The 49,835-nt window shown below is 62.0% G+C and carries 50 protein-coding genes and 1 pseudogene; 26 read left to right on the top strand and 25 right to left on the bottom strand.

Going from position 1 to position 49,835, the window contains the following annotated elements:
- Nucleotides 1-323: 323 nt before the first annotated feature.
- Both LJ738_RS19395 and LJ738_RS19390 read left to right on the top strand, forming a co-directional pair.
- The gene (locus LJ738_RS19395) at nucleotides 324-1,187 is read left to right on the top strand and encodes a sigma-70 family RNA polymerase sigma factor (protein ID WP_227788005.1); all 864 of its coding nucleotides are present in this window, start codon (nucleotides 324-326) and stop codon (nucleotides 1,185-1,187) included.
- Between the two features lie 261 nt (nucleotides 1,188-1,448).
- A complete protein-coding gene (locus LJ738_RS19390) occupies nucleotides 1,449-2,408 on the top strand; it encodes a tyrosine-type recombinase/integrase (protein WP_227788004.1) in 960 nt (319 codons plus the stop codon).
- 402 nt (nucleotides 2,409-2,810) lie between these two features.
- Here the strand turns inward: LJ738_RS19390 and LJ738_RS19385 are convergent, their stop codons facing one another.
- The 4 genes from LJ738_RS19385 to LJ738_RS19370 all read right to left on the bottom strand — a co-directional run bounded on the left by LJ738_RS19385 (nucleotide 2,811) and on the right by LJ738_RS19370 (nucleotide 5,339).
- Entirely contained in the window at nucleotides 2,811-3,080 is a 270-nt protein-coding gene (locus LJ738_RS19385) for a KGG domain-containing protein (protein WP_227788003.1), read from the bottom strand.
- Between the two features lie 1,187 nt (nucleotides 3,081-4,267).
- A complete protein-coding gene (locus tag LJ738_RS19380; RefSeq protein WP_227788002.1) occupies nucleotides 4,268-4,615 on the bottom strand; it encodes a helix-turn-helix domain-containing protein in 348 nt (115 codons plus the stop codon).
- Nucleotides 4,616-4,758: 143 nt separating this feature from the next.
- Nucleotides 4,759-5,091: a type II toxin-antitoxin system PemK/MazF family toxin gene (locus tag LJ738_RS19375; RefSeq protein ID WP_227788001.1), complete on the bottom strand. Its 333-nt coding sequence runs from the start codon at nucleotides 5,089-5,091 to the stop codon at nucleotides 4,759-4,761.
- Nucleotides 5,079-5,339: an AbrB/MazE/SpoVT family DNA-binding domain-containing protein gene (locus LJ738_RS19370; protein ID WP_227788000.1), complete on the bottom strand. Its 261-nt coding sequence runs from the start codon at nucleotides 5,337-5,339 to the stop codon at nucleotides 5,079-5,081. Before LJ738_RS19370 ends, LJ738_RS19375 begins: the two co-directional genes overlap by 13 nt.
- Nucleotides 5,340-5,610: 271 nt before the next feature.
- On the opposite strand from LJ738_RS19370, the gene LJ738_RS19365 reads away from it, so the two are divergent.
- Nucleotides 5,611-7,182 (top strand): PAS domain-containing sensor histidine kinase, encoded by a 1,572-nt coding sequence (locus LJ738_RS19365; RefSeq protein ID WP_227787999.1) that lies wholly within the window; start codon nucleotides 5,611-5,613, stop codon nucleotides 7,180-7,182.
- A 1,375-nt stretch (nucleotides 7,183-8,557) separates the two neighbouring features.
- Here the strand turns inward: LJ738_RS19365 and LJ738_RS19360 are convergent.
- The 3 genes from LJ738_RS19360 to LJ738_RS19350 all read right to left on the bottom strand — a co-directional run bounded on the left by LJ738_RS19360 (nucleotide 8,558) and on the right by LJ738_RS19350 (nucleotide 10,511).
- Nucleotides 8,558-9,340, bottom strand: coding sequence for a DUF4386 domain-containing protein (locus LJ738_RS19360; protein ID WP_227787998.1), 783 nt, complete (start codon nucleotides 9,338-9,340; stop codon nucleotides 8,558-8,560).
- Nucleotides 9,341-9,462: 122 nt separating this feature from the next.
- Nucleotides 9,463-9,993, bottom strand: a complete 531-nt coding sequence (locus LJ738_RS19355) for a hypothetical protein (protein ID WP_227787997.1) — start codon at nucleotides 9,991-9,993, stop codon at nucleotides 9,463-9,465.
- Between the two features lie 65 nt (nucleotides 9,994-10,058).
- Nucleotides 10,059-10,511 carry a hypothetical protein gene (locus LJ738_RS19350; protein WP_227787996.1) on the bottom strand — a complete coding sequence of 151 codons (453 nt, stop codon included), beginning with the start codon at nucleotides 10,509-10,511 and terminating at the stop codon, nucleotides 10,059-10,061.
- A 584-nt stretch (nucleotides 10,512-11,095) separates the two neighbouring features.
- Here LJ738_RS19350 and LJ738_RS19345 point away from each other — a divergent pair.
- The 7 genes from LJ738_RS19345 to LJ738_RS19320 all read left to right on the top strand — a co-directional run bounded on the left by LJ738_RS19345 (nucleotide 11,096) and on the right by LJ738_RS19320 (nucleotide 18,206).
- Nucleotides 11,096-12,199, top strand: coding sequence for a sensor histidine kinase (locus tag LJ738_RS19345; protein ID WP_227787995.1), 1,104 nt, complete (start codon nucleotides 11,096-11,098; stop codon nucleotides 12,197-12,199).
- Nucleotides 12,192-12,884, top strand: coding sequence for a LytR/AlgR family response regulator transcription factor (locus LJ738_RS19340; protein ID WP_227787994.1), 693 nt, complete (start codon nucleotides 12,192-12,194; stop codon nucleotides 12,882-12,884). Before LJ738_RS19345 ends, LJ738_RS19340 begins: the two co-directional genes overlap by 8 nt.
- Nucleotides 12,885-13,127: 243 nt before the next feature.
- A complete protein-coding gene (locus tag LJ738_RS21375; RefSeq protein WP_262907755.1) occupies nucleotides 13,128-13,259 on the top strand; it encodes a hypothetical protein in 132 nt (43 codons plus the stop codon).
- Between the two features lie 620 nt (nucleotides 13,260-13,879).
- A complete protein-coding gene (locus LJ738_RS19335) occupies nucleotides 13,880-14,563 on the top strand; it encodes a potassium channel family protein (RefSeq protein WP_227787993.1) in 684 nt (227 codons plus the stop codon).
- Nucleotides 14,564-14,639: 76 nt separating this feature from the next.
- A complete protein-coding gene (locus LJ738_RS19330) occupies nucleotides 14,640-15,383 on the top strand; it encodes an RNA polymerase sigma-70 factor (protein WP_227787992.1) in 744 nt (247 codons plus the stop codon).
- The gene (locus LJ738_RS19325; RefSeq protein WP_227787991.1) at nucleotides 15,380-16,543 is read left to right on the top strand and encodes a FecR family protein; all 1,164 of its coding nucleotides are present in this window, start codon (nucleotides 15,380-15,382) and stop codon (nucleotides 16,541-16,543) included. Before LJ738_RS19330 ends, LJ738_RS19325 begins: the two co-directional genes overlap by 4 nt.
- Before the next feature lie 1,069 nt (nucleotides 16,544-17,612).
- Entirely contained in the window at nucleotides 17,613-18,206 is a 594-nt protein-coding gene (locus LJ738_RS19320; RefSeq protein WP_227787990.1) for a hypothetical protein, read from the top strand.
- Nucleotides 18,207-18,304: 98 nt separating this feature from the next.
- Here the strand turns inward: LJ738_RS19320 and LJ738_RS19315 are convergent, their stop codons facing one another.
- The 4 genes from LJ738_RS19315 to LJ738_RS19300 form a co-directional block, all read right to left on the bottom strand.
- The gene (locus tag LJ738_RS19315; RefSeq protein ID WP_227787989.1) at nucleotides 18,305-18,670 is read right to left on the bottom strand and encodes a hypothetical protein; all 366 of its coding nucleotides are present in this window, start codon (nucleotides 18,668-18,670) and stop codon (nucleotides 18,305-18,307) included.
- Between the two features lie 118 nt (nucleotides 18,671-18,788).
- Complete coding sequence (locus LJ738_RS19310) at nucleotides 18,789-20,705, bottom strand: T9SS type B sorting domain-containing protein (protein ID WP_227787988.1); 1,917 nt, start codon at nucleotides 20,703-20,705, stop codon at nucleotides 18,789-18,791.
- A gap of 23 nt (nucleotides 20,706-20,728) precedes the next feature.
- A complete protein-coding gene (locus LJ738_RS19305; protein ID WP_227787987.1) occupies nucleotides 20,729-20,998 on the bottom strand; it encodes a hypothetical protein in 270 nt (89 codons plus the stop codon).
- A gap of 217 nt (nucleotides 20,999-21,215) precedes the next feature.
- Complete coding sequence (locus tag LJ738_RS19300; protein WP_227787986.1) at nucleotides 21,216-22,388, bottom strand: cytochrome-c peroxidase; 1,173 nt, start codon at nucleotides 22,386-22,388, stop codon at nucleotides 21,216-21,218.
- A 496-nt stretch (nucleotides 22,389-22,884) separates the two neighbouring features.
- Here LJ738_RS19300 and LJ738_RS19295 point away from each other — a divergent pair, with 496 nt between their 5' ends.
- The 8 genes from LJ738_RS19295 to LJ738_RS19265 all read left to right on the top strand — a co-directional run bounded on the left by LJ738_RS19295 (nucleotide 22,885) and on the right by LJ738_RS19265 (nucleotide 29,025).
- Nucleotides 22,885-23,187 (top strand): transposase, encoded by a 303-nt coding sequence (locus LJ738_RS19295; protein ID WP_227787985.1) that lies wholly within the window; start codon nucleotides 22,885-22,887, stop codon nucleotides 23,185-23,187.
- Nucleotides 23,184-24,065 (top strand): IS3 family transposase, encoded by an 882-nt coding sequence (locus tag LJ738_RS19290; RefSeq protein ID WP_227787984.1) that lies wholly within the window; start codon nucleotides 23,184-23,186, stop codon nucleotides 24,063-24,065. The genes LJ738_RS19295 and LJ738_RS19290 overlap by 4 nt, the downstream gene beginning before the upstream one ends.
- A gap of 1,940 nt (nucleotides 24,066-26,005) precedes the next feature.
- Nucleotides 26,006-26,251: a hypothetical protein gene (locus tag LJ738_RS19285; protein ID WP_227787983.1), complete on the top strand. Its 246-nt coding sequence runs from the start codon at nucleotides 26,006-26,008 to the stop codon at nucleotides 26,249-26,251.
- 336 nt (nucleotides 26,252-26,587) lie between these two features.
- Complete coding sequence (locus LJ738_RS19280; protein ID WP_227787982.1) at nucleotides 26,588-26,725, top strand: hypothetical protein; 138 nt, start codon at nucleotides 26,588-26,590, stop codon at nucleotides 26,723-26,725.
- Between the two features lie 59 nt (nucleotides 26,726-26,784).
- Nucleotides 26,785-27,033 (top strand): hypothetical protein, encoded by a 249-nt coding sequence (locus LJ738_RS19275; RefSeq protein ID WP_227787981.1) that lies wholly within the window; start codon nucleotides 26,785-26,787, stop codon nucleotides 27,031-27,033.
- Nucleotides 27,034-27,362: 329 nt separating this feature from the next.
- Entirely contained in the window at nucleotides 27,363-27,497 is a 135-nt protein-coding gene (locus tag LJ738_RS21370) for a hypothetical protein (protein ID WP_262907754.1), read from the top strand.
- Nucleotides 27,498-27,610: 113 nt separating this feature from the next.
- On the top strand, nucleotides 27,611-28,123 hold the full coding sequence (locus LJ738_RS19270) for an IS630 transposase-related protein (RefSeq protein ID WP_227787980.1): 513 nt from the start codon (nucleotides 27,611-27,613) through the stop codon (nucleotides 28,121-28,123).
- The gene (locus LJ738_RS19265) at nucleotides 28,123-29,025 is read left to right on the top strand and encodes an IS3 family transposase (protein ID WP_227787979.1); all 903 of its coding nucleotides are present in this window, start codon (nucleotides 28,123-28,125) and stop codon (nucleotides 29,023-29,025) included. The genes LJ738_RS19270 and LJ738_RS19265 overlap by 1 nt, the downstream gene beginning before the upstream one ends.
- A 168-nt stretch (nucleotides 29,026-29,193) precedes the next feature.
- Here the strand turns inward: LJ738_RS19265 and LJ738_RS21650 are convergent.
- Together LJ738_RS21650 and LJ738_RS19255 are read right to left on the bottom strand one after the other, a co-directional pair.
- A pseudogene (locus LJ738_RS21650) lies at nucleotides 29,194-29,301 on the bottom strand (IS3 family transposase); the annotation flags it as partial.
- A 62-nt stretch (nucleotides 29,302-29,363) separates the two neighbouring features.
- Nucleotides 29,364-29,591: a ParA family protein gene (locus LJ738_RS19255; protein WP_227787978.1), complete on the bottom strand. Its 228-nt coding sequence runs from the start codon at nucleotides 29,589-29,591 to the stop codon at nucleotides 29,364-29,366.
- 162 nt (nucleotides 29,592-29,753) lie between these two features.
- Between LJ738_RS19255 and LJ738_RS19250 the strand changes: the two genes are divergently transcribed.
- Nucleotides 29,754-30,497, top strand: coding sequence for a ParA family protein (locus LJ738_RS19250; RefSeq protein ID WP_227787977.1), 744 nt, complete (start codon nucleotides 29,754-29,756; stop codon nucleotides 30,495-30,497).
- Nucleotides 30,498-30,511: 14 nt separating this feature from the next.
- Nucleotides 30,512-31,015 carry a hypothetical protein gene (locus LJ738_RS19245; protein ID WP_227787976.1) on the top strand — a complete coding sequence of 168 codons (504 nt, stop codon included), beginning with the start codon at nucleotides 30,512-30,514 and terminating at the stop codon, nucleotides 31,013-31,015.
- Nucleotides 31,016-31,464: 449 nt separating this feature from the next.
- On the opposite strand, the gene LJ738_RS19240 is transcribed toward LJ738_RS19245, so the two are convergent.
- Nucleotides 31,465-32,400 carry a replication initiation protein gene (locus LJ738_RS19240; RefSeq protein ID WP_227787975.1) on the bottom strand — a complete coding sequence of 312 codons (936 nt, stop codon included), beginning with the start codon at nucleotides 32,398-32,400 and terminating at the stop codon, nucleotides 31,465-31,467.
- A gap of 919 nt (nucleotides 32,401-33,319) precedes the next feature.
- Here LJ738_RS19240 and LJ738_RS19235 point away from each other — a divergent pair.
- The 3 genes from LJ738_RS19235 (at nucleotide 33,320) to LJ738_RS19225 (ending at nucleotide 35,589) form a co-directional block, all read left to right on the top strand.
- On the top strand, nucleotides 33,320-33,697 hold the full coding sequence (locus tag LJ738_RS19235; protein ID WP_227787974.1) for a hypothetical protein: 378 nt from the start codon (nucleotides 33,320-33,322) through the stop codon (nucleotides 33,695-33,697).
- 423 nt (nucleotides 33,698-34,120) lie between these two features.
- Nucleotides 34,121-34,693: a BfmA/BtgA family mobilization protein gene (locus tag LJ738_RS19230; RefSeq protein ID WP_227787973.1), complete on the top strand. Its 573-nt coding sequence runs from the start codon at nucleotides 34,121-34,123 to the stop codon at nucleotides 34,691-34,693.
- Nucleotides 34,690-35,589, top strand: a complete 900-nt coding sequence (locus LJ738_RS19225; protein WP_227787972.1) for a DUF5712 family protein — start codon at nucleotides 34,690-34,692, stop codon at nucleotides 35,587-35,589. The genes LJ738_RS19230 and LJ738_RS19225 overlap by 4 nt, the downstream gene beginning before the upstream one ends.
- Nucleotides 35,590-35,687: 98 nt before the next feature.
- Here LJ738_RS19225 and LJ738_RS19220 read toward each other — a convergent pair whose 3' ends face one another.
- From LJ738_RS19220 to LJ738_RS19195, 6 genes are all read right to left on the bottom strand, one after another.
- Nucleotides 35,688-35,921 (bottom strand): GDCCVxC domain-containing (seleno)protein, encoded by a 234-nt coding sequence (locus LJ738_RS19220; protein ID WP_227787971.1) that lies wholly within the window; start codon nucleotides 35,919-35,921, stop codon nucleotides 35,688-35,690.
- 7 nt (nucleotides 35,922-35,928) lie between these two features.
- Nucleotides 35,929-36,594 (bottom strand): mercuric transport protein MerTP, encoded by a 666-nt coding sequence (gene merTP, locus LJ738_RS19215; protein ID WP_227787970.1) that lies wholly within the window; start codon nucleotides 36,592-36,594, stop codon nucleotides 35,929-35,931.
- Between the two features lie 117 nt (nucleotides 36,595-36,711).
- Nucleotides 36,712-37,131, bottom strand: a complete 420-nt coding sequence (locus tag LJ738_RS19210) for a hypothetical protein (RefSeq protein ID WP_227787969.1) — start codon at nucleotides 37,129-37,131, stop codon at nucleotides 36,712-36,714.
- Nucleotides 37,132-37,742: 611 nt separating this feature from the next.
- Entirely contained in the window at nucleotides 37,743-38,198 is a 456-nt protein-coding gene (locus LJ738_RS19205; RefSeq protein WP_227787968.1) for a FimB/Mfa2 family fimbrial subunit, read from the bottom strand.
- Nucleotides 38,199-38,751: 553 nt separating this feature from the next.
- Complete coding sequence (locus LJ738_RS19200) at nucleotides 38,752-39,279, bottom strand: RNA polymerase sigma factor (protein ID WP_227787967.1); 528 nt, start codon at nucleotides 39,277-39,279, stop codon at nucleotides 38,752-38,754.
- A 302-nt stretch (nucleotides 39,280-39,581) separates the two neighbouring features.
- A complete protein-coding gene (locus LJ738_RS19195; protein WP_227787966.1) occupies nucleotides 39,582-39,953 on the bottom strand; it encodes a hypothetical protein in 372 nt (123 codons plus the stop codon).
- A gap of 210 nt (nucleotides 39,954-40,163) precedes the next feature.
- Between LJ738_RS19195 and LJ738_RS19190 the strand changes: the two genes are divergently transcribed.
- Nucleotides 40,164-42,515 (top strand): tetratricopeptide repeat-containing sensor histidine kinase, encoded by a 2,352-nt coding sequence (locus LJ738_RS19190; protein WP_227787965.1) that lies wholly within the window; start codon nucleotides 40,164-40,166, stop codon nucleotides 42,513-42,515.
- A gap of 36 nt (nucleotides 42,516-42,551) precedes the next feature.
- Here LJ738_RS19190 and LJ738_RS19185 read toward each other — a convergent pair whose 3' ends face one another.
- The 4 genes from LJ738_RS19185 to LJ738_RS19170 all read right to left on the bottom strand — a co-directional run bounded on the left by LJ738_RS19185 (nucleotide 42,552) and on the right by LJ738_RS19170 (nucleotide 46,246).
- On the bottom strand, nucleotides 42,552-44,090 hold the full coding sequence (locus tag LJ738_RS19185; protein WP_227787964.1) for a Fic family protein: 1,539 nt from the start codon (nucleotides 44,088-44,090) through the stop codon (nucleotides 42,552-42,554).
- Between the two features lie 99 nt (nucleotides 44,091-44,189).
- Nucleotides 44,190-44,366: a hypothetical protein gene (locus LJ738_RS19180; RefSeq protein WP_227787963.1), complete on the bottom strand. Its 177-nt coding sequence runs from the start codon at nucleotides 44,364-44,366 to the stop codon at nucleotides 44,190-44,192.
- A 123-nt stretch (nucleotides 44,367-44,489) separates the two neighbouring features.
- Nucleotides 44,490-45,104: a recombinase family protein gene (locus LJ738_RS19175; RefSeq protein WP_227787962.1), complete on the bottom strand. Its 615-nt coding sequence runs from the start codon at nucleotides 45,102-45,104 to the stop codon at nucleotides 44,490-44,492.
- 233 nt (nucleotides 45,105-45,337) lie between these two features.
- Nucleotides 45,338-46,246 carry an alpha/beta fold hydrolase gene (locus LJ738_RS19170; protein ID WP_227787961.1) on the bottom strand — a complete coding sequence of 303 codons (909 nt, stop codon included), beginning with the start codon at nucleotides 46,244-46,246 and terminating at the stop codon, nucleotides 45,338-45,340.
- A 376-nt stretch (nucleotides 46,247-46,622) separates the two neighbouring features.
- Between LJ738_RS19170 and LJ738_RS19165 the strand changes: the two genes are divergently transcribed.
- Both LJ738_RS19165 and LJ738_RS19160 read left to right on the top strand, forming a co-directional pair.
- A complete protein-coding gene (locus tag LJ738_RS19165) occupies nucleotides 46,623-46,865 on the top strand; it encodes a hypothetical protein (RefSeq protein ID WP_227787960.1) in 243 nt (80 codons plus the stop codon).
- A gap of 183 nt (nucleotides 46,866-47,048) precedes the next feature.
- Nucleotides 47,049-49,133 carry a M13 family metallopeptidase gene (locus tag LJ738_RS19160; protein WP_227787959.1) on the top strand — a complete coding sequence of 695 codons (2,085 nt, stop codon included), beginning with the start codon at nucleotides 47,049-47,051 and terminating at the stop codon, nucleotides 49,131-49,133.
- Nucleotides 49,134-49,408: 275 nt separating this feature from the next.
- Here the strand turns inward: LJ738_RS19160 and LJ738_RS19155 are convergent, their stop codons facing one another.
- Nucleotides 49,409-49,714 (bottom strand): DUF1294 domain-containing protein, encoded by a 306-nt coding sequence (locus LJ738_RS19155; RefSeq protein ID WP_227787958.1) that lies wholly within the window; start codon nucleotides 49,712-49,714, stop codon nucleotides 49,409-49,411.
- Nucleotides 49,715-49,835 lie beyond the last annotated feature (121 nt).

Genomic DNA, 49,835 nt, shown 5'->3' with positions numbered 1-49,835 from the left:
GGCGTCGCTCCGTTCCGTCAAGGGGGCGTTTCCCCTTCCGTGGTCCGTCGGAAGCCGGGGCCTTTCGACCCAGCGCCACCGCAGGAACCCGAACGGCAGGGCATATAACGTTTATTAAACGTGGCTCCGCTAATGTTACGTGGGTAGCCCTAAATAGCATCCCGTCTTCGCGCCGTTCATTCCTCCTGCACGACCTCAGGCGGTCAGGCTTTTACCCCAAACGGACTCCCGCCCGCGGCGCATCGCCGCCCGGGCCGTCGAACCAAGCCGCCGCACCGGGAGTTACAGGGGGCTCTTCCCCTTCGAAGCAGCGCCGTTCCCGCATGAGACAGCTCAAAATCAGCAAGCAGATTACCAACCGCGAAAGCCAGTCGTTGGACAAGTACCTCCAGGAAATTGGCAAAGTGAGCCTGGTGTCGATCGACGAGGAAGTAGAGCTGGCCCAGCGCATTCGCGAAGGGGACCAGATGGCCCTCGAAAAGCTGACCAAAGCCAACCTGCGCTTCGTGGTCTCGGTGTCCAAGCAGTACCAGAACCAGGGCCTGACCTTGGGCGACCTCATCAACGAAGGCAACCTGGGGTTGATTAAGGCGGCCAAGCGCTTTGATGAAACGAAGGGCTTCAAGTTCATTTCGTACGCCGTGTGGTGGATTCGCCAGAGCATCCTGCAAGCCCTGGCCGAGCAGAGCCGCATCGTGCGCCTGCCCCTGAACCGGGTGGGCTCGCTCAACAAAATCAGCCGCTCGTTTGCCGAGCTGGAGCAAAAGTTCGAGCGCGAGCCCTCGCCCGACGAGATTGCGGAGTTGCTGGAGCTGAGCACCTCCGAAGTAGTGGACACGTTGAAAATCTCCGGCCGCCACGTCTCGATGGATGCGCCCTTCGTGCAGGGCGAGGAAAACGGCTTGCTCGACGTGCTGGGGGACGAGGGAGCGGACACGCCGGATGCCGGCTTGCTGCGGGACTCGCTGCGCCGGGAGGTGCAGCGCGCCCTCTCGACCCTGACGCGGCGGGAGGCCGACGTCATCACGCTCCATTTCGGGCTCAACGGCCAGGCCGCGCAAACGCTGGAGGAAATCGGCGAGCAATTTGGCTTGACCCGCGAGCGGGTCCGGCAGATCAAGGAGAAGGCCATTCGGCGCCTGCAGCACACGTCGCGTTCGCGGGCGCTGCAATCGTACCTGGGCTAGCCCCTTTGGCAGCGTTCCTTTCCAGGAGCCCCGTCTAAGCCAGCGCCTCACCACTCAGGCAAGGGGCCAGAAGGCCCCTCTTGCCGAAGCAGGGCGTAAAGAATTACAGCAACCGGGCTTTAGACCGGGAGCGCTAAGTAAAGTGGGTCGCTACTTCGGCTGGTCTGATAGGGACTGATAACCTTCTCTTATCGTTCCTTATCTTGCCAAGGAAAAGCTCGTCACTTTTCGGTCGTTTTACTCCTATATTATATAGCTACCGTGAGCGCTCATCTCGTCGTCCCCGAATTACCCGCTGCCCAGGTGCCGGCCCACTTGGTCGCATCCGCCAGCCGCTACGTCGAGTCGGGCCTGCGCGGGGCAGCCAACACCATCCGGGCGTATGCCGGCGACTGGAAACGGTTCACCGCCTGGTGCGAGTTACACTCGATGGAGTCGCTGCCCGCGCCGGTCGAGGCGCTTGCCGGCTTTCTGACCGAGCTAGCCGACGCCGGCAAGAAGGTGGCCACCATCCAGCGCCACGCCGCGGCCATCGCCAAGGCCCACGAGCTGGCCGGGCTGGACTCGCCCACGGCCGACAAAAAGGTCAAGGTCTTGCTCAAGGGCATCGCCCGGGAAAAGAAAACGCGCATCAAGCAGGCGGCGGCTTTTTCGCTGGCGTCGTTCAAGCGGACCATCCGCGCCATCGATGCGACGACGCCCACCGGGCTGCGCAACCGGGCGCTGCTCTTGCTCGGCTTCACGGGGGCCTTTCGCCGCTCCGAGCTCGAAGCGCTCAACATCGAGGACCTGGCGTTTGACGAGGAAGGCCTCGTCGTCTCGCTCGACAAAAGCAAAACCAACCAGCTGGGCCAGGCCGAAGAGAAAGCCATCTTCTACTCGCCCGACCCGGCCCTGTGCCCGATTCGTTCACTCCAGGCCTGGCTGCGGGTGCTCGACCGGGAGACGGGATGCGTCTTCGTCTCCTTACGCAAGAACCACAAGTTGACTTCCCGCCGGATGACCACGAAGTACATCAACCTGATTGCCCAGCAGTACCTGGGCCCCGGCTACACGGCCCACTCGCTACGGGCCTCGTTTGTGACCGTCTCCAAGCTCAACGGCGCCGACGACTCCAAGGTCATGAACCAGACCAAGCACAAAACGAGTGCGATGATCCGCCGCTACACCCGACTGGATAACGTGCGCCAGCACAACTCGGCCAAGGAGCTGGGCTTGTAACGTTCGATTCGGTTAGGTAACCTCATTCCTTCCCCACCGCCGCTTGCCGGTCGGTCACGGCGGGGCACGACCCGCCCGCGGGACAGGTCGAGGGCCGTGGTTTCGAGGGCAAATACGCGTGAGGGAAAGCCCGGACCGGCGAATGCCGGAGCATCGGCCGCCGAAAAAGGGGCCCATACTCCGGCATTGAACCGCTCGCCTCGCGGGGCGATGGCGACAGAAAATGTGGGGGCGTCGTCAAGGCGCAGGCCGGCCAGGTGCCGGTACCAAGCCCGGTGTTCGGCCAGGGGCCCACGGGACGTGCCGGCGGGGAAGTTGCCGCGCGGCGCGCGCTGCGAAAACCAGAGACGTCGCACGCCGCAACGAAGCCTGGCGTGGGTCGGTCAGGTCCCGGGGTTCGCCTTACTTGGCAGCGGGGACGGTGGTCTTGCCGCGGCGGCTGACCAAGCCGCCTTTGCGGCCGGCGTCACGGGCCTCTTCGGCCGAGAAGCGGTGGCCGCGGCCACTGGCGTGCGAGGCTTTGCCACCCTCGCTGGCGATGCGGCGCTGGGTTTCGGGACTCATGGCGGCGAAGCCACGGCGGCTCTTGGTGCCGACCCGGGTAGCCGGGCGGGTGGAGGATTTGGCGGCCGCGGCGGCCGAATTTGCGAGTTCTGAAGCGGAAGTAGTCATAAGAATATTAAAAGCTGGTTTAGTGCTATACAAGTTTAAGCATTGTCGGCGAGAATGGTGCTGATACAGGCCTCATTTATTGTGATTTAGGCCGAAATTGAGACGAAATACCACTTTCTACGGAAGAGCTTCTCCGTACTTACTGAGGGGCTCTGCGTGTTTGTTTGCAAACCCTTCCGTAGTCCGTATTTTTTCGCCGTCGCCGTCGCCGTCGCCGCTCGGTCGCCCCCCGGAGCGGCTAAGGCAGTTAGGAGTGAGGCCCCACTTTTATCGCTGGCCACGCGTCAACTTTGTCCTCCTCCACCGGCCAACCACGTGGCGCTATCCTGGCTGACACGCTACCAGGCCAGCGCCACCAAACAGGCCCAGCGCGGGGCTGCAAGGCGCATCCAGGGACGACGAAATAGAAAGCCTGCCTCCGAAAGGAGGCAGGCTTTCTATACATCCGAAGTGGTCTGCATGCGCCCGTGCCCGGCAGAACAAAGCTTCAACGAACGTGGCTGTTGCAGAACCCGGCGAGTAACGCAAAAACGGTCTCAGCCTGCCCTTCCACGCATGTTACAGGTCCGTTTATCCGCCTTTCTCGCTGGGTTCGGCTCCTAAAAACCTCGTTTACACGGGGCGTGTTGAGTTCTGCAACAGCCACGAACGTTTACAACATGTAAAACAGAGTACCCTAAAAGAATCCATTAAGCCGTCGTAAGTTGAGCAGGCCTGGTAAGGATGTCCCGTATTGGGCTTGCCAGACTAAGTCCCCTGCCCTCCCGGTCTGCCTCATCTAGGCGAATGAATGATTTACTGGGTGCGTTCCGCCCTTGGTGCTGCCTGATTTGCGGGTACTCGTCCGTCATGCAGGATTTCGTATTAAGCACCGTCCCCTTTTAAGACCATGGCCATTCCCACGGCCCCAGACCCCGAGCCCCTCCCCCGATGCGGTGCGGGCGGCTGAGTTGCTACTCCCCGGCCGAGATCAAGCGCTGGGGCGTGTAGCACTTCCTGGACACGGTGGCCCCCACCGAGCCGCTGCTCATCCCGAACCTGGGCTTTACTGTTGAGGAGAACGCCCGCATGGACGACTTGCTGCGCGAAGAGCGCGATGCCGCGGCTGGTGGTCCTTGAGTCACCTTCCTGCGGCCACGCAAGCAAAAGGCGGCGTGGGTTGTTTTAGGAAAAGTGCCGTTTGAGCTTTAGGAGGTTAACTCCAATACCTCTTCGGCCGGAATACCCAGCTTCTGGTACATGCGGCGCAGAAAGTCGCCGTTGGCCGGTCGCCGGCCGCGCAGCACCTGGCTCAGGCGCGACTCGCCCACCTCCAGCAGCTGCGCGAGCTGCTTCTGCTTCAGGCGGCGCCGGAACATCTCCAGTTGCAGCCGGCCGGCCACGGGGGGCAGGGGCCCGGGGTGGTGGCCGTTGGCCGCCGCGAAGGCGTGGAGGGCGTCGCGCTGCAGCAGGCGGGCGTGGTTCGTTCCTTCGCCGGCGACCAGCGTCCGGAATTCCTTCACGGCGGCTTCGTGCTCGGCTTCGGTGAGGGTCATCGCGAGGCTGGGGTCGGGGTCAGGGACAACGGGAAAAGAAGGGACCTTAAAAGCCGGGCAGCTGTTTTTTTGCCATTCACGCTGCCTGGCTTTCGAATCGAAGGTTATGCCCTATTTGTTTAACAACACCCTGGGACGAATTATCAGTAATGAAACAGCTCCTGCAGCCGGTCACAGACTGCTTGCGCCGTGGCTTTGGGCAGCACGCCCAGACGGCGCACCAAGCGGGTTTTGTCGACTGAGCGGATATGGTCGAGCGCCACCTGACCTTCCTTGCCCTGGAAGGTGCAATCCACTCGGGAAGGGTAGTCGCGCCGGGTGCTGGTCAGGGCCGCAATGGTCACCGTGCGCAGGTAGCGGTTCATCTCGTCGGGGGAGAGCACCACGCAGGGGCGGGTCTTGTTGATTTCGCTGCCTTGGGTGGGGTCGAGGTTGATGAGCCACACCTCGAAGCGCTGCACGGCTACCACTGCCATTCCGTTTCCTCAAAGGAATCTTCCGAAAACCCCTCCAGCAACTCGCCCTCCGGGGCCTGGCCCTGGGCAAGGGCCTGCTGGAAGCGCTCGTCCCAGCCCTGGCGGCGGGGCTTCACCACCGGGGTGATGAGCAAGCCCTCGGGCGTGGGCTGCAGGTCGACCTCGCCGGCAAGGTGGTACTGCTGCAGTAACTTCTTGGGCAGCACAATCCCTTGGGAATTGCCCACCCGAATCAGGCGCGTGTTCATAGCAGCAAATGTAGGTACAATGTAAGTACATTTGCTGGACGTGGTTGGTTTCGTTCTTTAGAAGTAGCACCTTTAGAATCGATAGCGAGCCCTTATCAGGCCCTATCTGAAAGACAGTGGCTGTTTAAATCCCCATTTACGTAAACTAATTAAACCTGCGCGCTTTCTGCTCTTGGCTGCCGGACTGGGAGTGGCCCGACTTGCTTCTTCTGCGTACGGTTTAGGATGCGCTTGATCCTTCTCCCGCTACGCCTCCTCTTGTTATGTTGTTATGGCTAAACGTTCCCCCGCCCCCGCTTCACCCGGCCCCCAACCGGAGCAGGTCCACTCCCTGCAACAGCAAAACACCCGCCTGCGCCAGCAACAAGCCGACGACGAGCAGCAGCAGGCCGTAGACCAGCGCTACGCACGCAGCCAGGACCGGTTCCGGACCGTGTTCGAGAACTCGCCGCTGGGCCAGAAAATTATCGGTCCCGATCTGTGCATCCGCCAAGCCAACCAGGCCCTGGCCACCCTGCTGGGCCTGAAAAGCGCGAAGAAGGTCGTCGGCCGCAAAATCATGGAGTTTGCCCACCCCGACTTTGTTCAGGATTGGAAGCACTTGCAACAAGAGCTCTGGGAGCACAAAAAGCCCTGCTTTGTACTGGAAACCTGCCTGGTGCGGGTGGATAAGTCCGTGTTCTGGTGCCGGGTGACCTCGGTGCTGTTTCCGGATGAAGCCGGCGAGCTGGGCTACACGTCCCTGGAAGACATCACCGCGCGCAAGCAGGCCGAAGAAGAGCGCGCCCGCAACCTGAGCCTGTTGGAGCAGGCCGAAGGCATGGCGGACCTGGGCAGTTGGGATTACGACCTGCACGGCCAGGAGTTCCGGTGGTCGGAGGGCCTGTACCGGCTGTTCGGTCTGCCCCCGGGGCAACCGGTTCACCCCGACATCTACCTGCGGTTGGTGGTGGACGAAGACCGCTCCCGGGCCGAGCGGCTGGTGCGCTGCCTGACCGCGGGCAGTACCGGGTTCGAGGAAACCCTGCGCCTGCGCGTGGGCAAGCAGGTGAAGACTGTACGCCTCAAGGCCGTGGTGTTCCATGACGAGGTGGACCACTCCGTACGCGTGTTGGGCGTGGTGCTGGACATCAGCGAGCGGCAGCGCCTCGAAGCCGACAACCTGCGTCTGCGCCTGACCCAGCAGCAGGCCTTGTTCGAAGCGGTGCAGGCCGCCGAGGAAAATGAGCGTCGGCGCATGGCCGAGGCCCTGCACAACGGCATCGGCCAGCTGCTGTTCGCCACCAAGCTGCGCCTCGACCGCCTCCACGCCCCGGTGCTGCACACGGCCCCGGCGCTGGTAAAAGCCCGCACCGAGGCCGACCGACTGCTGAGCGAAGCCATCCGCCAGACCCGGGTGCTCTCGCACGAATTAATCCCCCTGATCCTGGAGGAGTTTGGCCTGGAGGCCGCCCTGAAAGACATTGGGAGGAAGCTGAGCACCCCGCGGCTGCGGTTGCGCAGCCACCTGACGCTCGACGAGGCCGCGGCGCCGCTGCCGCCGACGCTGCAAATGGCCCTCTACCGCATGGGCCAGGAGCTGGCGCTGAACATCGCCCGGCACGCCACCGGGGCCACCGAGGGCAGCCTGGAACTGGAAACCATGCCCGGGTGGGTGCTGCTGCGGGCCGAAGACGACGGCCCAGGCTTTGCCCCGGCCCCGGCCGGCCCTCAGGGCCTGGGCCTGCGCAGCATCCGCGACCGGGTGGCCCTGCTGGGAGGCCAACTGGAAATAGGGGCTGGCTGGGCCGGCGGGGCGTACGTGCGCATCCGCATTCCTTTGCCCGTGCCCGCGGCGCCGTAGAACCTGACTTTCCCTGTTCGATTTATATTCCTTCATTATAGCGTATCGAAGCAGGCTACTTGGTCTCCTTGGTGGTCGTAATTATCGGCTTCGGATACCGTTTCAGTAAGAAGAGATAGCAAATGTGGAAGCCGAAGTACCCAGAGTAACCCAATGAGCGCTTCTGACAGGAAGGCCGTTCACTAAAACAGTCCGGCTCGCGAAAGGAGCGTGAATTTGATACCTTTATCCGAGAGCCCGAAACCGAGCAGGAAGCCCGCGCCCGGCGGCAGTGCCCCGCCGACGGGGGCGTGGCCGTGGCGGGTCTCGGCGGCACCGCCCCCGCGCCGGCCCTACTGGCCGAGCGGCCGCGCTACCTCGACGGGACCCGCACGTTGGACGAATTAGTGCGGGCCGAGTCCCCGGTCCCCGGGTGTCCCAGGCGGTCGCCTACCGCGAGCAGGGCGCCGGGTCACCCCAGCGGGGGCCAGAAGCAGGGAGTCGCCGGGTGCCCGGCCCTTCTCTTCCGTTTGTTTGCTAGCTTGGGCGAAATTTTCCCTAAGAGCCGGTTCATGTCCCACGCCCTGCCACACCTGCTGTACCTGGCCCGCGCTCATACCCGGGCCATGGCCATTATGAACGAGGCGACCAGTGACGTGGGCGTGTGCCACCACGACCGCTTGGTGGCGACCGTGCCCTTTCGTCGGCCGAACTGGCGTGCGTCCAGGGGAACCCCACCGCCGCCCCCGGGCCGCCCGCGCTCTGGCACTTGGTTCAAGCGCTGCGGGTCCAGCCCGGGCACGGCGCCGCCGGGGAAAGCGTGGGGGAACGGAGTGCCCTCCCGGCCCCGACGTAACCGGCTGCGCACCGAGCAGCCGGCTCAACGCCGTCGGAAAGGCCGCCGCGCGGGGGCAGGGGTCCACGCCCTTCGCCAACTTCCACGCCCTTCGCCAACTGCGGTGCGCTTGCCCGCCTGCCGGAGGCCGGGTGAGCGGGGCGTTGCGAGTGGCCATCCTTCCTGTTGGGAACCTTACCCGGGCGGCCAGCCTGCTGGGCCAGCGGCCGCGTTGTATCGCCTGTGAAGTTCAAGAAAACGGTGGTGGCTGTTGCAGAACTCCCTGTTTCGCGTTCAGAACTTATAGAGCGCGTGAGGGAGCGTCCAGAAAGACCGCCCTCATGGCTTTTTAGCACGTTGACTCAGGGTCACCCCACCCTTTCAAGGCTTGACGAGGAGTTCTGCAACAGCCACGGTGGTATTTTTTGTGTACTGAGAGTTCTCGTCACTGCCCATTAAGGTTATGCATTATCCAGTTTGGGCTGTTGGTTTTTCCTTCTTTGCAGTAAGAAAGGGTTATCAAGCCTGCGTCTGAGAAACAAAACACATTTACAAAGATGATTATGTACTCGGTAGCAGGTATTCACTTTTCGATATCAGGGCTGGCCTTGCGGATTCTGGCGTAGGGGATTTATCAGGTACCCCCTTTGCAATTAGCCAGATAGCAACCACGATTTGAATCGGAAGCAACGGCATGGCCATCGGCCCAATGGCGGGATACCCGAGGAACATCATCAAGGTTACTCCCGTGAATTGCAGACTGACGCCGATAACCCCAATTACAGCCAACACCCGCGGCACCAAGTGAAAGCGTAACAGCGAACTATAGAAAATAAACATCCAGGCACTGATGGCCAGCAACTGCGTGGCATGGGCCGAGCGCCGGGCAGAAGCCACCGCCGCCCCCACCACCTGGTAGAGCCCGGAATCGGTGGCACCGGCGGCCACGAACTTGGTGCTGATGGCCAGCATCGACATCACGGTGCCAGCCTGCACCATATCCAAGGCGCAGCTAACCGCACAAATGACCATAAAGATGAGCGCAGCCGATTGACTATAGCGCCGGAACAGGGGAAACGTCGTAACCCCCAGATAGACGGTCAGCGCCGAGCCGACGAACGAGAGCAGCACCGCCCCGCGAATCTTAACCGAATGCGCGGCCACCGCCGTCAGGAAAGCCGGCGTGCCCACCGTTAGCGGCTTCATCAGGATAAAAGGCAGCGTGAGCGCGGCCACTAATTGCAGCAATAACAGGATGCCGATTTTGCGTCCAAGGGCAAAGGCCGAAGGGGTGGAAGAGTGCGCGCGCTGTTCTTCGTGGTCGAGTATGGGAGTGGAGTGCATGGCGATTGGATTTAGCGCGTGTCAAGGAATCGAGTGAGGAAATCGATTTCGGCCGTAAGCAAAGTGGCTCGGTCAGTTGGAGCGGAAAGGGTTGTCCCCCATTGGCCCCCTTATTCAACTGCCTACTGGGACAGGTTCAGGGCACCCCGCTCCGGATGCGAGCGTAAAATGTATTTTTTAAAGACATACCCCCAGGGTATGACGAGCAGGTCTAACACGACCCCTATTAGGTTGGCCTTCGTAAGCCCCTGTGCCTGAGACAGGACCAAATGATTTGCAGCCCATAAAGGATAAGCCACAATAATTAACCAAATCAGCTTGTAACTGAATTGTATCAGCAGCAAGGGAAGCATTTTCAGGGGATGCACCAGCCCTAAAATTGCCAGCGCCGATAACGCCCCCCAAAAACTGAAGGCGACCGCCGGCAACGGCTGCCACGCCACGGGGTGGGTAACTATTTCGGTCCAGACCTGAACGCCCAACAGCAGGACTATCACGGCGTAAAAGAACCGCAAGACACTGATTCGGAAGCGCGAAAGGCCCAGCAGAGGGTCAACCTTAAAAAAGCTCATTCTATTAACTGCCAGCTTGGTGGGCGTTGTGGACCCAGGGCCATTGTCGGGTGTTGCCTGGAGGGGAGTTGCAGTTTCCATGAGGGTGAGTGGATGGCGGTTCGTTACGTATTCGGTTCGGCTGACGTGGCCCGCGCTGCCCGATTCTAGGGCCGGGCGGCCGGTTTACCCCATACATGGGTCCTGAAAAAATACCCCCACGGCATGGCGACGATGGGAAACACCACCCACACAAACACCCGGGTCATGCCTTCGGCCGGCGAGCCGATTAATTCATGCTTCATCCACAACGGATAAGCCACCAAGGCTAGCCAGGCCACCTTGTACACCACCTCAAACAAGACAATGGGCAGCATCTTGAGCGGCCGCAGGATGCCGATAAAGGAGATGACGGAATAGGAGCCCCACATGCACCAGGCGGCAGCATTGGCATTATTCCAGGGGCCCCGATGGGTTAGAATATGTTCCCACGACTCGTAAGTGAGAAAGAAAAACATCAGCGTGAAGAGCAGCCGCAACAGGTAGATGTTAATGCGCGGCACTCCCTCGTACCGTTCATAATCCCGCTGAAACACATTGAATTGAGACGAAACCAGCACGCGCTGGTGGGCTGGCGTGGGTGCAAGGAGGGGCTGCTTGGTCAGTAGGCTTAGGGGTGAATGGTACTAGCTGCGAGCTAAGCTAAGGGCCCGTCCCAGGCAATTCACACGCTCGTCTATGAACGACACGTTAGCGTCAACAGACAACCGAAAACAGCCGGCTTTTTACCGGCTACATCTTGTTTTTCAGACCACTGCGCCGGCTACGTCGGCTTCCCACAATGCCCAAGCACGAGACTCACCTGGCTGAATGCCTCTTTCACGCAACCCGTCAACAAGCTGTTCCGACGAATGAGCGGGCGAGCCCGGCGCCCGGCCGGGCCGAGGTAAAGGAAGCCGCGTACGGGAGGGAAAGCTCACCGCAAACCCACCACGAAGCGCAGCGCCGGCTACCGGCTTTCGCAGCGCCTGAAAATAGGCAAGCTCGGAATACACGTATCCTTGCCCGTGCTTAAATCGATTTAATACCTCTTGGCAACTCAAACCACGCTACACAATTATTTAAGCGCAACAGCCACGCCCTATCTTTTTAGTTTTCACTAATTCCTCTGCCTGGTTTCCAGGCATCCGGTTACCTAGATTTCATGATGAAAAAAGGAGGAGTAGTCGAAAGCCCTTACATCGGCAAAAGGTCAGCCGGGGCAATCGACCGAAACAGGCTTGCCTTTTATGGATGGGTAGGGCTCGGCTATTTATTGCTCTGGCTGATTATCGACTTCTCGCAGTACCCGGCGCCGCTAGTGCCCGTCTTTATCAACAATATCTGGCTGGCCATCTATCTGGTCGTCATCAACTTTCTTTTTTTCGAACGGACCCTGCCGTTTGCCCGCCGGAAAAGGAGAACCGTTCTTATCAATATCTTTCTATTCGCTTTGGCGGCGGTGGGCCAGCTCGCCCTCTATTCGATTGGCTTGTACCTGTGGCGAAACACGGGAATTGCGCTGCACCTGTACACGGCGCTCAAAACGTTTACGACAACGAAACACGCCGTCACCTATATTTTCCCCCACGGGTTGGTTTCCGTACTGGTTTTTGGCCTGGCCAAGCACCAGTACGATTACATCCAGCTCAAGCAATTTGCGCAGCAGCTACGCATTGATAAACAGGAAGCCGAACTGCACTACCTCCGGTTGCAAACGAACCCGCACTTCTTATTCAACACCTTAAATAACATCTATTCCCTGGCCCGCGACAAGAGCGACCTGGCGCCCGAGTCGCTGTTGCGGTTGTCAAAAATATTGCGGTTTATGCTCTATGAAACGAGTGGCGGAGACCTTCCGGTAGAAAACGAACTGAACATCATCGCCGACTACATTGCCCTGGAAAAACTGCGGTACGACGATTCCCTGCAAGTTAATTTCAGCTATCGCTTGCCCGAAATCCCGGAGCGCATCCCGCCGTTATTACTCATTCCCCTGGTAGAAAATGCGTTTAAACACGGCGTGTCCGAAACCCGGAACAACCCCTTCGTCGACATCCATTTGGTCGTGCAGCAGCGGCAGCTCGTGTTTTCGGTAAAAAACTCAGCCGAAGCCTCGACCGAGGACCCGAGCGAAAAAGAAACCATCGGCCTTCCCAACCTGAGGCGGCAACTGGAGCTGCTCTACCAGGAGTATGAGCTCACCATCCAACCCGGACCCGCCACGTTCACCGCCGTTTTAAAAATCAACCTGGCCAGCCATGTCTAAGCTAAAATGCATCATTGTGGAAGATGAGCCCCTGGCCGTAAAGATTTTAGTCGATTACATCGCGCAGGCACCCTTTCTGGAGCTCCAGCAGGCCTTTAAAGATGCGCTTCTGGCCACCGATTACTTACGGGAACACGAAACCGACCTCATTTTTTTAGACATCCACCTGCCTAAACTGAAAGGCATGGCGTTTTTGAAAACGCTCCTGAATCCCCCGGCCGTCATCATCACCACGGCGTATCACCAGTACGCCGTGGAAGGGTTTGATTTGAATGTCACGGACTACCTCCTAAAGCCCTTCGAATTCGAGCGTTTTTTAAGTGCCGTCAACAAGATTAAGCCCCCGCAACCGGAGGCCGATAAACACCGCGAAAAACGACCCGAAAAGGATTGCCTGTTTCTGAACGTTCAGAAAAAGAAAGTTAAGGTCCTGTTTGCCGACATCGTTTACATCGAAAGCCAACGCGAGTACATCAAGCTGGTGACGACCAAAAACGAATACGTCTCGAAAATGAGCACGCATGAAATCGAAAGCCTGCTGCCCGCGCATTCGTTTAAAAGAATTCATCGCTCGTTTATCGTCTCCCTGGGCAAAATCGAATCCTATACTGCCGATACCGTAGAAGCTCAGGGCGTATCCCTACCCATTGGCCGGGGCTACAAAGACACCCTCGAAAACCTATAAAGGGGTATTGAGGCCGCAGCCGGGAGCACGGCGTCGAAGCATGCAGAAACGCCTCGACATGGAGGTGCGACGACCAGTTTATCTTAACGGTCGTGGCTTAAACGCGCGCGGTTCAAAAATAAGAGGTTAAAGTTTTACGGAAAGGAAAAGGGTTAAATAAATCCCAAAGAGCCGTAGGGGTAGCAGGCATCTCGTGCCTCTTAGTATCAGTCGTGTACTGTACCATCAAGCCCTTACCCCACCATGCAACGCTTCGAAGACGATTCCGATGACCTGCTCCGCACGGTATTAAAAGCCAATGAATACGCCCGGGTTCAGGCCAAGCGCATCGCTCGCAAGCGCGTCCGCCTGTCGGGGCGGCGGCCCCTCAATTAATGCTGAGTTTTCGCGGTTTGCCAAATGCGCCGCGTGGCTTTATAAACAAAGGGGGCGCAGGAACACCTTCCGCACCATGGCGGCCCGCAGCCCTGCATATCGGCTGCGGGCCTTCAACCCTTTACCGGAACCTTGGTTTGGCCTGGCTGGTGCACGGAAACCAACAAGCCGAATTCGGGCAGTGCGAACCGCCTTGCCTGGAATAGGCGGGGCTTTTGCCGTGTTTGATTCATTTTTTACCTTTTAATCCGCTTTTATGATGCGCATTTCTCCTATCCTACGACTAGCCAGTGCCGCGTTGCTGCTGTGCTCCATGAGCAGCTTCGGCTGCGAGAAAGAAAACGTGGGCCCCAAAGGGGGCTGCCAGAAGAAAAGCACTACTGCCCCGACTACCACAACCCCGACGCCCCCAACTGGAAACAGCTAATCCCCCGTCACGGCTCCGTGGCCGCCGTACGCCTTGTTACGCCTGGCCCTTTTTCCTCGGAAAGGGGGCCAGGCTCTGCGTCCGGGGCAACTGCGCAGTTTGGCGCCTTTTCTCAACTTGCCCTACTTTCGCCCTTCAGGCACCCGATGCTGCCCGATGCAACCGGTGTGCGCCACCAGCCTTTTCCCGTGCCATGAGTAACCCCACCCAAACGGAGCTTTCTGGCAAGCTGGAGCGCTGGCAGAACCAGGTGCGCGAGCCCGCGCTGAGTGTTTTACTTGTTGGGCAGGTCGTGGTGCTGTTTGTCGCGGGCCCCCTGCTCAGTGCCCACGTGCTCAACTTTGCGGCAATGGATAGCCTGCAGCTGCTGCTGCTGCTCATTTCCTTCTTCGCGCTGCCCTTGCGCAGCCGGGCGCGGGCGCTCATCCTCGTCTGCCTGCTTCCCATCATGTGGATGCTGTACGCGGGTCCGGACCCCCGCCTGGGTATTTTGCTGCACACGGGAGCCACGCTGGGCATCACCGTCGCCGTGGCCCAGGTCGTATTCCGGGCCCGGCGCATCAGTCGCCATCAGTTGCTGGGGGCCGTGGTCGTCTACCTGAACCTGGCCCTGCTGTTCGTGGGGGCCTACGATGCCGTCAACTGGGCCTTCCCCGGTGCCTTCAGCAACGGAACCAAACTACCCTTGCAAAGCGGCGAACTGGTGTATTTTAGCCTCACCACCCTCACCTCCACCGGATACGGCGACATTCTGCCCGTGCATCCGGCGGCCCGCAGCCTGGCCAACCTCGAAGCCGTCATCGGCCAGCTTTTTTTGGCCATTCTGCTCGCCCGGTTGGTCAGCCAGCACAGCGCCAAAGAAAACCATCGACCCTAGTCCTTCACGCCGCGGCTGGTACTTTCAGGTCAACCTAATAGCCCGCCACAGCCGCCCCACTCCGTAAAGCCGTTAAATGGCCGTTTCCGACGATGCTGCGCTGAATGCCCGCCTGACGCAACTGCGCCAGTCCGACCCGGCGGCCTTTATCGAGCAGCTGTTCAAAACCTTTTACGCGCCGCTTGGGGCCGTGGTGTACCGCGTGGTGCCCGACCGGGCCGTTGTCGAGGACATTCTGCAGGACGTCTTCCTCCGCCTGTGGCAGGGCCTCGAAGCCTTGCCGGCCATCGAGTCGTACCGGGCCTATCTCAACCGCATGGCCCTGAACGCCGCCCTGCGCCACCAGCAGCGGGCCCAGCGCCAGGTAGCCTGGGACGATGCCCCGCCCGCCACGGCCCCCGTCGCCCCCGATGCGCTGGCTGGACTGCACGCCGCCGAAGCCGCCGATGCCGTAGCCGCGGCCCTGGCGCAGCTCCCGCCCCAGTGCCGCCTCGTGTTCGAGCTGAGCCGCTACGAGGAAATGAGCTACCAGCAGATTGCCGAAGCGTTGGAGATTTCGCCCAAAACCGTCGAGAATCAGATGGGCAAGGCCTTGCGTATTATGCGCCGCGAGCTGGCCGGGGTGTTAAAGAATCTGTACGGGCTGCTGTTGTACGGCGGCCTGGCGTTGCTGAGCCGAAATGCACCAGCGGCTATGATAACCGCGACACCAAACTGCCCGGCCGCCATCACCCTATTTTTGGAGTCGCGTGGGGGTAATGCCCGGTTCGCGTATCTTCTAGTTGGCCTGGTTATTCGCCCGGACCTGAATCCCTTATGACGCACAAGTACCCCGACCCGGTTGATGCCCCCTGGGCGCTGCTGGCCCGCCACCTGGCTGCCGAAGCCACGGCGAGCGAGCGGGCGGACCTGCGCGCCTGGGTCCAGGCCGACCCCACCCATCTCCAAATTCTAACCACTGTCACTCGTGCCTGGGAGCGGGCCGCCGAGGCCGCGCCCACCCCGGTGCTGTTCTCGCCCGCCGACGTGGAAGCCGCCTGGCAACGCTTCCGCCCCCTGATGACCACGGCCGTGTACCCAACCCCGACCGCTCGGCCGGTGGCAACACCACTCGCTGCCCCGGCCGCACGCCCCATGTGGCCCCTGCAGCGGCGTGCGGCCGCCCGGCGCTGGCAGCTGGTGGCTGGACTGGCCCTGCTACTCGGGGCCGGTTTCGTCCTCGCCAAAACGGGGCTCTTCAAGCCCCGGGAGCACGCACTCACCTACGCCAGTGCCGATGCCCGCCGGATGCTGCGGCTGCCCGATGGCAGCACCGTCTGGCTCAACGCCCATTCGCGGCTGCGCTACGCCGGGGCCGGGCCCGCCCCGGCCCGCGGTCTGCGGGCGGTGCAGCTCACGGGCGAAGCCTATTTTGAAGTCCAGCACCACCCCAGCCGGCCGTTTGTGGTGAGCACCGCCACCGCCCGGGTGCGGGTAACGGGCACCGCGTTCAACGTGCGCGCCTACGCCGCCGAAGACTCCGTAGAAGTCAGTGTGACCCACGGCCGCGTCTGGCTGACGCACGTGTCCGCGGCCGACAGTGTGCAGCTCCCTGCCGGCACCCGCGCGGCCCTGCATGCCGCCGATGCCCCCGGTCGTATTGCCGCCCGCCTGCAAAGCCGTCCAGCTGCCGACCCCAATTTCCGCGCCTGGCAGACCGATACTCTGCATTTCGCCGATGTGCCCGTGTCGCAGGTGGCTCGCACGCTGCGCGCCACGTTTGGCACGGCCGTGCAGCTGAGTTCCCCCGGCCTGGGCCAGTGCCGCTTCACCGGCACGTTTCCCCACCCGCAGCCCGCCCAGGTACTGGCCGTGCTGGCGGCCGCCACGGCCAGCCGTCTGGAGCCGGATGGCCGCGGCGGCTATCAGCTGCAGGGCCCGGGCTGCGGCGCACCCATTGCCGCTCCGGCGCCGGCCACCCCAGCTCCCGGCCGTGAGTAGGCCGCGGGAGTTGACTTCCCTGCCCTGGCCGCTCTGGCTGGTACTCGGGGTGGCGTTGTGGCTGCTGCCCATCGGGCCGGCACAGAGTCAGGCCCCCGACCCGGCCTTGTCGCGCCTGGTGCGGCCCACGCCGGGCACCCACCCACTCGGCGCCGTTCTGGCCGAACTCTCGCGCCAGGGCCGCCTGCCCTTTAGTTACAGCAGTTCCCTGGTGCCCGTGGCGCGCCCATGTCACCTGCCGGCCGGCCCGGCCCGCCCGTTGGGAGCGGTGCTGGAGGACGTGTTAGCCGCCGCGCACTTGTCATTTGGGCTGCTGAATGGTCAGTTGGTGTTGTGGCCCGCCGGCGCGCCCATTCCCGCCGGCGTGGTGGCGGTCAATGGCCAGCCCACGCGGCCCGCTCGTATTCCGGCAACTTCCGCGGCAGCTGCTGGCGCTGCTGTTCCGGCTACAGGCGGGGCCCGAGAAGCGGCCAAAAATGTTACTCCAGGAAGCCGTCCTGTTGGCCGGGCCGCCCCACTGCCGGAATCAGGAAGCAAGTTTTCTCCTGAGCCGGCCAAGCAGAAAAAGGGAACCGTTGCCCCGAATGCATCCGGAATTGCCAGCCGTCGCTACCCCGCAAAGCGCCCCGCTGCTCCCGCAACACAGCCAGAGGCTATCAGTCATTCAGGGCCAGATACCCGGAATCCTACGCAAGTATCCACAACCAATCGAGCATCCACGGCGAAGCGCGTGGTACCGAAGCCACGCCGCGAAACTGCGGCGCTCCTCCCTGGCGCTGCACAAAGCCCGGCACGCGCTTTCGAGCCTCGCCAGGGAGGCCGCGTTGCATCGCTGCCAGCCGCAGCCACGTCAGCCCGAGCAGCCAACCCTACCCGAGTCCCCGCAGCCCGCATGCCTATAGTCAAAGAGCAGCCCATAGGCAACGTAGCGCGCTCCAGTGTCAGGCAACAAGTCATGCGGGCGCGTTCAGGAAAGCAGCAGCAAGGCCCCTATGCCCTTGTGCAAACGCCAGTGGCTTTGCTGGCCCCACTACCCGTTGCGCTCGCTGCGGCTCCAGATTCCGGCACATTGCTGCCAGCAATTCAGGCACCGGCCGGGCCGGCGCCCACCCGCAGCCAGTCAGCCGCTCCCGATAATTCCGCTTCGGCGGTTGCCAAAACACCCGTTGCGCTGGGCCGCCTATGGCCTCCAAGCTACCTGCACGCCGAGGTGTGGGGCAGCGAAACCCTGCCCCTGAACGCAGCGGTGAAGGTGGGCATCCCGCGCCTTTACCTCACGCTGGGCGTGGCCGCTGGCCCGGTTGGCCGCCAGTCTGGCGGGGTGGCCGGAGGAGTGGGCCTCGGCACCGGGTTCCAGCCCTGGGGCCGCTTCACGCCCAGCCTCGACCTGATGCAGTGGTTCCTGTCCGGCGACCGGGAAGCTCCCGGCAGCCGGCTCACCCAGCTGCGGCCCCTGCTCGCCTGGCAGCTCAAGCAGGGCGGGCGCCTGCAGCTACTCGGCGGGCCCACCCTCAACCTGGCCACGGGCCCCCGCCGCGACCCAGGAGGGCGCCCCCGAGGCGAAGGCGAACTAGGCCAGGGCCAATGGCTCTGGCTCAATGCCGGCGACGACCGTTCCTTTCTGCGCCTCTGGCCCGGCGTGCAGCTCGGTCTTCGGTTCTGAGGTAGCTAGCCGGGAACCAACGCCCCCTTTAGTAGCACGCTCATAAAAAAAGCGCATCCGGCAGCTGCCGGATGCGCTTTTTGGCTTTTAGCCGGTGGTTAGTTGGCGCTGGTCGTGGTATCGGCCACGGCGGTGATGCAGCCGATTTCAGCCGTCGGGCTGGTGGTTTTGGCGCTGCCGCAGTCGCCTTTCTTGGTGTAGTAGCCAATGGTCAGCTTCTGGCCGGCGGTGGCGTTGAACGACGTCCAGCTGGTGCCGCTGGGCGTCAGAATGGTGCCATCGGCCAGTTGCAACGTCAGGGCCCCGGCGGCGTTCTTCACCACGGTGGCGGCGGTGTTGCACACGCTGTTATCGGGGGTGGCGCTTTCTTCTTTCTCGAAGCAGCCGGTGAGTAGGGTGCTGCCACTCAGGCTCAGCACGGTGAAGGCAACGAACATCCGTCCGCGAACTGCAAGGTTTTTCATAAAAAAGGGGGTTGATGGGGGTTGAAAAAGTTGGTAAAAGGGGGAGCGGCAAAAAGAAAAGTGGAGCAAGAAGAAAAGTGGAGCGAGATGGCAGCCCCCAGCAGGCACTGGGCCCGCGTCAGGGCCGCACCTCGAGCCAGCCCTTGAAGCGGCGGCCGTCGGTGAAGGTGACGAGGTAGTAGTAGAGGGCGCTGACCCCGGCCCCGGGCCAGTGAAAGCTGCGCGCCGGCGACTGGTACACCTGCTGGCCCCAGCGGGAGAAGATGCTCACCCCCGCAAACTGGCTCTCGCAGAAATTGGGCGGCAGGGCCTGGTCCAGGGCAAAGAATTCGTTGAGGCCGTCGCCGTTGGGCGTGATGATGTTGGGCGGGCGGAAAGCCAGCGAATCAGTGGGCCGGATGACCTCAAAGCGGATGGTGCGGGTGAGCGTGTGCGGCTGGCAAGCGCCGCTCTGAGCAAGGGCAAACTGCACCACCAGGCCCGTGTCGCGGGCCGTGGCCAGCCCGCAGGCCGGCAGCCAGTCGAACGTGGCCGTGGCCCGGCCCGCCCCGTTTTGAGCGCTAAAGCGCATGCCCGCCGCGGCCAGGTCGAAGCCCCGGCCGGTAGCCGACAGGGCCAGCGGGTTGGGCGCCGAATCGGTGCCCAGCAGCGTGGCCGCATAGGGCTGGCCCAGGGACACCCGTACCACGACGGGCGCGGCGTTGGGCCCCGGTTCGGGCGGAAACGAGGTGGTGAGCACCGGCGTGGTCGTGGGCGGCGGGGCGGCCACAAAGGCCACCTGCACGGTGTCGCGCTTGGGCAGCGGGCAGCCGTTGTCGGCCACCAGCACGTTCACCCGGTACACCCGGCCCTGGGTGTCGGCGCATTCCGGAAAGCAGAGCGTGGCCGTAAGCGTGTCGCGGGCGCCGCTCACCGTGCCGCTGGTGCTGGTCGTAAAGCGCGGGGCCGTGGTTGCATCAGTGAAATTGACGGGCTGCGCCGTGAGCGTGAGCGTGGTGCTCGGGTCGGGGTCGGTGTAGCGAATGGTCAGGCAGCGCGAGCCGCCGGGCAGTAGGCGCACGGTGTCGCGCCCCGCTACAAAGCGGCGCCCACCGGCCTGCACCGTCACCGCCGGCGGGTTGTTGGAGGGGCAGTTGAGCACGTAGAGCTGAAAATCCCGGCGCGTTTCGCCGATTTTCACCCCCTTGCGGTACTCCGAGCAGCGCACCCCGAACACGAACAAGCCCAGCCGGTTGGGTCGCACCGTGAGCCGCCCGGTGCGCGCGTTGATGCCCAGGGCCGGCGCACCTGGAATCTGATTGGCGGTGCCCAGCCCGGCCGTCCAGGTCACGGGGGAGTAAGGCGCCGCGGCCGGGGCCGGCGTATTGTTCAGGGCCGTCGAGTGGCCATTGAGCGGCGTCACCATGTCGTAAGCCAGCGAGTCGCCGTCGGGGTCCTGCCCCCCAAAATCATAATAAAACAGGGTATTCAGGCAGGCGTAGTCGCCCAGGGCGGGGAAGATGCGGGGCGTGGAATCAACAAAGGCCGCGCCGTTGCGCACCACCGCCGGAAATTCCAGGTAGAACGTCTGCCCCGCCCCGCCCGGGCTGAGGATGTTGCTGATGGTCAGGTTGCGGCAGCAGCGCTCCACGGCCGCATAGTAGCCGCCGGCGCTGGCGTAGGTGGCCGCGTCGAGGGTGATATTCTTGCTATACAGCAGCTTGCGCGTACTGAGCGAGCCCACGGCGCAGGCCGGGTTGGTGTAGCTCACGAACGTGTTGGTGGTGAGCGGCAACACCACGCTGGTGAGCAGGCGGTTGGTCGATTTCTCAAAAATGCCCGCCGTTAGATTTTGGTCCAGCGCGGCCGGGTCCCCGTTGATGGCGTCAAAATACAGGGTCAGCGTCAGGGTGTAGGTGCTGCCGGTTTGGTGCAGCAGGTCCATTTCCCCGCCCACAAGGTGCGTGGCCCAGGCCGGTCCGGCGAGTAGCAGGAGCAGAAGAGTGGTGAATCCCCACCACATGGTGCGCAGAGGAGACAGGTAAGAGAACTTCATAATGCCAAGCAGCTGGTTGCGCACTAGTTGTGGCGGCTTTTATCCGTAGCCCGTTTCCCGTGCCTCGGGGCGGCGTGCGGCTGAGCCTTGCGCAGCGCACCCGCTTGCGGGGTGGTCCAGCCCGCCAAATCGCGGGTGATGTCCGCCAGGGAAAGCCCCGCCACGCTCAGCGCCGAAGTCTTTCGCTCCTGTACCCGCTTCCGGCCCGCCAGCAGCTTCTTGTAAAGCGTTTGCTGCTGGGCCAGGAGGTAGTCTCGGCTCTGGTCACGGACAGGGAGTAAGCGCGGCAGCATATATCCAGAAGAATGGGCGACGTACATCAGGGCGGACGGGAGCAGGTATCCCAGCTAAGGTGGCTTGCCCCACTCGGGACTTTCCGCCCCTCGGGCGGCTCAGATGGAAGAGGCTTCAGGGCGGGGCTACCCCTACGCGCCGGCAACTTTTATTTTGAAATGCTTCTCGGTTTTATCGAAAAGGCTTGCTTTCCACCAGTAGGCCTGGGTAGCCGCCTCAACGAATGTTGCCGCCCACGGGCAGCCCGCTGGGCACCGCCGCCGGCACGGTGCGGTCGTAGCTCGTGGCCGTGAGCGTGCCCAGAAACGCGATGATGGCCTGCGCGTCGTTCACGCGGTCGGGAAACAGGGGGTCGCGCTGGCTCACCGGCACGTGGGGGTTGGCGGAAGGGGCCCGGCCGCGGCCCGGGTCGTAGAAATTCAGCACGGCCTGCAGAGTGGGCAGCGTGCCGCTGTGCATGTAAGGGGCCGTGAGGGCCACGTTGCGCAGGCTCGGCGTGCGGAAGGCGTAGGTGCCGTTCACGCCCGCGTCGGAAGTGGCGTTTTTGGCATTATCGGCCACGCCGAGCACGTGCACCTGGTAGTCGCTGAGCATCGGGCCGCTGTGGCACTTGGCGCAGCCGCTGGCCACAAAGGCGTTCAGGCCCGCCACTTCCTGCGTGCTCAGGGCCGCCTGGTTGCCGCGCATGTACTCATCGAAGCGCGAATCCGTGGCCACCAGCGTGCGCTCAAAGCAGGCAATGGCCTTGCCGATGTTGGTCGCCGTGACGGGCGTATTTTCTGCAAACGCAGCGCGGAACATTGTGGCATAGGCCGGAATCCGGCGCAGCCGCGCCACCACCGAATCCAGGGCGACGCCCTCGGCGTATCGATGGCCGCGCATTTCTTCCAGCGTCGCCACCGGCAGCAACGACTGGTTTTCGAGCGACTGGGCGCGGCTGTCCCAGAACATCGGCGCCGAGGCGGGATCGGCCGTGGCAGCAGTGGTCAGGCCATTGAACGCCGTGTTGAGCACCGTGGAGGAATTGCGCTTGACAAACGCAATGTCGTTCGGCGCGCGGAAGCGGCGGGCGCTGCCCAGGCCCTGCCCGTTAACGCCGATGCTCAGCTCGATGGCGTCGGCATAGCCAGTAGCCGGGTGGTGGCAGCTGGCGCAGCTCACGTCCTTGCCCCCGGAAAGCACCGGGTCCCAAAACAACGCCCGGCCCAGCGCTATTTTCTCCGGGCTGCTCACGTTGCTGGTTGGTGCCGGCGCCACCAGGGGCAGGGCCGCCAGGTCGTTGGCGGGAACTTCCGCATCCTTCTGGCAGGACACCGCCGCCACTAACAGCGCCGCGGCAGCGAGCACCGAGGCAAGGCGGGCAGTAGTAGAAACACTTACTGGTAGCATCGTAATAGACAGAATACTGGAACTGCGAATAGGGTGTCTCGTGAGATGCCCCGCGTGGTCACTCAGCTGAGGTGGCAAAAGCCGAATAATTGGCCGAGGATATGGTATCCCACCACGCAGCCTCTCTATGACCAGATGCACGGCCCCGCCTTTACCCCCACTCCTTGTCTCATTTTATTTTCTGGAGCCCACCATCCACCACTGGTAGCTGCCCTGATGCATAAACCGAAACGAGCGGACCATCTAGGCCGCTCGTTTCTTTTCCGCCCTCCGCCTCAACATGCGGCCAGCGTCAAGGCCGGCACCCGCCTTCCTTACCGAAGGACTTGCCCGTTCACCCCAGGGGTCTAGACAGCGCAAGGAGAATTAATAGTCGTTTAAATAAACGGTGATTTAAGGAGCCTTTGCCCTCGAGCCAGGACTGACAAGGTTGACTCAATCACTTTGAGGTGGTCTAGAAATGCCGGACAGAAGAAGGACGTATCTTACTTCTGTGATGACAGCCAAAAAGAGCGGGGCGTCGCCCGATAAACGACGCAAATACGATGAGGCATTTAAGGCCGAAGCCCTGCGCCTGGCCTCGGAAAGCCGCAGCACGCAAGCTGCCGCGCAGCAGTTGGGCATCAGCCCCAAACTGCTCTACCGCTGGCAACAAGCGCAGCTCGTAGCCGAAGTGGGCAGCGTGGAAGTGGCCCGTGATCCGGAAGTGCGCGCTCTGCGGGCCCGCCTCAAGCGGGCCGAGCAGGAGCTCGACATTTTAAAAAAAGCCTTGGTCATCTTCGCCCAGCCGACCCCGTGAGTGTCTACCAGCACATCGCCCGGCGGCGCCGGCACGTGCCCGTACGCCAGCTCTGCCAGGTGCTGCGCGTGGCCCCCAGCGCCTACTATGCCTGGCAGCAGCACGCCCAAGTGCCGGCCCTCGAGCCGGCTTGGCAGCTGGCCGTGCGGCAGGCGTTTGCCCGGCATGGGCGGCGCTATGGCACCCGCCGGCTGCGCGTGGAAGTACGCGCCGAAGGCCATGCAGTGGGGCGTGGGCGCATCCGCCGCACACTGGCCGCCCACGGCTTGCGCGCCCAGCAGCCCCGTTCCTTCGTGCCGCGCACCACGGATTCCGACCCGACCCGGTGGGCGGCGCCCAACCGCTTACTCGACCAGCCGGCCCCCACCGCCCCCGACCAGGTGTGGGTGGGCGACATCACCTATTTGCCCCGCCAAGGCGGCGGGTGGCTCTACCTGGCCACGTGGCTCGACCGCTGCTCGCGCAAGGTCGTCGGCTGGGACCTGCGCGAGAGCATGCCCGAAGACCTGGTCAGCGAGGCCCTGCGCCGGGCGCTGGCCGTGCGGCAGCCCCCGGCCGGCCTCGTCGTGCACTCCGATCAAGGCAGCCAGTACACGGCCACCCGCTTCAAAGACCTGCTCACCCGCCACGAAGCCCAACAAAGCATGAGCCGGCGCGGCAACTGCTACGACAACGCCCACGCCGAATCGTTTTGGAGCCGCCTGAAAACCGAACTGCTCGACGGCGGCGTCTTCCCCGGCTTGGCCGAAGCCCGGCTGGAAATCAGCCACTACATCGCTTACTACAACGCCGAGCGACGCCACTCGGCCCTGGGCTATCTAGCCCCCAACCACTTCGAATCCCACCTCCAAACCACGTCCCAATTGTGTCCGGCTTAGCTGGACCACCTCAGTGCGCCCCGCGCTCTTCCAAGGGCCTTGGTGAGGTATTTGAGTCCGTACAATCGGGGGGGTGAGCGGGATGGCAAAGGGCCGCTGCCGGCGTAGGGGCAAGGGTGAACGGGGCGATGCAGCGGGGAAAGGACAGAAGAACGAGGGGCGCTAACGGCCGTGAAAAGGACCATTTGGAGTACTGCGTCAAAGGTGCGCGCCCTCCCTGCACCCGAAAGGCTAGGGCGTGCACGGCGCCGATAAAAGCAGATGTGGGGTTGGCGACTCAGGAAAACCACCCGGTTTTAGGCTCGTCCATGAAGTTACTATCGGCGCAAGGGCGGGTAATGCGTTTTGGGTACTTTGCAGGGGCTACACCGTTCGGGTTCGCATTTTGGAGGGAAAGGGAGGGCCTACGCGAGTCCGTTAAGTGCCAATGAAAGGATTGATTGTGGCGCAGAAAAACACGCTTATTAGGCTCGTCCATGAAGTTACTTGCGTGGCCAGCCGGTTGGTGCGCCTCAACAGGGAAAGTTGTTGCAAGCACCCTCCAGTGCCTTCTGTGGCCCCAGTTACCAAAGCTCCGTTGGGACCGTGGCGGGCCCAAAGCGTTTTCGAAAACTTTAGGGAGACGAGGGGACGGGGTGCGTTCACAGCGTGGCCGTGGGCTTTGTGGGAGAGGCGCGTGTTGGGATTAAGGGAGGGATGGGGGACAAACGGAAACCGCAAAGACCACCGACGGCAGTAGAACCGGTATGGCTATTAAGAGAGGTCCAGGGGCAAGTGTGACATTGCTATATCCCCTAAAAGCAAGAGGTGTCGATTTTTGGCTAGTCCGGCCCCTGTCCAGGAAATAACGAGGCCCGGTTTGTGGCTGGTGTGCGTGTGGAAAAAGGGTAAGCGGGGCCGTTACCCTGCGAAACTCCAGCAGCTAGGGCAGCGGTTAATTCGTACTGTCCCCTCGTCTCCCTTAAAACTGGCCCCTCCCCTCGAAGCCAGACGCGGCCGTGGTGGTATCCGCGCGTTGTGCGTTGGCGCGCCATCAAACGGAGAAAGGCGAGGCGGCGCGCCGATAAAATCAGATGGGCCGGGAGGATAAAAGGGCTCACCGCCGCCTTGCCCGCGCCCCCTGCAGGGAGCCCGGCCGGCGGCGGCCACAACCCTGCGGCGGGCGCCCGGGTATACTCCCCGGAAGACGCTGAAGATGTGGTTTCCCGCCTGGAAGGGCCCGCCCGTTTCGGGCGGGCGCTTTTGCGGAGCCCGAAACGGGCCGGAGCGCCGGGGCCGGCGGCGGGCAACCGCCCGAAAACAGGGTCCGCAACGGGCCGCGAAAATGGCACATTTCCGCGGGGTGTCGGATACCCATTGTTATGGTAAGGGAATTTTCCGCGAACCGGGCACCGCGCCCGAGGCCGAGGACGAGTGGCCCGAACGAGCGGGTGCGACCTATGCAAGCGGCCCATAAACAAAAGTTACCCAGGGTCTGGAGCGGCTGGGTGACGAACGGCAGCAGGCCGGGGGTGAATTGCCCAGGTGGCCACGGCTACCGGTGCCGACATGTACAGCTGGGGTAACCGGTGGGGAGCCAAATTTTCGCCCTTCCCGCTTTATGGTTGTATGCAGCACGTCTTCGACCATCAGCTAAACGGCAGGGAACCGGCTTGCGGCCCGCCGTGGGGGCGCTGAAATATTGACCCGAACCCCGTGAAACGTCACGAAGCCCCCCCAACGAGGCCCGTTTTCGTGTCCTTTTTTCCCGTGAACGGGGTGCCGACCTTTACAGAAGACCCACAATGCAGTGTTTCCGTGCGCTTCTCTGCCCTTTCTAATCAATTCCTCAGCTCGACCTCTACCGCTAACGCCGGAGGGGCTGGGCAGTTAAGCCCAGTGCAGCCTTTCGAGTGCAGGGGGGCGGCGTTGTCTTTTGTCCCGAACCTACCGTTTCCGACATGTTAACTGCTTTTCTTGTGTTTCTGGCTGCTGTTTCGGTGGCCTACATTAAAGCGCGATGGGAGAAGGAAAAGGCCGCTACCGTGGCCGAAATTGAAGGGCGGGCCGCCGTGGCCGTGGCCGAAGCCCAGGGCTGGTACAACATGCAAACGGCGCTGGGGGTCGCGCAGCAACAAGGCGAAGCCCAGAAGGAGGTGGCCCGCATCCAAGCCGGTGCCCAGCAACGAACGAAACGGGAGCCGTGACGGAATCCGGAAACGCCAGGGCCACGGCAGGCCCGGGGCAAAAAGAAAGGAGCCAGCAGCCGCCAACCCCCTTCCCATCCGCGGCAAACAGATGTGGTCCTTCCATTGGCCTTTATCAAATACGGTCAACATTTAAATGCGTTGGGTAATTTTGCATGTCGATTCCGGGCCGCTGTGGGACCGGGTTGGGAGCTGGGGGTGTTGGTGGGGGTACCTTGCACAGATATGATAAACGCTTTGCGCCGTCTTGGGGTCTTTTGGGGTACTGAGTACCAGGGGACGGTGGTCCAAGGGACTGGGTGGTGTGAATTGGCCGTGTTGCGAGATGGGAAAACCGTGGCTTCCATCTCACTCACGCCCACGGAGTGCGCCTACCTCGGCCAAGCCTTCCAGCAGATTGACCACATTCGCCCGTTGATATACTTTCGCTTGGCCTTGGTGGCCGGGGATTTGAGCGGCGAATTGACGGACTAACGAGGCTGACAGGGGACGCCGGAGGGCGGGAGCATACGGGCGACCTACCTTGTGCCACTATGAGCCAAGCGTTACTCTCCCTTGGGGGCTTTTTGGAGAATGAGTGCCAGGGGATGGTGCTTCAGGAGGCAGGCCGGTTGGTACTGGCCGTGCTGGTGGGTGGGAAAACCGTGGCTTCCATTCCGCTCACGCTGGCCGAGTACGAGTGCATAAGCCGGGCCATAAAGGACGCCCACCGCGCGCGCCCGCTGGTCTACTTTCGCTTGGCCTTGGGGGAAGCGAATCTGAGCGGCAAGCTGCGGGGGTAACGGGGCCGACAAGGGCCGCTGGGGCGTGATTTTGTGAAAAGGGTGCCGTGGAGCAGGCCCTTAAATGGGGCTAAATGGATAATTAGGGAACAAGCGCCGCAAGCCAGCGGCGCGCTACCGTGCCAAAGATTCCATTGGCCCACCCCATTTTAACCATGCCCGCCAGCCGCACCCGTTAAAAAGCCACCCAAAAGAAAGCCGCGCAACACCGGCAGCGCGAACAACAGGCCCAGCACTAGGCCTTCAAACGCATTTTCGGAGCGGCCCTCGATGACTTACCCACGTGCACCACGTGCCAAAGCGAACGGGCGGAGGTCACGCCGGAGCAAGTGCCCGCGGCTAGGCAGGAAGAGTTGGCGCTGATGCGCGCCGCCCTGGAAGCGCAGGACAGCAGCGTCCGGCAGGTCGCCTACTGCGCCACCTGCGACCAGTACGCCGTGCTCGGCGGCTGCGAATCCTTTTAGCAGAAGGATTTTGCCAAGTACAGACTATGCAATAAGGAATCTTATCCTATGTTCTATGTTCACCTGCCCGCCGTGTCTCGTCCGGCTACAGCTATACATCACCTAGTTGATGTATGACTACACCCGAGCAGGCTCCACGTAGGAGCAAGAATGCCCATTATGCCATTTCTGTTCGCCAGGAGGCCGTCCGATTGGTCGAGTCGGGCTTGTCGCAACAAGCCGTCCGGCAGCAGTTCGGCGTGGGCCACATGACGCTGCTGGCGTGGCTGGAGCGCTACGGCACCGCCGTATACGCGCAGATGCGCCGCAAACAATTCACCGCCGTCCAGAAGCAGCAAATTGCCCGGGAGTTACTCGACGGGCGCCTGAGCGAAGACGAGGCCCTGCTCAAGTACGAGTTGCGCCTAAAAAAGACCTTGCGCCAGTGGGTGGCCGCCTACCGGGCCAGCGAGGTATTGCTGCTCACGGCTGAGCCGGACCCGCCCGCCGACGCCCGTGCCCCGCTGGCGGCGCAGCTGCGGCAGGCGCAGTGGCAAATCGAAGCCCTGCACACGCTCATCGACCAGGCGGAGGCGACCTATAAGATTGACATCCGAAAAAAGGCTGGTGCCAAGCCGTCGAAATAATGCGCCGGAAGTACCCGCACGTGGGCGTGGGGGTGCTCTGTGGGCTGTTTGGCAAGACCCGAAACGCATTCTACGACCACCAACGCCGGGCCACCGCCCAAGCCCTGCTCGACGGCCTGGTGCTGGCCCTGGTGGCCGACATCCGCGCGGACCTGCCCCGCCTAGGCACGCGCAAGCTCCAGTATTTGCTCGTGCCCCGCCTGGGCGACTACGCGCCCCGCGTGGGCCGGGATTACCTGTTTGCCCTACTGGCCGGCTACGGCCTGCTCATTCGCCGGCGCAAACGGCGGGTGGTGACCACGCACACCTGCCTGCCCTTATTTTGGCGACCGAATCTCATCGAGCACCTGACGGTGAACCGGGCCGAACAAGTCTGGGTCAGCGACATCACCTACGTGCGCCTGCTCAGCGGCTGGAGCTACCTGAGCTTGATTACCGACCTGTATTCCCACAAGATTGTGGGGGCTTGCCTGCACCCGGACCTCTCGGTGCGCGGCACGCTCGCCGCGCTGCAGCAGGCGCTGGCGGCCCGCACCCAGCCGCACCGGCCGCTGATTCACCACTCCGATCGGGGCCTGCAGTACGCGGCCCGCGAGTACGTGGGCATGCTCGAAAGCCACGGCGTGGCCCTGAGCATGACCCAGCACGGCGACCCGTACGAAAACGCCGTGGCCGAGCGGGTGAACGGCATTCTGAAAGACGAATTCGGCCTGGGCGGTACGCTGCCCGGCTTTGCGCAGGCCGATGCGCTGGTGACGCGCGCCGTGCGGATCTATAATGAGCTGCGCCCGCATGGCAGCTGCGACTTCCTGACCCCGGGCCAGGCCCACGAGCAAGAGGGGCCGCTGGTGCGGCGCTGGAAAAACTACTACCAGCCGGTGGCTATTGCTGCTCCTACCTGACACGCCGTCCGAGCGGCGGAATACCATCTGCTGCTTAACTTACCTACTTGTAAAGTCCAATCCGGATTACCAGCTTGGCCTGTAAAGCGCAGGCCGGATTATCTCTCTCACCTGTATAGCTATAGCCGGACGAGACACCGTAATTAGGGTCAACGTGAGGTGGTCTAGTTAAGCCAGACACCATTGGGACGTGGTTTGGATTTGGGATTCGAAGTGGTTGGGCGAGTGGTAGCCGAGGGCGGAGTGGCGCCGTTCGGCATTATAGTAAGCGATGTAATTCGGCCACGCTAAGGCAGGTCAACGGCAGGGCAATAGCCAGGCCTGATCCGTGCACCACGTCATCGGCCCAGGCCTTTGGTCAGATTGGCTTGAGGGTCCAGGTCCGCCGCGCACACCATCCGTTGCCCGGCGCTGTTCGGATACGCTGGCTGGCCTGCCAGGAACACGGCCAGGTTGGGGCGTAATGCCGCCGGAATATCGGAAAAGGCTTGGTCGGTGGAGGCCGCTAGCAGGGACCCTAAGTAGGTGCGCAAGGCGAGATAAGCGGCGTGGTGTTCAAATGGCATGAGGGAAAATCAGTAAGCCACTGCAATTTTCTTGCCCAGAATATAGGAGCGATGTGTCTTATTGATGAGTTAGACGGCTTTTAAGTTGAGTAACACTAGTAACATAGATAATACTGGTCACATTAGTAACACCGGTAACACGCGGTTGCGTATGTTTGCGCCATGAGCAAGATTCTGGCGTTTACCAATCAAAAAGGAGGAGTAGGCAAAACCACGTCCACAGCCAATGTGGGGGCCGGGCTGGCCCGCGCCGGTCAGCGGGTGCTGCTGGTGGACCTGGACCCTCAAGCCAACCTGACCAAAGGCTTGGGTCTGGTCGAGGCCGAGCACAACGTGTACGGCGCCCTGCTGGGCGAGTACCGTCTGAAAGCCTACCCGCTGCACGAGAACCTGGCCCTGGTGGCCGGCTCCCCGGCCCTTTCTGGCTTTGAGAAGGTCAAGGGCGACGAGCTGGACCGCGAGTTTCTGCTCAAGGAGCTGCTGGAACCCGTGCGCGAGCGTTGCGACTACATTCTACTGGACTGCCCGCCGGCCCTGGGTTTGGTGACGCTTAACGCCTACGCCTGTGCCCAGTCCCTGTACATTCCGCTGGAAGCCCAGATGTACGCCGCCGACGGCCTGGAGAAAGTGCTGGAGCTGGTGGGTCGGGTACGGCGGCGGCTAAACCCCGACCTGTCGGTGGGGGGCATCTTCTTTACCCGGCACGACGGCCGCAAAATACTGCGCCGGGAAACCGCCGAGGAACTGCGGGCGCTCTACCCGGGCCTGGTGCTAACCAGCTTCGTCCGCGAGAGCATTGCCTTGGGCGAGGCCCCGCACCTGGGCCAGGACATTTTCACTTACGCCCCGCAGAGCGCCGGGGCTACCGACTACCAGGCGCTGGTCGCCGAAATCCTCACCCGCTAATTCGATTCCCTTCCATGGCCAAGACGTTCAAAAACCTGCCCCGCCCCGGCGATCCCAAGGCCACCAAGCCCACGTCGGAACGTGACTTTTTCGACCTTAGCGACGAGCGCGAGCCGGTAGAAAAGCCAGCTGAGAAACTAGAAAAGACAAGTAACACTGGTAACACTAGTAATGCGCGTAATACGCGTAATACTGGTAACACCGGTAATATTCCTGCGGTATTGGTTGCGGCGGCTGGGGTGGAGTCAGGGCCTGCCAGCCCGGCTGCTCTAGCCGATGGGGTGCGCCAAACGTTCGTGGTAAGCCGGGGGCACTTGGAGCAGCTGCGCGACTATGTTCACGCCCGCCGCACCCAGGGCGAGTACACCTACTCCCAGAAGCAGGCGCTGCAGGAGGCGTTGGATTTGCTCTTCGCCGGCGCCGCACCGGCCCCACCCCGCCCGGCGGAGGCCCGCGAGCAGGAGCAGCAGCGCCGGCAGCGGATTCAGCAGGGCCGGCGTTCCGAGGCCAGCGAGTAGCCGAACCCGTTGGCATTCTTTTGTCAAGATTTTACTCGTTAAGAATGGACACGTTGCCGGACTAAGCGACGCAGGGATAATGCGAAAGGACGAGCTGTAAGCGACGCGGCGCAGCGCAGGGCAGGTCAAGCAGCGGCGTTTTCGTTGGCGTCGCCCAGCGGCCCGTTTAACGCCTGGGGCGAGCGGTCGAGTGGGTCGCTGGTTTCGGACCCAGAGGCAGGGTGCCCGATTGGTGCAGGGCTTGCTATTCCTAAAAACCATCAAAGTCAGCAAGCTTCGGTAATTTCAGTAATCCCCTTAATACTGGTAATACTGGTAATACTGGTAATACTGGTAATACTGGTAATACCGGTAATACTGGTAATACCAGTATTACCGGTATTACCAGTATTACCAGTATTAATTAGGTGACGCAAGTTGCCATCGGCGCTGGACCAGGGAGCCGCGGGTTAACTGATTCTAGCCGTCTTGAGTCCTAGGACGGTCAGCAGCAGCCCGCCGGGGTTTTTATCGGCCCGGATTTTATCGGTCTTCAGCCGGTACATGAACTTGAACAACTCATTGAGCAGGTGCTCGTCGCCCAGGATGCGGCCGACCAGCTGGGCGTCTTTGATGCCCAGATCCTCCAGGTGTCGGCGGGCCATCACGACCCGGGCCTGCTCTGGGGACTCCTCGAAAGGAATCGGCAGCTGCTTGGGCTGCTGCCGGGTGACGTAGAAGCGGACCGCGTGAAAGGAGCGGCCCTGCTTGAGCAGGGTGTAGCCAATCTTGAGTTCCGTGTTCTCGTTGATTTGGCGAACGGCAATGTCGAGCACTTTGGCTTTCAGGTCGCTGATGCGCTGGAACTGCTCGGGCTCCTTGCCCTTGGCGTCCTTGAGCTTGAGCATGAGCTTGAACTCTTCCAGGTCGTAGGTCTTGGTCTCGCCGATGTCCTTCCACTGCGAGGCCAGCTGGTAGATGCGCTTGGCGTACTTACTGGAAATCTTCAGCGCCGAAAAGAGCTGAAACGAGGTGAAGTTGTTCTTGAGCTCGAACAGGTAGGGCCGGATGTCCTCCGAGAGGCGGATGCGCAGGAAGCCCTGGCCCTTGACGTACTCCACCTTCTGGAACATCCAGAGCTGTACGTAAGACTCGTCGTTCTCTACCTCGAACATGCGCGAGCCCATGGACTCGGTGGCTTCCTTGAGTTGCTTGTAGTGCCACTCCCGGCCCGTCATGGCCACGACCTCGTTCATGTGAATCTGGTACTCCTGGTTGGGCGCGTCCTCGCGCCGGAGCTTGGAGAGCAAAAAGAACAGCAGGTCCAACTGGCAGGCCGTGTAGTCGTAGCGGGCGGTGGTAATGGCGTTGTGCTGCCGGACTTGCAGGGCGTCAGTCGATTCCATAGGGTAGAGGTAGGTCACAAATATAGGGGCGCTGGCCTCAAAAACTACCCTTGTTTTTCAAGGACGTTTTTAACTGATAAAAAGTCGTAGTTCAGACGAGGTATGACTGATAAAAAGTCGTTTTTAACTGATAAAAAGTCGTTTTTAACTGATAAAAAGTCGTTTTTAACTGATAAAAAGTCGTTTTAAGTGCTCATAACACGCATTAAATCAATGCGTTCTGAGCCCTGCAAATAGACAAAGTGAAACAAATACACAAGTTGTTGACTCGCGCGAGAGGGAAAAAGCTTTTAGAAAAGGGGGAAAGACCAAAAAAGCAGCAAAAAGGAAGGCGCACAAAAAAGTACAACCGCAGAATGTGATTGCACTTTTTTTATACTTATTTATACTTTATCATTTATTTAATGCTCTGCTTGCTCAAGTCTTGGCTATCATGCCTAGCTGCCGGTATTTGGAGCACCAGCTGTCACAGCCTTCTGCCCGCTGAAACGTGACCTTGGGCTGTGGGGTGCATTCGTCCCCGTCTATCGACGACTTTTTATCAGTCATTCTGGGCTTGCGTGACCTTGCGCGGGTTCTGCTGGTCACCCGTAGCGTCCAAAGGGCGAAGTCGTGGGGCCTTCACTGATAAAAAGTCGTTTTTCACGGCTGGTTAATTCCGCTTCCCGATTGCAGACCCATGCAGGGCGGCCAATAGGGACCACTTAATTTACCAGCCTGACAATTCGGCAGGAAGTGGAGAGGATTCTTTCCGGCCCCAATAACCCGGGTTGGCGCTGCACCGCCACGCCCATGCCCACGACCGGGCAGGGAGCAGGGAAACAATAGGTTCAGCAAGGCAGGTGGACCGGAGTACCGCTCCCGGACGGTGGGCAGCAGCAACCCCAACGAGGGGAATCTGCTGAGGCCGACGACGCGCGTGCGCAACGCCAGCGAGTCGGTGAGCCTCCAGCAGCGCGACCAGCTGGAAGCCCAGGCGGTGAGGCGCTTCGGCGTAGGCGAGTTTGCAGGTCTGGTGGTGGAGAGCAGCCGCCCGGACTGCCGCTCCGAGCCGAGCAAGACCCGGAAAATTGCCCCGTTCCAGATGGCCGGCCCGGACGAGGTACGCCGGAGTTTCGGGGCCATCAAAGCGCAGGTGCGGGCCCTCGTCAGCGGTCCAGCCTGCCCCAGCCAAGAGCCCAAGCAGCCGGTGCTAGCCAGCCCAGCCGAGCAAAGGCCGACGAGCAAGTGGGGCTGCTATTGGGTAGCCATTCGAGAGCATAAAGGCGAGGAAGAAACCGGCCCGGGTAAATGGTAACTATCCATTCAGCCCAGGACTGATAAAACCTCCTACTTAAACTGACAATCCTATCTTTTCGACCGGAAACCAGTTAAAAGTAAACTTCTGCTTACTCCCTAAAAGCTAAGGTCAGGGCAGGCCAGTAGGTAAGGCAGCAGGGAGGCCGTTCCAGGTGAGCAGGTTTCTTCCTTCCCTCTTGTTCTACTAGCTTGGTCAGACGGAATCGGGCAACGGGGACAGTCAAATGGCGCGGGAGTACCCCTAACGTCGTCGTTGTGGAGAGAAGCGAGCAGGAACGCTATTCGCTGCGCTTTATACCGTTCCACTCTATGTTATGTAGTTGAAAATCAAACAAAAAAGCAGATAAAGCGAACTCGAAGCGAGTACATACGTATACAAATTCCTGACTATCAATAATAATTTGAGTTCAGACGCGAGTTCATGGATAAGACGATACGCGCCGACGAAGCAGCTTACGAAGGGTTCCGGCAACTCGCCAAGGAGTGCCAGCTGAGCAACCCCGAGCTGCTGGCTGCGATGGTGCAGTACTTCCGGGTGACCAAGGCCGACCCCCGGCAGCCCACTGGCCTGGACCTGACCAGCAGCCTGGCCAAAATTACGGCCAAGCTCGCGGACCTCGACAAGCGCACCATTGGATTTATCCGCGAGCAGGAGAAGACGTACCTGAAGCCCATTCTGGCCGAGGTGCAGGCCGTGCACAACTGGACCACCGGCCCGAACACCCTCACCGAGCCCCAGTTGCTAGACATGGAACACTGGCTGACGGTGATTATCCGCAAGGGCTTCAAGCCGGAGTACCGGAACCCCGCCGTAGCTAATGACCCGCTCCCATCTCCCAAGGGCTGGCCCGAATTGGAGCCGCTGCGGCAGCTGCTGCGCAAGCTCCTGATTCGGGAGCTGATCCCGGACCAATTCGTGCGGCCGGCCCAGGTGCCCGCGCCCGCTGCTGCTTCCCCATCGCCCCCTGCCACCCCCACGCTGCCCGCCCCATGATTGCCAAAATCCCCAGCTCCGGCGCGGGCCTGTCCCAGCGGTCGGGCAGCTGCGCGGGACTGGTCGCCTACTTGGAAAAGGAGGTACAAGGTGAGTGGTTCAGCCTCGAGAGCGAGGACGTGCCCGCCGCCGAAGTCACGCAGGCGCTTGACCGCAACAAGCGCAACCTGAACCGCGACGCCGACAAGTACTACCAGGTGATCCTCGCCCCGAGCCAAGCCGAACTGCGCCACATTGGCAGCGACCCGGAGAAGCTGCGCGCGTACACGCGGGCGGCGATGGAGCAGTATGCGGCCAACTTTGGGAAGGGGATCGAGGGGAAAGACCTGGTGTACTTCGCTAAGGTGGAGCATGAGCGCACCACCGGCCCGGCCGACCGGGCGGTGCAGGTAGGGGAGGTGAAGCGGGGCCAGGCCAAGGCGGGCGAGCAGACGCACATTCACATCTTGGTCAGCCGGACGGAAAACCTGGCCCGCTACACCGAGCGTAAGCAGGCCGGGGAGCTGGAGCGCAAGAATCCGTACCACCTGAGCCCGCTGACCAACCACAAGGACACGCAGCGCGGCGTCGTCACGGGCGGCTTCGCGCGCAAGCAGTACTCGGAACGGGTCGAGCAGGCCTTTGACCGGGTGTTCGGCTACGACCGGCCCCTGAGCGAAACCTTCCGGTACGCCTACACGATGCAGCATGGCACGACGGAAGAATGCGCGGTCCTACGGACCCAGGCCCTGCGCGAGCAGCACCAACGCCAGGCGGTGCAGGAAGCTGCCCAGCAAAAGCAGCCGCAACGCGGCGTGGCCCCAGCATCCCCAACGCCTGCGCCGGAGAAAGGCGTAACGCCGGCAGTAGAGCGCACCAACCCGAAACCGGAGCGCAGCCGAGGCATAGGAATGTAAACCGGAAAGCGGGGCAGGATAAACGGCCGTGATCAAAGTTTGGTACGGCTGTTACACGACCATTAGGGTAGCTAAAGGTTCGGTATGAGCCCTGACGTTTAACCGCAGCAACTCCCTTTTCCTTGCTCCTGAATGGGTGGGCAGGGCACCGACCCATACGAGCAGTACACGCAACAGTCGCCGGCCAGTGGTTTCAGGACCGTGTGGCAGCTGGTACACTCGTAGAAATATTGGCAAGCATCGGTCGGCATCTGTTCCGCTTGTGCGTGGCCACACGCCGGGCAAGTCAGGACGGAGGTGAGCAGGGGGGCTTTGGGTTCGAGCGTGAGCATAGAGCAGTTACTTTGAGATAAGCACCCGGTAGCCAGTGCCGTTAATGGCTTGCGCAACCTGCGCGGCGGGGCTTTTGGCCGCGTCAAAGCGGACCTGCGCCGTGCCTTGGTCGTAGGAGACGGTCACGGCCTGCACGCCCGGCAACCGCTGCACCGCGTACTCGACGTGTTTGGCGCAGGCCTCGCAGGTCAGGCCCCCGATGCGGTAGTTCGCCGTTTGCCAGACCAGCGCGGCCCCATTCGTGGCCACCGACGTAGGCGCGGCCGGTGTGGGGTAAAACTTAGCTCCGTAGTAGGGAAAGGCCAGCAGCAGCGCCGCCGGCCCCGTAACCCCCGCCAGGAAGCTCTTGGACTGCACAAATGTGGGTTTCGCGTCCACCGCGCAGCCGCAGGCATCAGCGGCCGGTGCGGGTTTGAGCTGCTGATACCAGGCAAAGCCCAGTGCGCCCACGGTCAGCGCCACCGAGTAGGGCCGCAGGGGTTCAAGCCAAGCAAAGGCCGAGGCCACGCCGCCCAGGCCCCCCAAGACCGCCAGCAGCGGCGTGATGCAGCATAGCGACGAGGCTAGCGCCGCCACTAAGCCGGCCCCGAGCAGGTGTTTGTTGGAAGGACCGTGGCTGTTGCAGAACTCCTCGACGAGCACTCCAGCAGTGTCGTTCTCGAAAGGAAACATCCTAAAAGGGGGTTGGAGCATGCTTTCTGTTGGCGGAATCGCACGTGCAATAGGTGCTGAAGGCGAAATCCAGAGTTCTGCAACAGCCACGACCGTTTTCGTGAACTATTAGGCCAATTAAGCAGCGAACTCCGAGAGGCCCGAGCTGAAATGCAACGCGTCCGGCCCGACCTTCCTGAGCTCTTCTTTTAGCGCCTCGGAAACGAACACGCAGTCGTTACCAAAACGATACATGTCCAAGCCTGCGCCCGTGTGGGCGAGGATTGCGTCGGCATCGACGGACCGATGAACGGTGAGTTCGAGGTAGTGGTCCCACACCAGGTGGCGCACGCCATCGGTCACGGTGACTGGGCGAAGGTCGACCTGCCCGGGAAGTTTCCGCAGCACGGTCTCGTACTTCTTATCAAACAAGAAATAATCGGCGTTGGTCAGCACCTCGGCCGGCTCGTCGTATTGCATGACGCGAAAGGCTGCTGGGCCGGTTCGCCACAGCAGCAAGCCGGTGTTGACTTGCGACGTTAAATGCCAAAGGGCCATAGTAAAGGAAGTTGCCTGAGCAAAGTAACTATCCTGAGGACCGTGGCTGTTGCAGAACTCCCTAAACGGGTATTCACCACCTGTTTATTGGGTCATCAATTGCTCGAACAAGCCCCGAATGCCCCGTTCTGTTGCTCGGCGATGCGTGCACTTGGGCAGTTCTGCAACAGCCACGACCGTTTTCTTGAACATTAATACAGCTCATGGTCAGTATCTTCACCCTTTCACCTTTTCCCTGGCTATGAAACCCAACCCCATTTTCCTGCTTGGCATGACGCTATTGGCCCTAGGTGGTCCTGCTTACGCCCAAACAACGCCAACGCCTGTACCTACCCCCCCGGGCAAAGGCGTCCCTCACCCCAAAAGGGCCGCTGCGCCAACGCGCAAGGCGTCGATGTCGGCCGTGAAAATGGACACCGCGGCCTTTCGTCGCTCCGGACGCCCCGCTGACGCCATCCGAACCAGGGTCCGGGAACTCCCCCCGTTTGCTCCATCGAAAAAGAAAAACTAAAGGAGGAGGTCGTTCGAACATCCGCTCCTTTTGCTATACGGACCGTTTCCAGCGCTTGCCAAGCATTGCTGGCACAAACCACGGCTCACCCAGCAAGCTCCTAGTTCACTTTCTGGTACTTGAGTCCCGGGCCATCGCACGCCTGCCACGTGCTCACCAGGGTCTCGTCGGCTTGGAAGGCCAGGGTCTCGGTCAACGCGCTGGCCGTGCACGAGCCGATCAGGGGACTGGCCGCGGCGTAGGTCAGCACGGCGTACCGGCCGTCGGGCAGGTCCTGCACCGAAAACGTTCCGCGGGCCTCGACGCGTTGATCGGCTTGCCGGCGCGATTTCAGGAAAGTGCCATCGGCCCGGAAGACGTACGTTTCCTGCCAGGGCAGGTCCGTCCCGGTCTTGCGGTAGCCCGGGATTTGCCCCGTCAGTTCCACCAGCTGCCACGTTTGGGGGTAGGGCGCCGGGGCCGCCTCGGGGGCCGGGGCCGCCTCGGGGGCCGGGCTGGCGTTGTGGCACGCGACCGCTGCGGCCAGCACCAGCAAGAACAGGAGGGACTTCTTCATCGCAAGCAAGGTACGGGTTCCGAAGGATGACCGGCCACGCAACGGAAAGGTTGCGCGGGCTCCTGGCCACCACACGCACCGTGCTTTGCCTAGCGGTTCAGAAAATGTTCGTTTTGCTTGTCGGACCCTTTGGTTGAACATTCGTATTCATTCCTGGCGGAGGAGGGAAAGACGCCCGTTCAACCGCCATTGCCAGTCGCTATTTCGGTGCGTTTGCCTCTTGGCTGCGGCTTGCCGATGTCTGCGCTCCAGGGCCTCTGGGAAATGGGAGAGGGGACGAATTACCGGCCGCGTGCCGATGGCCTGTACGAGGCAGGCACACTCGGCGGGCGTTTGTTTTACCGAGGCCACCACGGACCCGCCCCGTAGCACCGCCAGGTCGCACGGGTCCTCACGCTGCACGAGGGTCCCGTCGTAGGTACTGCCTTGAAAGGGCGCGAGTGCGTGCAGCTTCTATAGGGCATGAGGAACAAAAGGCCAGTGTAAGGTAAGGTTCAGCTGTTCAACTGCCTAATCGGGATGGCCCGATTTATCGGACGGCGAGTGCCGGGTACTACAGGGGCAAGCGGCCAAGCAACTGCCGTGAGCGGCCCACCCAGGTTTTGACCGTCCCCAAGGGCACGTTCAGGCGCTCGGCGGCCTCTTGCTGGGTGTGGCCTTGCAGGTAAAGCAGGTCCATGACGTGCCGGTATTCGGGGCGCAGGCCGCGCAACAGGTCCGCCACGCCGATGTCTTCGGGCCGAAAGCCGGGGGTGCCCAGAGCCAGGGCCCGGGCGTCGTCCAAACTGTGGGTGCGGGCCGCGAGCCGGTAGCGGGCGGTGCGCACGTGGTCGATGGCCGTGTTGCAGCAAATTTTGGCCGCCCAAGTGAACAGCCGCCCCTGGTTGGGATCATACAAAGCCAGGGCGCGCCAAATCTTGACCATGCTTTCCTGTAGCACATCCTGAGCCGCGTGTGGGTCGCGCACGATGCGCCGCACCGCCGCCGACAAAGCCACGTGGTAGTGCTGATAAAACACACCCAGGGCGCGCTCATCGCCGGCCTGCAGGCGGCGCACCAGTTCTTCTTCAGAGGGGAGCATTTGGGGGGGATAGGGAATAAACCCAACCTACGGCCTTTCGCCCCTGGCACCGGGCAGCCCACGGCCAACGGCGCCTTATGCTGGCCCAATGCCGGCTATGGCCAAGTGAATGCTCCTTTGCCTCAACTACCGTGGCTGTTGCAGAACCCTTGGTGGTGCTAAAATCATGGGAGATGGCGGCATCCGGGAGTAAATAAGCCTCTGAAACGGCCGTTCTTGCGGTGCGTTCGGTGCAATTACGTGGGGCGCTAGCTCGGTCACGGGTTCTGCAACAGCCACTACCGTTTTCCTGAACGGGCGATCTAGGGGGTCGCTTCGGCCGGGGGACACACCCAGTGCGAAAGGCGGTCGCCCCGGCGAACGGTGAGCGCGCGGGCGTGGGCCGGTTTGCGGATCAGGTCGCCGGGGCGAAGGTACTGGTTCAGGTCCTGCTCGTCCGCCGGGGCCGCGGCGGGCGCGGGGACGAAGGCGCGGAAGTCGTAGGAGGGGCGGCGCCGGCCGTCGAGGAAGAACCCGTGCGCGTGCCGGCTCTGCCAGTGCCCGCTGACGCGGCCCGTGACGGCTGTCTCGTAGCCGACGGCGCGGCAGGCGAAGCCGGCCCGGAGCGCGGAGGGCAAGGCCAGGTAGAGCAGCAGGGCCGCGGCCCCGAGCAGCAGGATGCGGGTCGATGACATGGCGGCAAGGTACGGCGTGGTTGGGGGTAGCACTCAGACCCTTTTGCTGAACTATCTCATCAGCCAGTGCTATAAGCTCGGAGTGCTTGGAAGTCAACCGGCTAACCGGTGGCAAGCGGCCAATCGGGTTGTAGCTTGCCTGCCCGTAGCCCGACTTCCACTTTAATTACTTCCACTTCCGCAAAGGGCTGGCGGTGTGGCCCTGTTTCCATGCGCTACCTTCTTTTGCTGGCCTTGCTGTGGCTGGCGGCCGCGCCTGCCGTGCAGGCTCAGACTACGCCCGCCCACCGCTATTGGGAAGCGGACGGCGACTCGCTGCGCCGCGTGCTCGATACCCAACGCGCCGATACTGCCCGCTTGCGCACGCTGCTGCATATGTCCGCCGTGGGGGGCTTCCGGTCAGCAGGCGACTTGGACACCTTGTCTCAGGAACGCATCCGGCTGCTGCGCCGCTTGAAGCGGCCCGAGGCCCGCGCCTTCGAACTATCCTACGCCGACTTACAGCTGTCCAAGACCAAAGCGGACCCCGCCGTTGAACTCACGCGTGCCCGGGCGACTATTGAGGCGTTCGACAGTGTGAGCTGGCCCATACTTGGTTTGCTGTCGCGTGTCGGTCGGCTGTTTTTAGAACTCAATCAGCCAGAGGAGCGGATTGCCTATTTTCAAGCCAAAGTAGCCCGGTACGAGGCCCGCGGGGCGCGGGAGAATCTGGCCACTTCTTACCATCTGCTGGGGGCGCCTTTTGTGCAGCGGGGCGACTACAACCAAGCCATCGGCCATTACCTGCGCTCGGCCGACCTCTACCGCACCTTCCGCCGAACGGCCCAGGTAAACGAGCTGAAAGTAGTCGGGGCGCAGTACGCGGAGTGGGGCAACCCGGCCAAGGCCTTGGTCTACCTGCAGCAGTCGCTGGCCGTGGGCGCGACCCTGCCGGCGCGCACTGGTGCCGATTTTGATGCGTACACCTACCGCAATATGGCCCAGGCTTATCGGCAACTAGGCAATTACCCCGCCGCCCTGCGCCACGCGGACCTGGCCCTGGCGGGCAACCCCGCCGATACCACCCGCCGCTATGCGTTCCAGGTTCCGATTGACCAGGCATACGGGCTCGTGACCAAGAGCGCGGTGCTGCTGGACCTGCGCCGCGCTGCCGACGTCGCCCCCCTGCTGGCGCGGGCCCAGCAATTGGCTGACTCCCTAAAAATCCCCCTTGATACTCCTAACGGCTACTTTGAGTTTGACGCGACCTGGGCCCGCTACTACGCCGCCCAGGACCAGCCCGCTCGCGCGGAACAAGCCTGGCTCACGGCCTACCGCAAGGCCCGCGAGCTGAAGATTGTACCGCTGCGCCTGGCTTACCTACGCGCACTGGCTGATTTCTACGCCCAGCGCGGGCAACCAGAACCCGCGGGCCGTTATGCCCGCCTGGGCCTGAGTCTTGCCGACTCGCTGCGCACCCAGCAGGGCGCCTTCCAGGTAGCCGGCTACGAGGCGGAGCGCGCCGAGCAGGTCCAGCAGCAGCGCATAGCGGCCCTGCGCCTGGCGCAAGTGCAGGACGCGGCCCGCGCCCGGCGCCAGCGCCTGTTGTTCTTCTCCACCTTGGCCGTACTGGCCCTGCTGGCCGGCCTTGGCTTCGTACTCTGGCGCGCCAACCGTCAAAAGCAGCACGCCAACGAGCAGCTTAGCCAGCTCAATGAGGCCATCACGCGCCAGAAGCATGACCTGCAGAGCCAGCGCGACCAGCTCGACATGTCCCTGACCGAGTTGCGCGCCACCCAGGCCCAGCTAATCCAGAAGGAGAAGATGGCCAGCCTGGGGGAGCTGACGGCCGGCATTGCCCACGAGATTCAAAACCCGTTGAACTTCGTCAACAACTTCTCGGAAGTCAGCGCCGAGCTGGTAGCGGAGCTCCAAGCGGCACTGGCCGTCAGTGATACTGCCGAGGCCGCGGAATTGGCGGGCGACGTTGCCCAAAACCTGGGCAAAATCACCGAGCACGGCAAACGGGCGGCGGCCATCGTCAAGGGCATGCTCGAGCACAGCCGCGCCAGCACCGGCGAGCGCGCCCCGACGGACCTCAATGCCCTGGCCGATGAGTACCTGCGCCTGGCCTACCAGGGCCTGCGCGCCAAAGACAAGACATTCAATGCGACGCTGACCACCGATTTTGCGCCGGATTTGCCGCTCGCCGACGTGGTGGGGGCGGACGTGGGGCGGGTGCTGCTCAACCTGTTCAGCAACGCCTTCTACGCCGTACGACAACGCCAGCAGATGGGCGAGTCGGACTACGTGCCGACCGTCCACGTGCTAACCAAGCAGCTGGGTCAGCAGGTTGAAATCCGGGTAAAGGATAACGGTACGGGCATGAGCGAAGCCGTGCAGGGCAAGATATTCCAGCCCTTCTTCACCACCAAACCCACGGGCGAAGGCACGGGCCTGGGTCTCTCGCTCAGCCACGACATTATTGCCCAAGGCCATGGCGGCACGCTGAGCGTTGAGAGCCAGCAAGGAGAGGGGACCACCTTCTCCGTGGCGTTGCCCCTGAACGGCGCAGCCCATTAGCCAGTAACCTGAACGCTCCTTTCTTTGACCGGACGTTTAGTTAAGGAAATGCACGGCGTATTGCTGCTCAATCTGGGCAATTTCTTCCGGCGTCAACAGCGCAAACTCTTTTTCGCGGGCCCGTTTCGAGAGGATGCCCTGGTTCTGCTCCAGAAAACGAATCAAGGTGGCCACCAGCTTGTCGGGCATCTGGAACCGCTCGTCCAGCCACGCTTTTAGCGCATCGTACTGCTGCAGGTAGGCTACCTCCTGGGGAATGGTCTTCTCCAGGGTGTACGCCACGCAGTCAAACAGGAATTCGGCCGGGGCGGTGGCGTCAAAGTAGCGGTAGTAGTCGCTCGTGTCCGCCAGTACCTCCACGTTGTGGTCGGCCGTCTTCCGCCAGGGAATGAACTCGAGCACCGGGTGCGAATAGCTCTCCAGTACCTGCCGGTACGCGGGCAGGTGCTCCAAGATGGCGGCCGAGACCGGAAAGATGATGCCCGGGGGAGTGAACCCGAGCCGGGCCAGCAGGTGGTGGATCAGGTAGCGATGCACCCGCCCGTTGCCGTCGACGAAAGGGTGGACGAAGACAAAACCAAACGCGATGGCGGCGGCGCTGAGCACCGGGGGGAAGCCCGCGGTTTCCAGGTGGTCCGCCGCGTCGAGCAACCCGCTCATCAAGCTCTCCAGGTCCTGCCAGCGGGCCGAGACGTGGTCCGGAATCGGGTCGCCCGTCTGGCGGTCGTGTTCGCCGACAAAGCCGCCCTCGGTGCGGTAGCCCAGGCGGACGAAGCGGCTGTTTTCAATCACCAGCTGCTGCAGGCGCAGCAGTTCCTCCCGGCTCAGCGGGTGCTGCCCGGCCTGGCCAATGGCGCGACCCCAGCGCAGGGCCCGGGTGGGCAGCGGCTGTTCGCCTTCGATGGTGAACGAGGCCTTGGAGTCTTTCAGCAGCAGAAAGGCCGACGTGCGGACCAGCACGTCGGCGTGCAGCCCGCGCAGCACGTGCTGGGCCCGGCCCGCCAGGTCGCGGGCCAGGTACTGCTCCAGCGTCGTGGTTTTGTGCACCAACGGGCAGAAGCCCGCCACGCCCGGCAGGTTGTTGCGTAAGCGTTGCCGGGGCACGGCCGAGGCCGTCGCCGCGGCGTACTGCAGTTGCTCGTTGACCACCGGCACGTAATTGCCCTGCCTCAGGTCGGGCAGGTCCAGGCGCCGGGCCAGCAACCATTCGTAGAGGAACCACACCGTCCGGGCGTAGCGGCTCTGCGGGGCGTGCCGCACCCACTCCTCCAGGGTGGCGGCCGGCAGTTGCGCGAATAGCTTTTTGAAAAAGAGCAGGTCCAGTCCTTCGTATTTAAGAGCAAAAACCAGGTGGGCCCAGAGGGTGTCGGCGGGCTGGTGGCGCGGCGTGAAGACGCGCCACCCGGCCACGCGATACTGCCGGCGCTTGGCGCTGATCAGGGCCAGGTCGCGGGGCAGCGGGACGGCCACCTGCAGGGCCTCGATCAAGGCCCCGTAGCCCACCAGGATACCCGGCTCAGGCGCCGTGCGGCCGTGAAAAACAGTTACGGGTCGTGAAAAAGACGTCGGTGTCATCAAAGTAGGTGAAAAACGCTTACAAAGATGCACCCGGCAGGGCCATGACACGCGGTGGGGGTCAAGCAGGGGTGCCGTTGGTGCCCGGACCGGCGGGACTTAGGACTCCTCGGTCTCCGTTGAGGGCGGCGGCGCGGTTTGCGCGTACAGGGCCTCCAAGCGGACCACTGGCACGGGCCGGTTCGCGAGGGCCATGGAGGCGTGCACCGAGCGGACGACCATGGCCTTGACCACGGCGGGGTTCTGCAGCTGAGGGTAGCGGTCGCGGAGTTTCATGGCCGGTCGGGGAAATGCGAAGATACGGGCCCCGTTCCCGTGCCACGCCGCTTGTCCGGCAAAAGCACATTCTCCGCACAATATGCGGAGAATAGCCTGCCTAATCTCCGCACCGCAAGCGGCTCAGGAAGCAGAGCCGGTCACCGGGCTGGGCAAGGGCTGGGCGTGCAGGGCCACGCCGCGGTGGTGCAAGTACTTGTAGAACGTGGCTTTGCAGATGCGCAGGCTCCGGGCCATGTCGTCGACGCTGAGTTCTCGGGCCTTGTAGAGCAGCTCCGCCGCACGGGCCGTGCGCTGGGCTTCTTCCGAGAGACCCGGCTGGCGCCCGCCGACGCGTCCCCGGGCACGGGCGGCGGCCAACCCGGCCAGGGTGCGCTCGCGGATGAGCTCGCGCTCGAATTCCGCGAGCGAGGCGAACAGGTTGAGCACGAGCCGCCCCTGGGCCGAGTGGGTGTTGATGGCGTCGGTCAGCGAGATCAAGCCGATGTCCCGGCGCTGCAGCTCGGCCACCAGGTCGAGCAGGTGCTTGAGCGAGCGGCCCAACCGGTCGAGCTTGTAGATGTAGACCGTGTCGCCCGGACGCACCTGCAAGAGGAGCTTGTCGAGTTCGACCCGGGCGGCGAGCGCACCGGAGGCTTTCTCTTGGTAGATGAGCTCGCACCCGGCTTGGGTCAGGGCATCGAGTTGGAGCGCTAAATTCTGGTCGCGGGTGGAAACGCGGGCGTAGCCAATCTTCATAAGTCGAGTTTAAGAAACTCATCTCCTAACGCAGTTTCGTAAACTTTGATTGGTAGACGAGTTTCTTAAACTCGACAAGGGCAACAGAGCCTTGTCCAAGGACTTCCCGGAACGTGCAGACCTTGTAGTTTAGCAGTTCATTGAAACGAGCATTCAGGTATACACCTTATTCAGTACGTATGGGCTGCGGATTACCCTTCCGTCGCCAGACGATGGGGCGGTCGTGGCCGCCGTTATTTCCATTGGTTATCGGCCGCTATTTGCACGAGCCGGCGGTGGAACAGGGCGGGTTCTTCCCAGCTGGGCGCATGGCCGCTGTGCACAAACTCAACCCACTGCTTTTTGGGAGCTTTGAGCCCCGCAAAGTACTGGCGGGCGAGTCCCGGTTCGGTGTTGTGGTCGTATTTGCCGACGAAAAAGTACACCGGCAGCTTAAACACGGCGTGCTGCATCAGCGTTGTTTTCCCGCCATTTAAGTACGGGAAGAGCGGGGGCAGGGTGCGCATCACCGGCGCCATCCAGTTCCGCGCCGGGTAATCTTGGTAGAGCTGCTCGGGGTCGGGCAAGTCCGGTACTTCGGGGCTGGAAGTGTATTTACCCGTCACCGCCAGGAAGGCAAACAGGTCCTTGGCGCCCCCGCTGAACCCCTTCGCTTCCGACAGGGGAATGCGGGCCAGCGCGTGCAAGGTGGCCGTGTCGTGCCGCAAGGCGGCCTGCTGCCGGACGTGTGTGCGGGTGAGCAGCGCCGACTGGCCGAAGTCGACGAGTTGGCCCATGCCGATGTACGCGGCGTAGTCCTGGGGGTACCGTTGCACCAATCCAACCCCCACGAAACTGCCCCAACTGTGGCCGACGACGAAAATTTTCCGCTGGTGGAACGTCTGCTGTAAAAAGCGCGTGACCTGGTGCGCGTCCTCGATGTAGAGGTCCGGGGTCAACGTAACGGTCGTATCGGTCTGCGACTTGCCGCAATTGCGCTGGTCCCAGGAAACGAAAATAAAGTCGTTGGCCAGGTCGTGGTTGTATTTGCGGTTCATCGGCGTCGCCGGCCACGCCGGTCCCCCGTGAATGAAGAGCAGCACCGGTTTGGTTTTGGAGGCGCCCTTGATTTCCAGGTACTGCTTCACCCCGTTGACGGGCAATAAAAAAGCCGTGTCGACGGCTAATGGGTGGGCTGGACGGGTCGCCCCTTGTGCCCGTGCCTCCTGACCAGGAGCAAGTGCAACGCAGCACAGTAAGAGGGAAAGCAGGTATCGCATGGTGGAATGTAGGCGGTTAACGAGGGGCTCCCTGGGCAGCGGGTGCCGCGCAGGGGAAGCAAGCTACAGCCGTTGCGGGCGAATCGCCCATCCCGTCAAAGCAAGGCGTTGGCAGGGCTAAAATCGCAGCCACAGTCCCCTGCCATCCAATTGCGGTTCAACCCTTCGCTGTTCACTGAAACGGTGGTGCCTTAAACGCGCGCTGTTCAGTTGAAGGAGCGTTTATTAGAGGCACTTGAAGTAAGAATGACTCTCGTTTATGACCTATTCCATCAAGGACTTCACGATTCTCTCGACTGGGAATGACGGCGGACACCATTACCTCTACACGTACATTGACCACCACGGGCAGCGGCGAAAATTGGTGGTCTTTTTTGCGGATAAAGCCGATGAGAGGAAAATGCGAACGGCGACCAAAGTAACCGTTACCGGGACCTTAACCGATGAAGGCCCGCAGCATTCGCTGCATTTGTCGGAAGCAGTGCTCCTCGCGTGGGAGTAAGCGCAAATGGTCGGAACCCTGTCCGTTCTTCCAAAGGAGCGTTATACCTCAACCGTGCTGTCAGTTGAGAAGCTTAACATTTTTTCAGGAAATAATAGGCTGCTGCTGTGCCGACCGCTTACTTTTAGCAACAGTAACTACTTCCTAGCGACTGAACTTCCCGCTTTTTTACGCACTTCTCGCATGACCGGAACCCTTACCCATTACGCCTTGGCCGCTGGCCTGCTGGCCCTGACGGCAACTTCACCCGCCCTGGCTCAAAGCAAAGTCAAAACCAGCGCTGGCAAGCAAAAAGTAGCAACTTCTCCAACAGGAGGTAGCGGCCTATCGCGGGCCGACCTGGATACATCGGTGCCGCCTTGCGAAAACTTTTACCAGTACGCCAACGGCGGCTGGCTGAAGAAAAACCCTATTCCCGCCGCCGAAACATCTTGGGGCACGGGCGCCGAGTTGGCGCAGCGCAACCGCGCGCTGGTGCACCGCATTCTGGACAACGCCGCGGCCAACCACTCCGCTCACCCGGGCTCCAACCTGCAGAAAGTGGGCGACTTTTACGGCTCGGCCATGGACACGGCCGCCATCGAGGCCGCCGGCCTCCAGTACCTGCAGCCCCACCTGGCCCGGATCGCGGCGGTGCAGGACCTGGCCGGGATGCAGCGCCTGCTGGCCGACCCGAAAACCCACGTGGGCAACTCCTGGTACGGCTACGGCGTGGGGCCTGACGCGAAACAGAGTGACGTGTATGCCGTGTATGCCGAGCAGAACGGCCTGACGCTGCCCGATCGCGACTACTACCTGAAGGACGATCCCCGTTCCAAAGCCATTCGGGCCGCCTACCAGGCCTATCTAGTCAACACGTTTAAGCTACTGGGCGACAGTCCTGCTACGGCCGCGCAAAACGCGGCCACCGTGCAGCGCCTCGAAACCCGGCTGGCGCAAGCCAGCCGCACGGCGGTGGCCCTCCGCGACCCCCAAAAAAATTACAATAAGCTGACGGTGGCGCAAGCCCATCAGGACTACCCCAACCTGAACCTGCCGCTGGTACTACAGCAAAACGGCCTAGGGGCTGCCCAGACTATTGTTGTGGGCCAGCCCGAGTTTTTCAAAGAAGTAAACGCCATGCTGGGGACCGAGCCGCTGGCCGACCAGAAAACGTACCTGCGCTGGCACCTGGTAACGCGCGCCACGCCGGCCCTACCCCAGGCGTTTGGCGCGGAAGCCTTTCGTTTTGCGCAAACCCTCACCGGGGCCCGCCAGCAGGAACCGCGCTGGCGGCGCAGCTTGGCGGCCACCGACGCGTCGCTCGGCGAAGCCTTTGGCCAGCTGTATGTAGATGAGGCGTTTTCGCCGGCCGCGAAAGTGCGGGCCAAGCAGCTGGTCGAAAACCTGCGCCAGGCGTATGCCGAGCGCATCCGGGCCACCGACTGGATGAGCCCGGAAACCAAGGCACAGGCCTTGAAAAAGCTCACCGCCATTGCGGTAAAAATTGGCTACCCCGACCAGTGGAAAGACTACTCGACGCTTAACATAAGCCGCGAAAGCTACCTCAACAACTTGTTTGCCGCCAGCGAATTTTCGGACAAGGACAACTACCGGCACTTTGGCAAGCCCATTGACCGCACGGAGTGGGGCATGACGCCGCCCACGGTGAACGCCTACTACAACCCGCTTTACAACGAGATTGTGTTCCCGGCCGGCATCCTGCAACCGCCCTTTTTCGACCCCCGGGCGGACGATGCCGTGAACTACGGCGCCACCGCCGTGGTGATTGGCCACGAAATCACGCACGGCTTCGACGACCAGGGCCGGCAATACGACGCCCAAGGCAACTTGCACGACTGGTGGACCAAGGAAGACAACGAGAAGTTCAACGCCAAAGCGGCCGTGGTGGGTAAACAGTACGACGCGTTCACGCCGCTCGATTCGGTACACATCAATGGCAAGCTGACGATGGGCGAGAACCTGGCCGATATCGGGGGCCTGACCATTGCCTACCAGGCTTTTCAGAAAACCCAGCAGGCCAAAGAAGGCAAGCTGATTGACGGCTTCACGCCCAACCAACGCTTCTTCCTGGCCTTCGCCCTCCGCTTCAGGAGAAATCAACGCGCGGAGGATATCCGCAAACAAATTCAGACCGACCCGCACTCGCCCTCGCAGTACCGGGTGCTGGGCGCGCTCATGAATATGCCCGAGTTCTACGAGGCGTTTGGCTGCAAAGACGGCAATAAAATGGTCCGCTCCGCCGCCGACCGCTCGCGCATCTGGTAAGCCGCCCGGCGTGCTATGCCAAAAAAGGCCCCTTCCCCAATTGCAGGAAGGGGCCTTTTGCTTAAGATTCAAGTTCAGTCAACTTGAGTTCAAGAAAAGGGTCGTGGCTGTTGCCGAACTCACGGCCAGGCCTTGAGCATCGGTTGGACGAGCTCGAATCAGCCCAAAAAGAGCACTTCATGGACCTTCTTCTCTGCTTGACGTCCGATTCGTTCGCTTTTCAGGCCGTCACTCGGAGTTCTGCAACAGCCACGGTCCGAATCGCAAAAGGAGGGCTAAAACTGCGCCTGGAAATAGGGCCAGGTGAAATAGAGCACCGCCCCTTGCAGCAGGGTCAGCCCCAGGGTCACGCCCCAGAAGGTGGCTTTGCGGTTTTTATGGCGCAGCAACAACATCGCCGCCCACGCGCCGGGCGCTGCGCCCGGCAGCGTGGCCAGGTGCAGTGTCTGTTCGGCGATGCGCCGCTGGTTCCGGTGGGCTTTCTGTTTATCCCAGGCGAAGAGCAAGAAGCACAGCAGATTAAAAAACAACAGGCAACTCCAGAGTGTGGTCATGGTGCGGGAGGCGGGCGAAGAGTGCACCAGCAGCGCTGCAAGTTATTCAGCTGCTTAGCAGCGTTCACTCGAACGGTGAATACTTTCGCCCCCGCGGCCTTTTTGCCCGCCGCTCCATGAAGGACCTCGCCGACATCCTCGCCACCCG

It is taken from the genome of Hymenobacter plasmatis, assembly GCF_020711255.1.
Lineage (GTDB): Bacteria > Bacteroidota > Bacteroidia > Cytophagales > Hymenobacteraceae > Hymenobacter.
The sequence above is the reverse complement of the archived record's forward strand: the minus strand, read 5'-3'. Positions and strand labels throughout refer to the sequence as shown.

Excerpts from the sequence above, each read along its gene's own strand:
- LJ738_RS19395 (WP_227788005.1), top strand. The coding sequence starts at position 324 with ATGAGACAGCTCAAAATCAGCAAGCAGATTACCAACCGCGAAAGCCAG.
- LJ738_RS19385 (WP_227788003.1), bottom strand. The coding sequence starts at position 3,080 with ATGACTACTTCCGCTTCAGAACTCGCAAATTCGGCCGCCGCGGCCGCC.
- LJ738_RS19380 (WP_227788002.1), bottom strand. The coding sequence starts at position 4,615 with ATGACCCTCACCGAAGCCGAGCACGAAGCCGCCGTGAAGGAATTCCGG.
- LJ738_RS19375 (WP_227788001.1), bottom strand. The coding sequence starts at position 5,091 with ATGGCAGTGGTAGCCGTGCAGCGCTTCGAGGTGTGGCTCATCAACCTC.
- LJ738_RS19370 (WP_227788000.1), bottom strand. The coding sequence starts at position 5,339 with ATGAACACGCGCCTGATTCGGGTGGGCAATTCCCAAGGGATTGTGCTG.
- LJ738_RS19365 (WP_227787999.1), top strand. The coding sequence starts at position 5,611 with ATGGCTAAACGTTCCCCCGCCCCCGCTTCACCCGGCCCCCAACCGGAG.
- LJ738_RS19360 (WP_227787998.1), bottom strand. The coding sequence starts at position 9,340 with ATGCACTCCACTCCCATACTCGACCACGAAGAACAGCGCGCGCACTCT.
- LJ738_RS19355 (WP_227787997.1), bottom strand. The coding sequence starts at position 9,993 with ATGGAAACTGCAACTCCCCTCCAGGCAACACCCGACAATGGCCCTGGG.
- LJ738_RS19345 (WP_227787995.1), top strand. The coding sequence starts at position 11,096 with ATGATGAAAAAAGGAGGAGTAGTCGAAAGCCCTTACATCGGCAAAAGG.
- LJ738_RS19340 (WP_227787994.1), top strand. The coding sequence starts at position 12,192 with ATGTCTAAGCTAAAATGCATCATTGTGGAAGATGAGCCCCTGGCCGTA.
- LJ738_RS21375 (WP_262907755.1), top strand. The coding sequence starts at position 13,128 with ATGCAACGCTTCGAAGACGATTCCGATGACCTGCTCCGCACGGTATTA.
- LJ738_RS19335 (WP_227787993.1), top strand. The coding sequence starts at position 13,880 with ATGAGTAACCCCACCCAAACGGAGCTTTCTGGCAAGCTGGAGCGCTGG.
- LJ738_RS19330 (WP_227787992.1), top strand. The coding sequence starts at position 14,640 with ATGGCCGTTTCCGACGATGCTGCGCTGAATGCCCGCCTGACGCAACTG.
- LJ738_RS19325 (WP_227787991.1), top strand. The coding sequence starts at position 15,380 with ATGACGCACAAGTACCCCGACCCGGTTGATGCCCCCTGGGCGCTGCTG.
- LJ738_RS19315 (WP_227787989.1), bottom strand. The coding sequence starts at position 18,670 with ATGAAAAACCTTGCAGTTCGCGGACGGATGTTCGTTGCCTTCACCGTG.
- LJ738_RS19310 (WP_227787988.1), bottom strand. The coding sequence starts at position 20,705 with ATGAAGTTCTCTTACCTGTCTCCTCTGCGCACCATGTGGTGGGGATTC.
- LJ738_RS19305 (WP_227787987.1), bottom strand. The coding sequence starts at position 20,998 with ATGCTGCCGCGCTTACTCCCTGTCCGTGACCAGAGCCGAGACTACCTC.
- LJ738_RS19300 (WP_227787986.1), bottom strand. The coding sequence starts at position 22,388 with ATGCTACCAGTAAGTGTTTCTACTACTGCCCGCCTTGCCTCGGTGCTC.
- LJ738_RS19295 (WP_227787985.1), top strand. The coding sequence starts at position 22,885 with ATGACAGCCAAAAAGAGCGGGGCGTCGCCCGATAAACGACGCAAATAC.
- LJ738_RS19285 (WP_227787983.1), top strand. The coding sequence starts at position 26,006 with ATGTTAACTGCTTTTCTTGTGTTTCTGGCTGCTGTTTCGGTGGCCTAC.
- LJ738_RS19275 (WP_227787981.1), top strand. The coding sequence starts at position 26,785 with ATGAGCCAAGCGTTACTCTCCCTTGGGGGCTTTTTGGAGAATGAGTGC.
- LJ738_RS19270 (WP_227787980.1), top strand. The coding sequence starts at position 27,611 with ATGACTACACCCGAGCAGGCTCCACGTAGGAGCAAGAATGCCCATTAT.
- LJ738_RS19265 (WP_227787979.1), top strand. The coding sequence starts at position 28,123 with ATGCGCCGGAAGTACCCGCACGTGGGCGTGGGGGTGCTCTGTGGGCTG.
- LJ738_RS19255 (WP_227787978.1), bottom strand. The coding sequence starts at position 29,591 with ATGCCATTTGAACACCACGCCGCTTATCTCGCCTTGCGCACCTACTTA.
- LJ738_RS19250 (WP_227787977.1), top strand. The coding sequence starts at position 29,754 with ATGAGCAAGATTCTGGCGTTTACCAATCAAAAAGGAGGAGTAGGCAAA.
- LJ738_RS19245 (WP_227787976.1), top strand. The coding sequence starts at position 30,512 with ATGGCCAAGACGTTCAAAAACCTGCCCCGCCCCGGCGATCCCAAGGCC.
- LJ738_RS19240 (WP_227787975.1), bottom strand. The coding sequence starts at position 32,400 with ATGGAATCGACTGACGCCCTGCAAGTCCGGCAGCACAACGCCATTACC.
- LJ738_RS19230 (WP_227787973.1), top strand. The coding sequence starts at position 34,121 with ATGGATAAGACGATACGCGCCGACGAAGCAGCTTACGAAGGGTTCCGG.
- LJ738_RS19225 (WP_227787972.1), top strand. The coding sequence starts at position 34,690 with ATGATTGCCAAAATCCCCAGCTCCGGCGCGGGCCTGTCCCAGCGGTCG.
- LJ738_RS19220 (WP_227787971.1), bottom strand. The coding sequence starts at position 35,921 with ATGCTCACGCTCGAACCCAAAGCCCCCCTGCTCACCTCCGTCCTGACT.
- merTP (WP_227787970.1), bottom strand. The coding sequence starts at position 36,594 with ATGTTTCCTTTCGAGAACGACACTGCTGGAGTGCTCGTCGAGGAGTTC.
- LJ738_RS19210 (WP_227787969.1), bottom strand. The coding sequence starts at position 37,131 with ATGGCCCTTTGGCATTTAACGTCGCAAGTCAACACCGGCTTGCTGCTG.
- LJ738_RS19205 (WP_227787968.1), bottom strand. The coding sequence starts at position 38,198 with ATGAAGAAGTCCCTCCTGTTCTTGCTGGTGCTGGCCGCAGCGGTCGCG.
- LJ738_RS19200 (WP_227787967.1), bottom strand. The coding sequence starts at position 39,279 with ATGCTCCCCTCTGAAGAAGAACTGGTGCGCCGCCTGCAGGCCGGCGAT.
- LJ738_RS19195 (WP_227787966.1), bottom strand. The coding sequence starts at position 39,953 with ATGTCATCGACCCGCATCCTGCTGCTCGGGGCCGCGGCCCTGCTGCTC.
- LJ738_RS19190 (WP_227787965.1), top strand. The coding sequence starts at position 40,164 with ATGCGCTACCTTCTTTTGCTGGCCTTGCTGTGGCTGGCGGCCGCGCCT.
- LJ738_RS19185 (WP_227787964.1), bottom strand. The coding sequence starts at position 44,090 with ATGACACCGACGTCTTTTTCACGACCCGTAACTGTTTTTCACGGCCGC.
- LJ738_RS19180 (WP_227787963.1), bottom strand. The coding sequence starts at position 44,366 with ATGAAACTCCGCGACCGCTACCCTCAGCTGCAGAACCCCGCCGTGGTC.
- LJ738_RS19175 (WP_227787962.1), bottom strand. The coding sequence starts at position 45,104 with ATGAAGATTGGCTACGCCCGCGTTTCCACCCGCGACCAGAATTTAGCG.
- LJ738_RS19165 (WP_227787960.1), top strand. The coding sequence starts at position 46,623 with ATGACCTATTCCATCAAGGACTTCACGATTCTCTCGACTGGGAATGAC.
- LJ738_RS19160 (WP_227787959.1), top strand. The coding sequence starts at position 47,049 with ATGACCGGAACCCTTACCCATTACGCCTTGGCCGCTGGCCTGCTGGCC.